Annotated in this window: 48 protein-coding genes (1 of these 48 only partly in view); 30 read left to right on the top strand and 18 right to left on the bottom strand. The window is 70.4% G+C overall.

The genetic code is table 11. The annotated features are described in order from the left end of the window. From OG885_RS45605 to OG885_RS45595, 3 genes are all read left to right on the top strand, one after another. Positions 1-188 (top strand): hypothetical protein (locus OG885_RS45605; protein ID WP_405724191.1); only part of this gene is annotated, 188 nt, incomplete at its 5' end. A gap of 141 nt (positions 189-329) precedes the next feature. Then, positions 330-1,916, top strand: a complete 1,587-nt coding sequence (locus OG885_RS45600) for a Mu transposase C-terminal domain-containing protein (RefSeq protein ID WP_405743368.1) — start codon at positions 330-332, stop codon at positions 1,914-1,916. Then, positions 1,906-2,682: an ATP-binding protein gene (locus tag OG885_RS45595; protein WP_331728792.1), complete on the top strand. Its 777-nt coding sequence runs from the start codon at positions 1,906-1,908 to the stop codon at positions 2,680-2,682. The genes OG885_RS45600 and OG885_RS45595 overlap by 11 nt, the downstream gene beginning before the upstream one ends. 44 nt (positions 2,683-2,726) lie before the next feature. Here the strand turns inward: OG885_RS45595 and OG885_RS45590 are convergent, their stop codons facing one another. Beyond that, positions 2,727-2,942, bottom strand: coding sequence for a hypothetical protein (locus tag OG885_RS45590; protein WP_331729501.1), 216 nt, complete (start codon positions 2,940-2,942; stop codon positions 2,727-2,729). Positions 2,943-2,960: 18 nt separating this feature from the next. Here OG885_RS45590 and OG885_RS45585 point away from each other — a divergent pair, with 18 nt between their 5' ends. The 3 genes from OG885_RS45585 to OG885_RS45575 all read left to right on the top strand — a co-directional run bounded on the left by OG885_RS45585 (position 2,961) and on the right by OG885_RS45575 (position 5,635). Continuing rightward, the gene (locus OG885_RS45585) at positions 2,961-3,797 is read left to right on the top strand and encodes a hypothetical protein (RefSeq protein ID WP_331728796.1); all 837 of its coding nucleotides are present in this window, start codon (positions 2,961-2,963) and stop codon (positions 3,795-3,797) included. 897 nt (positions 3,798-4,694) lie between these two features. Continuing rightward, on the top strand, positions 4,695-5,249 hold the full coding sequence (locus OG885_RS45580; protein ID WP_331729499.1) for a transcriptional regulator: 555 nt from the start codon (positions 4,695-4,697) through the stop codon (positions 5,247-5,249). Continuing rightward, positions 5,249-5,635, top strand: a complete 387-nt coding sequence (locus OG885_RS45575) for a hypothetical protein (RefSeq protein ID WP_405743359.1) — start codon at positions 5,249-5,251, stop codon at positions 5,633-5,635. The genes OG885_RS45580 and OG885_RS45575 overlap by 1 nt, the downstream gene beginning before the upstream one ends. Before the next feature lie 74 nt (positions 5,636-5,709). Here the strand turns inward: OG885_RS45575 and OG885_RS45570 are convergent, their stop codons facing one another. After that, a complete protein-coding gene (locus OG885_RS45570; protein ID WP_331729495.1) occupies positions 5,710-5,862 on the bottom strand; it encodes a hypothetical protein in 153 nt (50 codons plus the stop codon). A gap of 268 nt (positions 5,863-6,130) precedes the next feature. Here OG885_RS45570 and OG885_RS45565 point away from each other — a divergent pair, with 268 nt between their 5' ends. Continuing rightward, a complete protein-coding gene (locus OG885_RS45565) occupies positions 6,131-6,802 on the top strand; it encodes a response regulator transcription factor (RefSeq protein ID WP_331729493.1) in 672 nt (223 codons plus the stop codon). Next, positions 6,799-7,917: a histidine kinase gene (locus OG885_RS45560; RefSeq protein ID WP_331729491.1), complete on the top strand. Its 1,119-nt coding sequence runs from the start codon at positions 6,799-6,801 to the stop codon at positions 7,915-7,917. Before OG885_RS45565 ends, OG885_RS45560 begins: the two co-directional genes overlap by 4 nt. Positions 7,918-7,919: 2 nt before the next feature. Here the strand turns inward: OG885_RS45560 and OG885_RS45555 are convergent, their stop codons facing one another. Both OG885_RS45555 and OG885_RS45550 read right to left on the bottom strand, forming a co-directional pair. After that, positions 7,920-9,692, bottom strand: coding sequence for an ABC transporter ATP-binding protein (locus tag OG885_RS45555; RefSeq protein WP_331729490.1), 1,773 nt, complete (start codon positions 9,690-9,692; stop codon positions 7,920-7,922). 23 nt (positions 9,693-9,715) lie between these two features. Next, positions 9,716-9,886: a hypothetical protein gene (locus tag OG885_RS45550; protein WP_331729488.1), complete on the bottom strand. Its 171-nt coding sequence runs from the start codon at positions 9,884-9,886 to the stop codon at positions 9,716-9,718. Positions 9,887-10,100: 214 nt separating this feature from the next. Here OG885_RS45550 and OG885_RS45545 point away from each other — a divergent pair, with 214 nt between their 5' ends. The 3 genes from OG885_RS45545 (at position 10,101) to OG885_RS45535 (ending at position 13,537) form a co-directional block, all read left to right on the top strand. Next, positions 10,101-11,345, top strand: a complete 1,245-nt coding sequence (locus OG885_RS45545) for a DUF418 domain-containing protein (protein WP_331729486.1) — start codon at positions 10,101-10,103, stop codon at positions 11,343-11,345. Between the two features lie 893 nt (positions 11,346-12,238). Next, entirely contained in the window at positions 12,239-12,586 is a 348-nt protein-coding gene (locus OG885_RS45540; protein ID WP_405743356.1) for an aldo/keto reductase, read from the top strand. Positions 12,587-12,604: 18 nt separating this feature from the next. Then, entirely contained in the window at positions 12,605-13,537 is a 933-nt protein-coding gene (locus OG885_RS45535; protein WP_331729484.1) for an aldo/keto reductase, read from the top strand. A gap of 298 nt (positions 13,538-13,835) precedes the next feature. Here OG885_RS45535 and OG885_RS45530 read toward each other — a convergent pair whose 3' ends face one another. Continuing rightward, positions 13,836-14,261: a peptidase inhibitor family I36 protein gene (locus OG885_RS45530; RefSeq protein ID WP_331729482.1), complete on the bottom strand. Its 426-nt coding sequence runs from the start codon at positions 14,259-14,261 to the stop codon at positions 13,836-13,838. Positions 14,262-14,378: 117 nt separating this feature from the next. Beyond that, positions 14,379-14,855, bottom strand: a complete 477-nt coding sequence (locus OG885_RS45525) for a hypothetical protein (protein WP_405743353.1) — start codon at positions 14,853-14,855, stop codon at positions 14,379-14,381. A gap of 38 nt (positions 14,856-14,893) precedes the next feature. Between OG885_RS45525 and OG885_RS45520 the strand changes: the two genes are divergently transcribed. Together OG885_RS45520 and OG885_RS45515 are read left to right on the top strand one after the other, a co-directional pair. Next, positions 14,894-17,677 carry an AAA family ATPase gene (locus OG885_RS45520; protein ID WP_331729478.1) on the top strand — a complete coding sequence of 928 codons (2,784 nt, stop codon included), beginning with the start codon at positions 14,894-14,896 and terminating at the stop codon, positions 17,675-17,677. Positions 17,678-17,920: 243 nt separating this feature from the next. Beyond that, a complete protein-coding gene (locus tag OG885_RS45515; RefSeq protein WP_331729476.1) occupies positions 17,921-18,511 on the top strand; it encodes a flavoprotein in 591 nt (196 codons plus the stop codon). On the opposite strand, the gene OG885_RS45510 is transcribed toward OG885_RS45515, so the two are convergent. The 3 genes from OG885_RS45510 to OG885_RS45500 are packed head-to-tail and all read right to left on the bottom strand — an operon-like array spanning position 18,508 to position 20,710. After that, the gene (locus OG885_RS45510; RefSeq protein WP_405743351.1) at positions 18,508-19,452 is read right to left on the bottom strand and encodes a helix-turn-helix domain-containing protein; all 945 of its coding nucleotides are present in this window, start codon (positions 19,450-19,452) and stop codon (positions 18,508-18,510) included. The genes OG885_RS45515 and OG885_RS45510 overlap by 4 nt on opposite strands. Further along, positions 19,449-19,850 (bottom strand): DUF2255 family protein, encoded by a 402-nt coding sequence (locus OG885_RS45505; protein ID WP_331729473.1) that lies wholly within the window; start codon positions 19,848-19,850, stop codon positions 19,449-19,451. Before OG885_RS45505 ends, OG885_RS45510 begins: the two co-directional genes overlap by 4 nt. Continuing rightward, a complete protein-coding gene (locus tag OG885_RS45500) occupies positions 19,847-20,710 on the bottom strand; it encodes a helix-turn-helix domain-containing protein (RefSeq protein ID WP_331729471.1) in 864 nt (287 codons plus the stop codon). The genes OG885_RS45505 and OG885_RS45500 overlap by 4 nt, the downstream gene beginning before the upstream one ends. 177 nt (positions 20,711-20,887) lie before the next feature. Between OG885_RS45500 and OG885_RS45495 the strand changes: the two genes are divergently transcribed. Continuing rightward, a complete protein-coding gene (locus OG885_RS45495; RefSeq protein ID WP_331729469.1) occupies positions 20,888-21,820 on the top strand; it encodes an alpha/beta hydrolase in 933 nt (310 codons plus the stop codon). Between the two features lie 11 nt (positions 21,821-21,831). Here the strand turns inward: OG885_RS45495 and OG885_RS45490 are convergent, their stop codons facing one another. Together OG885_RS45490 and OG885_RS45485 are read right to left on the bottom strand one after the other, a co-directional pair. After that, positions 21,832-23,478, bottom strand: a complete 1,647-nt coding sequence (locus OG885_RS45490; RefSeq protein ID WP_331729467.1) for an FAD-dependent monooxygenase — start codon at positions 23,476-23,478, stop codon at positions 21,832-21,834. A gap of 120 nt (positions 23,479-23,598) precedes the next feature. Next, the gene (locus OG885_RS45485; RefSeq protein ID WP_331729465.1) at positions 23,599-24,378 is read right to left on the bottom strand and encodes an alpha/beta fold hydrolase; all 780 of its coding nucleotides are present in this window, start codon (positions 24,376-24,378) and stop codon (positions 23,599-23,601) included. A gap of 348 nt (positions 24,379-24,726) precedes the next feature. On the opposite strand from OG885_RS45485, the gene OG885_RS45480 reads away from it, so the two are divergent. Next, a complete protein-coding gene (locus tag OG885_RS45480; protein ID WP_331729463.1) occupies positions 24,727-25,497 on the top strand; it encodes a glucose 1-dehydrogenase in 771 nt (256 codons plus the stop codon). A gap of 35 nt (positions 25,498-25,532) precedes the next feature. On the opposite strand, the gene OG885_RS45475 is transcribed toward OG885_RS45480, so the two are convergent. Beyond that, entirely contained in the window at positions 25,533-26,369 is an 837-nt protein-coding gene (locus OG885_RS45475) for an alpha/beta hydrolase (protein ID WP_331729462.1), read from the bottom strand. A 291-nt stretch (positions 26,370-26,660) separates the two neighbouring features. Here OG885_RS45475 and OG885_RS45470 point away from each other — a divergent pair, with 291 nt between their 5' ends. The 4 genes from OG885_RS45470 to OG885_RS45455 all read left to right on the top strand — a co-directional run bounded on the left by OG885_RS45470 (position 26,661) and on the right by OG885_RS45455 (position 30,815). After that, positions 26,661-27,578, top strand: a complete 918-nt coding sequence (locus tag OG885_RS45470; protein WP_331729460.1) for a pyridoxamine 5'-phosphate oxidase family protein — start codon at positions 26,661-26,663, stop codon at positions 27,576-27,578. Positions 27,579-28,092: 514 nt separating this feature from the next. Continuing rightward, positions 28,093-28,668, top strand: coding sequence for an RNA polymerase sigma factor (locus tag OG885_RS45465; protein ID WP_405743347.1), 576 nt, complete (start codon positions 28,093-28,095; stop codon positions 28,666-28,668). Then, a complete protein-coding gene (locus OG885_RS45460) occupies positions 28,665-29,858 on the top strand; it encodes a CU044_5270 family protein (protein WP_331729456.1) in 1,194 nt (397 codons plus the stop codon). Before OG885_RS45465 ends, OG885_RS45460 begins: the two co-directional genes overlap by 4 nt. 171 nt (positions 29,859-30,029) lie before the next feature. Beyond that, a complete protein-coding gene (locus OG885_RS45455) occupies positions 30,030-30,815 on the top strand; it encodes a L,D-transpeptidase family protein (protein ID WP_331729453.1) in 786 nt (261 codons plus the stop codon). A 58-nt stretch (positions 30,816-30,873) separates the two neighbouring features. On the opposite strand, the gene OG885_RS45450 is transcribed toward OG885_RS45455, so the two are convergent. The 3 genes from OG885_RS45450 to OG885_RS45440 all read right to left on the bottom strand — a co-directional run bounded on the left by OG885_RS45450 (position 30,874) and on the right by OG885_RS45440 (position 35,069). Further along, entirely contained in the window at positions 30,874-31,539 is a 666-nt protein-coding gene (locus OG885_RS45450) for a TetR family transcriptional regulator (protein WP_331729450.1), read from the bottom strand. Positions 31,540-31,725: 186 nt separating this feature from the next. Continuing rightward, positions 31,726-32,544: an oxidoreductase gene (locus OG885_RS45445; protein WP_331729448.1), complete on the bottom strand. Its 819-nt coding sequence runs from the start codon at positions 32,542-32,544 to the stop codon at positions 31,726-31,728. A 176-nt stretch (positions 32,545-32,720) separates the two neighbouring features. Beyond that, the gene (locus OG885_RS45440; RefSeq protein ID WP_405743344.1) at positions 32,721-35,069 is read right to left on the bottom strand and encodes a M4 family metallopeptidase; all 2,349 of its coding nucleotides are present in this window, start codon (positions 35,067-35,069) and stop codon (positions 32,721-32,723) included. A gap of 464 nt (positions 35,070-35,533) precedes the next feature. On the opposite strand from OG885_RS45440, the gene OG885_RS45435 reads away from it, so the two are divergent. Both OG885_RS45435 and OG885_RS45430 read left to right on the top strand, forming a co-directional pair. Beyond that, positions 35,534-36,031, top strand: coding sequence for a hypothetical protein (locus OG885_RS45435; RefSeq protein WP_331729442.1), 498 nt, complete (start codon positions 35,534-35,536; stop codon positions 36,029-36,031). 91 nt (positions 36,032-36,122) lie between these two features. After that, positions 36,123-38,963, top strand: a complete 2,841-nt coding sequence (locus tag OG885_RS45430) for an AAA family ATPase (protein ID WP_331729440.1) — start codon at positions 36,123-36,125, stop codon at positions 38,961-38,963. 11 nt (positions 38,964-38,974) lie between these two features. Here the strand turns inward: OG885_RS45430 and OG885_RS45425 are convergent, their stop codons facing one another. Next, positions 38,975-41,995, bottom strand: coding sequence for an AAA family ATPase (locus OG885_RS45425; RefSeq protein WP_331729438.1), 3,021 nt, complete (start codon positions 41,993-41,995; stop codon positions 38,975-38,977). Positions 41,996-42,108: 113 nt separating this feature from the next. On the opposite strand from OG885_RS45425, the gene OG885_RS45420 reads away from it, so the two are divergent. After that, positions 42,109-42,756 (top strand): HAD family hydrolase, encoded by a 648-nt coding sequence (locus OG885_RS45420; RefSeq protein ID WP_331729435.1) that lies wholly within the window; start codon positions 42,109-42,111, stop codon positions 42,754-42,756. 10 nt (positions 42,757-42,766) lie between these two features. On the opposite strand, the gene OG885_RS45415 is transcribed toward OG885_RS45420, so the two are convergent. After that, positions 42,767-43,657 carry a LysR substrate-binding domain-containing protein gene (locus tag OG885_RS45415; RefSeq protein ID WP_331729431.1) on the bottom strand — a complete coding sequence of 297 codons (891 nt, stop codon included), beginning with the start codon at positions 43,655-43,657 and terminating at the stop codon, positions 42,767-42,769. 118 nt (positions 43,658-43,775) lie between these two features. On the opposite strand from OG885_RS45415, the gene OG885_RS45410 reads away from it, so the two are divergent. The 6 genes from OG885_RS45410 (at position 43,776) to OG885_RS45385 (ending at position 51,618) form a co-directional block, all read left to right on the top strand. Next, complete coding sequence (locus OG885_RS45410) at positions 43,776-44,942, top strand: L-talarate/galactarate dehydratase (protein ID WP_331729428.1); 1,167 nt, start codon at positions 43,776-43,778, stop codon at positions 44,940-44,942. A gap of 121 nt (positions 44,943-45,063) precedes the next feature. Further along, positions 45,064-46,011, top strand: coding sequence for a 5-dehydro-4-deoxyglucarate dehydratase (locus tag OG885_RS45405; RefSeq protein WP_331729425.1), 948 nt, complete (start codon positions 45,064-45,066; stop codon positions 46,009-46,011). Between the two features lie 256 nt (positions 46,012-46,267). Next, on the top strand, positions 46,268-47,608 hold the full coding sequence (locus tag OG885_RS45400) for a gluconate:H+ symporter (protein ID WP_329344837.1): 1,341 nt from the start codon (positions 46,268-46,270) through the stop codon (positions 47,606-47,608). Positions 47,609-47,641: 33 nt separating this feature from the next. After that, positions 47,642-48,979: an enolase C-terminal domain-like protein gene (locus OG885_RS45395; RefSeq protein ID WP_331729421.1), complete on the top strand. Its 1,338-nt coding sequence runs from the start codon at positions 47,642-47,644 to the stop codon at positions 48,977-48,979. Positions 48,980-49,103: 124 nt separating this feature from the next. Next, positions 49,104-49,838, top strand: a complete 735-nt coding sequence (locus OG885_RS45390; protein ID WP_331729418.1) for a response regulator transcription factor — start codon at positions 49,104-49,106, stop codon at positions 49,836-49,838. After that, positions 49,828-51,618 (top strand): ATP-binding protein, encoded by a 1,791-nt coding sequence (locus tag OG885_RS45385; protein WP_405743340.1) that lies wholly within the window; start codon positions 49,828-49,830, stop codon positions 51,616-51,618. The genes OG885_RS45390 and OG885_RS45385 overlap by 11 nt, the downstream gene beginning before the upstream one ends. Before the next feature lie 15 nt (positions 51,619-51,633). Here the strand turns inward: OG885_RS45385 and OG885_RS45380 are convergent, their stop codons facing one another. Next, positions 51,634-52,713, bottom strand: a complete 1,080-nt coding sequence (locus OG885_RS45380; RefSeq protein ID WP_331729412.1) for a hypothetical protein — start codon at positions 52,711-52,713, stop codon at positions 51,634-51,636. Positions 52,714-52,865: 152 nt separating this feature from the next. On the opposite strand from OG885_RS45380, the gene OG885_RS45375 reads away from it, so the two are divergent. Together OG885_RS45375 and OG885_RS45370 are read left to right on the top strand one after the other, a co-directional pair. Beyond that, positions 52,866-53,459, top strand: a complete 594-nt coding sequence (locus OG885_RS45375) for a hypothetical protein (protein WP_331729409.1) — start codon at positions 52,866-52,868, stop codon at positions 53,457-53,459. Beyond that, positions 53,443-54,430, top strand: the 5' portion of a protein-coding gene (locus OG885_RS45370) for a hypothetical protein (protein ID WP_331729405.1). The gene runs 98 nt beyond the window's last position; 988 of the gene's 1,086 nt are visible here — the first part of the coding sequence; its start codon is at positions 53,443-53,445; its stop codon lies beyond the right edge, outside the window. The genes OG885_RS45375 and OG885_RS45370 overlap by 17 nt, the downstream gene beginning before the upstream one ends.

Raw genomic sequence — 54,430 nt, 5'->3', positions numbered from 1 at the left:
CGAAGCCGCTACGCGGCTTCCCCCTGCGGGCGCTCCGCGCCCGCCTCCCCGGCGGCTCCGCCGGACCGGACCACTCCGTGGCCCGGAAGCCGAATCGCTCCGCGATCCGGCACCGGAGTCCGCTCCGCGAACTCCGGAAGAAGCAGCAACTAGGGGTCAGCGGTGGGAAGTTGACGTCTCGTCACTAAATGCTGACACAGCATCAGATCTGGGTCCGGGGTCGGGGATTCTCGATCATTCCTCTGTGGGCGCTGCTAGCAGATGTATCTACCTACTGTCATCGCGATGCCGAAGCCCGTCAGAACTCTGCCAACGGTGTGAGAGTACTGATGCATGGCCGAAGACAGATCAGATGCACGGCAGCGCGTGGAAGGGTGCCGGCCGAGGTGGGCCGGACCGCCGCGGTGCAGCGCCTGATCGACCTCGATGACCGCGATGAACTGACGTCTGCTCATGTCCGCCTGGTGGCGCAGGCGTTGGGGCGTTCCGAACGGACGGTGTGGCGGTGGCTGTTCGCCGCGCGAGAGGAAGGCCGCTACGGCCGCGTTTCTGCGGCGCGGTTCACGGTGACACCGGAAGTGCGCACGCTGCTGGCCCTGTGGGGCGGCAACGCTTCCCGCGTTCACGCCGAGTTGGTCGAGCGGGCTCGCTTGGATCCTGCCAGCGGGCCGGTGCCGTCGTTGGCGACCCTGCACCGGGCGATCCGCCGGGACCTGACGGCGGGTGAGCGGGCCGGGCTGCGCCAGGGTGAAGCAGGTCGGCGGGTGCACGACGTCTTCGCTAGACGGCCGCCCGTCCACCGCAACGCTGTCTGGGAAGGCGACCACAAGCGGGTTCCCGTTGAGGTCGATGTCGAAGGGGAGCTGGTCTGTCCCTGGGTGACGTGGTTCATCGACTGTGCGACCAGGGTGGTTGTCGGTGTTGCGGTCACTCCTCATGCGCCCAGCCGGGACGCGGTGCTGGCTTCGTTGCGGTGCGCGATCGACCGGCGTGAGCCCTACGGTCCGGCCGGAGGGCTCCCTGGTGCCATCCGGGTCGACCGAGGCAAGGAATTCCTGTGCCGCACCGTGACTGCCGCCATGGGTGGCTTCGCCGTCGCAGTAGTGGATCTGCCCCCGTACACGCCGCATCTGAAAGGCACCGTCGAGGCGCTCAACGACGCAGCCGAGGAGATGCACTTCGTCCTCCTGCCCCGCTACCTGCACCGGCAGAAACTCACTGGGGGCAAGAGCGCTGACCCGGACGCGCCGGCTCTCGCCTTCGAGGCCTTCGTGGCCGGGCTGCTGGGCTGGGTGAACTGGTGGAACAGCCAGCACCGGCCTGCCGGCCTGGAGGGCAGGACCCCGTTGGAAGCGTGGATGGCCGATGCCACCCCGCTGGCTGAGGCTCCGTCCGAGCGGCTGGCTCACTTCTCGCTCGAAAGCGATGGACGGGAGCGGACCATCACCAGTCACGGCATCAGGTGGCACCGCCGCGACTACATCGCCGACTGGATGGTCGGCCGGACCGGCACGCGCGTCTCCATCCGGCACTTGCCTCACCATGACGACGTCATCGAGGTCTTCGCTGCCGACGGCACGCATCTGGGCAGCGCGTACCTGGCCGAGGCCGCCACGGCGGAGCAGGTCCGTGCGCTCAGAGCCGCCCGCACGGCATCGGCCCGCCGCCTGCGGGCTGATCTCAAAGCCGCTGAGAAACTGCGCCGGGAGCGGTTCAAGGCGCAGACCGTTGCCGGCCCGGCCGAACGCAGCCGTACCCCGGCCCGCGGTGAGGCAGCCGGAGAATTGGAGGGCGGGGCGCGACGGGACAGGCGCCAGTTGGCCCGGCCGGGTCTGATTCCCCACGGCCCGGCGCCGGAGCACTGGGTGCAGCTGGTGGATCCCAAGCAGCAGGACGGATGGCGCGATGAGGACTGACCTGGCTTACGGACGCCTGCCTGACGAGCGCGAGGACCACTTCCTCGGCCTGGAGGCAGCGCACCTGGTGGGGACCGAGGCGTTGCTGACCACTCGGGACAACATCGAGGCGGTCATCGAGGCCAAGGCGATGATGTGCGCCTATGGGCCGGCCGGATACGGCAAGACCATGGCCGTGAACTCCGCGCTGCGGGCCTTGGCGCCTGACATCACCTACCGTCTGGAACTGCGGTCCGGTCCCACTCCGCGTGACATCCGCCACGGACTGTTCAAGGCTCTGCGCCTGCCTGGTGAGCCGCCCAAGCGTCCGATCGAGTTCGACGCGCTCCTGAAGAACGTCCTCGCCGAGCAGTTCCGGGTCCTGGTCTGCGACGAGGCCCAGTGGATGAGCCGCACCGGGTTCGAGTTCTGGCGTCATCTGTGGGATGACCGGCACACGGACATCGCGGTCGTCTTCGCCGGTGGCGACAGTTGCTATCGGGTGCTGCGGCGTGAGCCGATGCTCGCCTCACGGATGTACATCTGGCAGGAGTTCGACCGCATCCCCAAGCCGGAGGTAGGGCAGGTCATCGCGGCTTTCCATCCGGTGTGGGCCACAGCTGAACCGGGGTTGATCGATGCGGTCGACGCCGAAGCCGCGCACGGCAGCTTCCGCAACTGGGCCAACATCACCCACCACCTCGTGGCAGGGATGAGGAAGACCGGCGCGGACACGGTCACCGAAGCCCTGGTCCACTGGGTCTACAGCAAGATCGGCGGCATGTAGCAGTGAAGCCAGGCAGTCGGCACAGGACAGACCCGGGCGCAGCATCACGTCATGCGGTACGAGCAGCATTCACCGTCCTCCTCGACACCGGCGATGACCCAGCCTTCACTCAGGCCGCACTCGCAGCGCACCGGCTTGGCGCGGGACGCCTGGTCGTCCACCCCACCCCGGCAGCCTCCCACCCGCCCGGCCTGGCCCAGGACGTCCTGGCCGCGCTCGGTAAAACCCTCCCCCGCCACCAGGCCGACGTCCCCCGACACCGCGCGGCATGGGCCGACATGGTCCGCCCCGCTTGGACCGCGGCCGCCAGCTGGATCCACGCACAGCGCATCGGCCACCTCATCCTCCTACGCGCCCACACCCAGACCCCCGCACGCTGGATGCAGCTGACCCGCCTCCAGCGGTGCACCGGGATCCACCTCACCCTCGTCTGGCACGACACCCCCGAGAGGCTCAACGACCGGGCACAGGCATGGCGGGAGGCGTCCTGGGCCCTCATCAGCGAGCAGGAAGCCGCCCAGCAGCGGCTACGCCGTTGCGGACAGCGGCCCGCCCTCGCCCAACACGGCCCGAACACCGCAGACACAGAGCCCGCAGCCCACGCCGTCGGGTGGCTGCAACAAGTCGGCCATCCACTGCACGCAGGGCTCCTCGCCGCCCAGCTCGCCTGCGGCCAGCCCACACCCCAGCAACTCGCGCGTGTCCGCCTCACCGACCTCGCCCCGGACGCGACCGCCCTGGCCCTGCCCCACCCCGGCCGCTACCGCTCCCCCGACCGGACCTGGCACCCCATACCCGTATGGGCGCGCTCCGCACTCATCGCAGCCCGCGCCTGGCAACACCACAGCGGACACCCCTACAGCAGTCGGCGCTTGTTCCAGCACACCAACTTCCACCACCACAACCAGCTCTACGACCTCGCAGCCACCGCCGGCATCCACCCCGCCATCACACGGCTGACCGGCGACCCCGCCTGGCCCGCACCCCACGAGAACAGCAGACAACGCTCCTTGCGGCCACAGCGTGATAGCGATCGGCAACCAGCCGACCAGCACACTCTGCACAAGCTGTCAGCACAGCCTCAGCAGCTTCTGTCAGCCCTCATCAGGCACTGACCAGCACAAACAACCGGGTCTGCCACTGACACCCCAGCAACAAAACCCCACCGACAAAACACCACACAACACCATCCTCTGGCAACAACGACGATGGCAGGTACAGGAGTTGATGTACCGTCAGGTACTTTCCTGACGGTACATCAGAAATGAGACGCGAACCCTTCTGCTCCCGCAGACTGTCACCTCCGCCGATGGTTACCTGGGCCCAACAACGAGCCTTGAAAAAAGGGAGTTGACATACGATCAGATGATCTTGATGTGGAGCCAAAGCCTGGACAGACCTCCTTCAATCCGAGAACCAACCCCTCACAAGCCGCCACCACCGGCCGGCAGCCGCCCCAGGGAGCGCCCTCTACTCGGCTCACGGAAGCACGACACTCACCAAAAAGCGGGCGGCCGAACAACAACTACTTCAACAGGCGCTCAGGAAATCGCGCTGTACACGGAAACTCCCTGGTGCTCGAAGTCACCCGTCACAGGAACACCAGCCGATGACCGACCCCGGAACGCCAGTCTGACGCTGCAACTCACTCCGAACCCACACCGCTGAACCTCAGCCACCGAAAGCCAACCACGACGCCGGGAACGCCGACCGACCAGGCACGCGTATGCCTCCAGCAACCCACCACCCAGATCAGCCACGCATTCATCTTGTCCGTCACGACCGACACCACGCGAGACTCAGAACCGCTAACGCCACCCCGTACAGGCGCACGAAAACTCGTAAGGGGTACAGGTCGCGTACAGCGAGAGCCAGCCTGCTTCCGGTTGGCGTACACCTCATGCATATAGAGAGCGCGCGCATAACCCCAGTTCAGAGGCCATGGGGTGTAACGCTGAGGGCTATTTGAGTGTCAGATTGGGACGCATGGTTCCCCTAGAGGGGAAATGATCATGCCTGGACCCGGGAGAGGTCACAGCTACGGTCAGGCCCGCACATCGTTCCCCTCCAAGGGAAAGCCCAACGTCAGGAGCGATATGGGGCGGGCAAGAACAGCAGTAGACACATGCACTGGCGAGTTCATCCAGCTAGAGCTGCTCGGCAAAGACGACAAGCCGTACGCCTGGAGCAGCGGCGGCCGACACATGAACGTCAGCAAGAAGCTGGCGGCGGCCGTATGGGCGAAGGACAGCGGGTACACGAAGAACGACAAACTGGTCTACGGTTACTACCTCTTCAACTCTCCGCCGGGCGATGAGCCGTTGCGAGAGAGCTTCCGACAGATCGGCTTCGCCTTAGAGATGCGTCCGAATGCCGTAAGCGACTCCGTGTGCAACCTCCATCGGGGAGGCTTCCTCCTAGAGGCAGAGAGAGTGGGCAGGGTGATGTTCTACAAGCTGAACGGCCGGGCTGCCTACGACGGCCCCGCAAGCCAGCAACACAGGGCCATCGAACACACACGCCACCCCGTGGTCCCCTGCCCACCGAAGAAGAAGGAAGCATCGTAATGGCCCCCATTGCCGAGCCATTTGAGCCTCGCTTCATGGATGCCGGCGAGCTGAACGACCTCCTGCTGCGGTCCCAGCTGAAGCAAGGCGCAGACCTGAGAATCCTCATGTTCTACGCCACCGCCGTTCCCATCGGAACGCCAGTACGCCTCACCGCCACCGACATCGGCAAACTCATCGGCCTGAGCACCACCAGCGCATCGCGCAGCATCGGCCGACTCACTTCCAACGGCTGGCTCCAACTCGCCTACACAGCAGTCGGAGTGAAGTTCTACCGCCTCGGCCACAAGACAATCGCCCAGCCGTCGGCCCCCGAGTCCTTTGACGAGACGGATACCCCGTGGGCGACCGTCCGCCAGCTTCACAGCCACCGGAACCCCCACTGACCGAAGCCGTCTCCACCGCCCACAAGGCCAGGGGCGGCGAGTGGTCCTCTGGCCGCATCGGCGAGGACTTCACCTCACCCGCCGACCAGGGAGAAGCCGAGGACCGCGATCATCGACACGTTGTTGTCTTGCCGGTGCCAGCGCCAGCCTTGCAGGACCAGGTGGTCACCATGCCGGAGGGAGTCGATGGCGCTGCCCTGCTCGGCGGTGAGGGCGGGCGCAGGCATGGTGCTCCTCGTACGGCGGGCGTGGCTTGATCGCAGGGTGGCGCCAGGGGCACCTCCGGTGTCCGGCGATCACGGGATCCGCACACGCGCGGGCGTTCGGTTTCGGTCTCTCCGAGGTGCCGCGCGCAGCGTGTGAGAGGCCTCCCAACTGGTGGGTGTCACCCCGCCGTGTGGCTGGTGCTGCCGCTCGTCGGGTCGGTGTGGGGGCCGGCTGGCTTTAGGGTCGTGGCGGTATGGGCGGCAGGAATGCAGATGAGGCGGGGCGCGCGTGATCCGGGTAGTGGTGGTGGACGACGAGGCGTTGGTCCGCTCGGGGTTCCAACTCATTCTGGGCGCGTCCGAGGATATTGAGGTCGTCGCGACCGCGGGCGGTGGCGAGGCGGTGGAGACGGTTCGGCGGGAGCGGCCGGATGTGGTGCTGCTGGACATCCGGATGCCGGACGTCGACGGGCTCACCGTCCTGCGTGAGCTGCGGACGAGGCCGGATGCTCCGGTAGTGGCGATGCTGACGACGTTCGACGCCGACGAGTACATCCTGACCGCGCTGCACTGCGGTGCGGCGGGATTCCTGCTCAAGGACACCGAGCCGGAGCAGCTCGCTCATCTGGTGCGCACCCTGGCCGCAGGTGGGGTGGTGCTCTCTCCTAAGGCTTCGCGGGCGCTGCTGCACAGCCATCCCGGTGTCGAGGCCGCCGTCGACGAGGAGGCCGCCCGGGTCCGGCTGCTCACCGCGCGAGAGCGTGACGTGCTCGTCCTGGTGGCGGAGGGGCTGTCGAACGCCGACGTCGGGGCGCGCATCCACCTCAGTGCCGGCACGGTCAAGGACCACGTCAGCGCGATCCTCACGAAGCTGCGGGTGACCAGCCGGGTGCAGGCCGCGCTGGCGGCGCAGCGGGCCGGACTTCTCGACGAGCGTCCCCGGTCGGGGGCCGGGCAATGAGCCGCGTCCGCGCGCTGTGGGCACGTGTGCCCGCGCCGGTCGTCGACGGTCTCCTGGTGGTGGCGGCGGCCGTGGACGTGCGGGCGAACCTGTGGGACGACACACCGCTCGGTATCGCGCTGGCGACGGTCGGCTGCGTCGCCTTGGCCTTCCGGCGCCGGTTCCCGCTCGGTGTCTTCGTGCTGACTCTGCCCATCGCGCTGACGCAGCCGGTCGCCGTCGCTCCGCTGGTGGCGCTGTTCACGCTGGCCGAGCGGTCCCGCAACCGGCCTCTTCTCGCGGTGTGCGTCGCCCTGACCGCCGTAGCGAACAGCACTCCGTGGCCGCTGGCCAGCCTCACCGAGGTCGGCCGGACCATGACGCTGGTCACCTTCGTGTACAGCCTGGCGACCGCCGCCGCGCCGGTTCTCATCGCCCAACTTCTGCAGGCGCGACGGGACTTGGCGCGGCGGCTCGTCGAGATCGAGGAGGCCAGGGAGCATGAGCGGGCCCTGCACGCGCAGGCCGTGCTCGCCCGTGAACGCGCCCAACTGGCACGCGAGATGCACGACGTGGTCTCCCACCAGGTCAGTCTGATCGCCGTACGGGCCGGAGCCCTTCAGGTCGCCACCAAGGACGCGGACGCCAAGGAGGCCGCCCGTACGATCCGTTCGCTGAGCGTCACCACACTCGACGAGCTGCGCACCATGGTCACGCTGCTGCGCGCATCCGGCGGCAACACCACCGAACTGACGCCGCAGCCCACGCTGGCCGACCTGCGCACACTGGTGGAATCGAGCGGCACACACGTCGAACTCACCGGTGAACTGCCGCCCACCGTGGGCACACCCGCGCAACGGGCCCTCTACCGTACGGTCCAGGAGGCGCTGACCAACGTCCGCAAGCACGCCCCCGGTGCCACGGCGTGTGTCGCGTTGTGGCAGGACGGCGCCGGTATCGGAGTGACCGTCACCAACACTCCGTCCACGCGTCCCTCCCTGTCCCTGCCCGGATCGCAGCAGGGCCTGGTCGGGTTGCGGGAGCGGGCCGACATTCTGCACGGCACCCTGGAGGCCGGTCCGACGCCGGAGGGCGGCTACCGGGTGCGGCTGCGGATTCCCCTCGGTGTGGACTGACCTCAGCGTGTGGGGGCCAGGAGTTGGGTGGCCGCCAGCTGCGCGTACAGCCCGTCCGTGTCCAGCAGTTCCTCATGGGTGCCCACCGAGCGGACCCGGCCGGCGTCCATGACGACGATCCGGTCGGCGCCCGTCACCGTCGACAGGCGGTGGGCCACCACCAGCACGGTGGTCTCACCGGCCACCTCCGCCACGACGTCCCGCAGCGCCAGCTCGTTGACCGCGTCGAGCTGTGAGGTCGCCTCGTCCAGGAGCAGCAGCCGGGGCCTGCGCAGCAGGGCGCGGGCTATGGCGACGCGCTGGCGCTCGCCGCCCGACAGCTTCGAGCCGCGGTGGCCGACCGGGGTGTCCAGGCCGTGGGGCAGGCGTGCGACGAGGGTGTCGAGTCTGGTGCGGGACAGGACGTCGCGGATGGCGTCGTCGGTCGCTGCGGGGGCCGCGAAGAGCAGGTTCTCTCGCAGCGTGCCGGCCAGGACTGGGGCGTCCTGTTCGACGTATCCGATGGTGGATCGCAGGTCGGGCAGCTGCCAGTCCTTTACGTCCTTGTCGTCGACCAGGACCCGGCCGCCGGAGGCCTCGTAGAACCGTTCGATGAGTGCGAACACCGTCGACTTGCCCGCTCCGGAAGGGCCGACGAAGGCGGTCATGCCGGTGGGCGGTATCTCGAAGCTCACCTGGTGGTGGGTGTGCGGCAGGCCGGGGTGGTAACGGAAGGAGACGTCCTCGAAGCGGACCGACGCCGGTCCCTGTGCCGCTGTCTTGTGCCCGGGGCGGGAGGACGTTTCCGTCGCCAGGCGTTCCACCTGCGCGATCCGGGAGATCGCGGCCGCGCCCTCCTGATAGGAGGTCACGGCGTCGATCAGCTTGGACACCGGTTCGATCAGGTAGAAGAGGTACAGCAGGAAGGCGATGAGGGTGGACACGGGGATCTCCCCGGACGCCACGCGCGCCCCGCCGACCGCGAGCACGGCGAGAAAGGCCAGTTGGACGGCGAGTTCGTCGGCCGAGCCGGCCACGGCCTCCCACTTCGCGCTCCTCACGCCGTGCCGCCACGCCCGCCGCGCCGCCGCCTCGACCCGGGCGGTCTCCCGCTCCTCGGCACCGGATGCCTTCACCGTGCGGAACGCCCCGAGAGTCCGCTCCAGCGCGACGGAGATCTCCCCGACCGCCTCCTGCGCCCGCTCCGTGGCACGGGCGATCCTCGGCATCACCAGGGCGACGGCCCCGCCGACCAGCACGACCACGCCGAGCGTCACGCCCAGCAGTACGGCGTCCAGGTACGCCATCATCACGATCGCCGCCACGAAGGCCACCGCGCCGGTGGCGGCGGAGACGACCGCCTGGGTGCTGACGGCCCGCAGCAACGTGGTGTCCGAGGTGACCCGGGACATCAGATCGCCCGGCGGGACCCGCTCCCACTCCGCGATCCGCAGCCGGAGCAACCGCCCCACCAGAGTGCGCCGCGCGGCCAGCACCACCGACTCCGCCGTCCGCTCCAGCACATACGCGCCGAACGCCTCGATGGCCGTACCCAGCACCACCACCACGGTGAGCGCGATCAGGATCCCGGCGATGGTCCCACCGGAGGCGAGCCTGTCGACCAGGACCTTCGTGGCCAGCGGTTGCAGCAGCCCTCCGGCGGCCCCGACCAGGGCGCACAGCAGGCCGAGGGCGACGGGCCATCGGTGCGGCCGGACGTACCCGCACAGTGCCTTGAGCGTTTCTCGGGCGGACAGAGGCGTTTCATCCGTCGTCGGGGCGGATGCGGTGTTCACGGCGTTCCCTTCAGGCATTCCGGTCAGTGGACGAGTCCCGCTGTGGTGGTGGCGAAGGTGTGCACCAACGCCTGGCCGGCCTCGGGACGGACGACGAACAGGACGAAGACGCCCACCGCCAGCACGAGACCGAGGAACTCCAGGAACTCGCCCCTGAAGTCGTCGTGCTTGGTGTGTCGCCCACGGTGTGTCATGCCTCCAGCCTGGGAGCCCGTCCGGCCCGCGCCCATCCGGCGACCGTCGGGGCCACCCCCGCCGGGTGGCGGAAGTCGATCGGTCTCAGGTCTCACGGGAACCGGCCGGGGACGCGGCTCCGCCGGTCGGCAGGGCGGTACCCGCCGATCGGCGGGGGCTCTACCGAGGACTGCCGGATACTCCGCCGGGTGACGCCCGCGCGAGGTTCTTCGTATGACACAGACACAGCCGCCGCAGGAGAAGCCGGCTCCCCAGGAGCACCCGCCGCCCCGCTCCTCCCCCGGCCCCTCGATGGGGCGCCTCGTCGGCGTGGACCTGGCCCGCGCGCTGGCCGTGTTCGGCATGTACGTCGTACACATCGGCCCCCCGCTGTCCGCCACCCACGGCGTCGCCAGCTGGGTGCGGTACATGGCGGACGGCCACTCGTCCGTCCTGTTCGCCACGCTCGCCGGGTTCTCGCTGATGCTGATCGCCGGGCGCCGTGAGCCCAAGACCGGTCTGGCCGGCCGGCAGGCGCGGGCGCGGATCGCGATCCGCGCCGTGGTGCTGCTGGCGCTGGGCACCGTGATGGCGATGGAGTACGGCGGGGTGATCATCCTCGGCTTCTACGGGGTCTACTTCCTGCTCGCTCTGCCCCTGGTGCGGCTGCGCGCCCGGACGCTCGCGATCATCGCGGCCGGGCTCGCCCTCGTCACACCGCAACTGGCGTACGTCCTGAACTCGTGGGTGAGCGACTCGGTCCGGCAGAGCATCAACGCCTACGACCCGCTCCACCGGCTCAGCGAGGTGGGAGTGCTCGAGCTGCTGCTCACCGGCTTCTACCCGGCCCTCACCTGGCTGCCGTTCGTGATCTCGGGCATGGCGCTGGGCCGCCTCGACCTCTCCTCCGGCGCCGTCCAGCGACGCCTGGCCGCGCTCGGTGCCACCCTCACCGTCGCCGCGTACGGCATGTCCTTGCTGCTGGCCGGGAAGGGCGCGTTGCGGAGCATGGCGGAGGACGGGTCGTCGTCATCCGGGGGCTCGGGCTCGGGTGCGATGCCCCTCGACAGTGGATCGGTGCCCCTGGACGGGTCGTTCCCCGAGATGCCGGCGTCGTCGCTGCTGACCGCCGGGCCGCACAGCGGCACCACATTCGACATCATCGGCAGCGTCGGCGTCGCGACCCTCGTGATCGTGGGCGCGACGGTGGCGATGGAGCGCCTGCCGCGGCTGCGCCGCCTCGCGAAGCCGGTCATCGCCGTGGGCACCATGTCCCTGACCGCCTACGTCGGCCACTTCCTCGCGCAGTCCGCGCTGTCCGTGCCGGCCGGTACCAGCACCCAGCAGTCCTGGGTGCCGCTGCTCATGTTCGTCCTCGGGGCGACCGTGTTCGCCGCGATCTGGTCCCGCTTCTTCCGGCGCGGCCCGCTGGAGTACCTGCTCAACGCCGCCACCAAGCCGGCGAAGCACATGCGGTGAGATCCGGCCGGGGTGGAACGGCGCCGCGCTTCACCCCGGCCCGCCGTTCAGAAGGCGAGGCTCCAGCGGGCGAGACAGCCACCCTCGCTCACCGCGCCGCCGGAGCGTAGTCGTGACGCGAAGTGTCCAGAGGCCGTTGGCCGACAGACAGAGCCATTCAACGGTGAAGGTCGGTCAACTCTGCGCCGGTGGCCCACTGGACGTTCTTTGCCAGCAGCACCGCGCCGCGAAGATCACTGAAGAATGCTTGAGGGCCTGCCTGATCGTTCCAAGCACAGCGCGCGGAATCCCTGAGGTGTCACATCCGGCAACCGCAACATGCTCGCCCGGTCCGCCCCTGCGTGCCGACTCAGCTCCGGCCGTCGGCGTAGAACTCGCCGGGCTCCCGTCTGTCCAGGTGCTGGCCGCCAGTCGGCAGCCGCATACCCCGGTGTGGCCGACGGGGCCACAATCGGGTCATGGCTCGCTCATCCGCAGTTTGGGGCGGTCCAGATCGAAAGAGGAGAGCCCGGAGCAGTGGCCCGTTCTGCGGACCCTGATCAGTCGCGCGATCCGTGACATGTGGGAGCACGCCCTCACCGAGCTGACCACTGCTCGCAGCGCCTCGGCCGCGTGAACCTCACCGACCTGCACCGTCGGCTGCTCGCCGACGTCCTCGGCACCGGTCTGCTTGCAGACATCGGCGCATATTCACCAGTTCAGCTTCTGAGTCCGACCAATGACAGTTGTTGGACTTCTAGATCACTGATTTCTAGAGTGACGGAACGGCGTCGATCAGCGCCTGCTGACTGGAGAAAACGCATGCGACAACGCACCATCGGCGAGCACGCGGTCTCGGCGGTCGGCCTTGGCGGCATGTCCCTTTCGATCGAGGGCCGCCCCGACGAGGCCCGTTGCTCGTCGCGACCAAGGGCGGTCATGCGCAGAACCAGTTGTCGCCCGCGTTCCGCTCCAGCCTGGGCGACCTGGAGCACTACGCGCGGCTCCGCAGCGCGTTCCTGTCCTGGAGCCCGCCGGGTGGCATCGCCGACGCCAAGAACCTGGCCGCGGGCCACGGCGTGTTCCAGGAGGCCGCGGACGAGGTGGGTGCCAGCGTGTACCAGGTGACGCTCGCGTGGGAACTCGCCCTCGCGCCGGTCGTCCCGATCCCCGGCGCCTCCCGCCCCGAGGCCATCCGCGACTCCGCGGGCAGCGCCGACCTGGTGCTCACGGCCGACCAGGTCGCCCGTCTGTCCGCCTGATCCGACACGGAGAACACAGTGAAGACCTTCACCCTGCCCGGCACCGACATGGTGGTGCCGAACATCGTCCTCGGACTCATGCGGATCCAGGACAAGAGCGACGACGAGGTGCGCACGCTCGTGAGCACCGCCCGCGACTGCGGCATCACCTTCCTCGACCACGCCGACGTCTACGGGTCGAGCCTGCATGGCTGCGAGCGCCGTTTCGCCGAGGCGCTGAAGCTGACCTCGTCCGAGCGCGAGCAGTTCGTCATCCAGTCGAAGGCGGGCATCGTCACGGACGGGCCGTACTTCGACTTCTCCTACGCGCACATCGTCGAGTCGGTGAACGGCTCCCTTGCGGCGTTGGGCACGGACTACCTCGACATCCTTCTGCTGCACCGGCCCGACGCGCTCGTGGAACCGGAAGAAGTCGCTCGCGCATTCGATGAGCTCTCGGCGGCCGGCAAAGTACGCGCGTTCGGCGTGTCCAACCAGACCCCGCGCCAGCTCGACCTGCTGCGCCGGTACGTCACCCAGCCGATCGTCGCGAACCAGCTGCAGTTGTCGATCACGCACGCGCCGATGATCGCGCAAGGCGTCGCGGCCAACATGCAGGGGCTGGACCAGTCGGTCGTGCGGGACGACGGCATCGTCGACTACTGCCGTCTGCACGACATCACGATCCAGGCCTGGTCGCCCTTCCAGGCCGGGTTCTTCGACGGTCCCTTCCTCGGTTCGGACCGCTATCCCGAGCTGAACGCCGTGGTCGACCGCCTGGCAGACAAGTACGGCGTCCCGGCCGAAGCGATCGCCGTCGCGTGGATCACCCGCCATCCCGCGCAGATGCAGGTGGTGCTCGGCACCACCACGCCCGAGCGCGTGGCCGCCGCGGCACAGGGCTCGGATCTGCCGCTCACCCGCGCCGAGTGGTACGAACTCTTCCGCGCCGCCGGTTACACCGTGCCGTAGGGCCCGCTCGGGCGCGCGTGTGCTCGCATGTGCCGGCCAGCTACTCCTCGTCCCCGCTCGTGCTGAAGCGTCAGCGGCCTTCATGGCGACGATGGACCGCCCGTACAACCGCGGCGACGGCCTTGTACCGCATGCCGGGACAAGCCTCGGCGGCGGCGCGGGCGTTGGTGGACACTGTGGGGGGGGCAGCCGGGCAACCTGCCAGCAAGGGGACCACGGCCATGGTGTGGCTGCGGTCCTGGACGGATGGAGCGGCCTACACGACTGTGGTGGAGGCCGCCATCCGCCGACACCGGAGTCAGCAGTTGTACGCGTACCAGACCGGCGCGAAGTTGTAGCTGGAGAATCCGTGGATCGTCCCGTTCACCTCACGGCCGGGGATGGTGTCGATGACGGTGAACTGCCGGTTCTTGAACGCGGCGACCGTGCCTACCGTTTGGGCGTTCCAGGCCGACCCCGCTCCGTTCCATTGCACCAGCCGGTAGTCGTTGCAGACGTAGAGGTCGAAGCGGGTGCCCTTGAAGTTCGGCTGGGTGTAGAGGCAGAGCCGCCCGTAGGCGCAGTCGCCGCCGTCCCCCCGCGCCGGCACGCCGTCCACACCGTCCACGCTGGCTTGCGAGTTGTCGTTGGAGCCCGCCGGTGCGGACCAGGCGGGCCCGGCGAGAGTGCCGGTGGTGAGCGCCAAGGACGCTGCGACAAGTACCGCGCCTCTGCTGAATCGCATGGTGATGCCCCCTCGTGAAATGTCGTGCGGTCCGCACGATCGTCACCTGAGGAACGCGTCGGCCGCCAACAATTCAACGAGCATGGAAATGTGGCGAAGCGGACAAAAGCCAATCGGTCAACCGTCGGTGGCCGCTGTCTGCTGTCGCACGTGCCCTCTCACCGGTATGCGGGTTGGGTGCCCCGTAGTGGGTCTCGGCGGCGTAGTGACCTGCTTCACACTGCCCGGCTGAATCCGGCCACCACACGCGTGGGGGTCGGTGCGCTGCATCGCGAGGGCGCGAGCGTACAGGTCAGGGTGCTCGGCTGCGCTGAGGATCAGGCTGCCGTCCAGGATCCCGGTGTCCTCGATGGTCCCGTCGTCTATCGCCTTCACCTCGTCGGCGAGGGTCAGGCGCGTCGCGGGACAGGCACTGACGTGGAAGTAGCAAGGCTGGAGTTCGTCGAAGGGCGCGAACTCCACATCGACGCGCTCTGGGCGAACGGCGATGGTGCGAGGCGGGCCGCGGTGCGGGATCTGGGCACGTCGCGAAGGGGAACCGTCGCGTACGGTGCGGGAGCAGGCGCTGACACAGTGAACAATGGCTTGCAGCACCCACCTTTCGTACCGCGGTTCTTGGAGACAGCAACTCGATGAACGACCTGGCCCAGTCGTTGAGTCCTGCTTCCGGACGGCTGATCGGACGGGACGAGGACCTGGAGTTCGTACGGTCCCACTTCGGCGGTTCCGGCCACGGCGCGGCCCTGCTGCTGTCGGGCGAGGCAGGGATCGGGAAGACCGCGATCCTCGACGCCGTGGCGGCGCAGGCCGCACTGGGAGGCACGCGCGTGCTGCGGGTGAGCGGCGTGCAGTTCGAGGCGGACGTCAGCTATGCCGGCCTCAACCAGCTGCTCGTTCCCCTGTTTGAATCATTCGACCTGCTGGACCCGGGGCACCGAGACGCCCTCAAAGTCGCGGTCGGTATCGGCAGCGGACCGCCTCCGAACCGGTTGCTGACCGCCACCGCGGCCTTGCTGCTGCTGCGCAGGATCGCCCAAGGGGCCCCGCTCCTGATCGTCGTCGACGACCTGCCGTGGCTGGACCGGCCCACCACCTTCGTCCTCGGCTTCATCGCGCGGCGGCTCGTCGGCAGCCGCATCAGCTTCCTGGCCGCCTCGCGCGTCACCACTGAGGGCTTCTTCGAGGCGAGCGGGCTCACCGAGCACCGCCTCCAGCCCCTGGACGACGCAGCGTCGGCCCAGCTCCTCGCCGAGGCACACCCGGGCCTCTCCCACGAGATACGGCGGCGTATCGCAGCGGAGGCACACGGCAACCCGCTCGCGCTGATGGAGCTGCCTGCCGCCCTCGACCGTGAGCAACGCACGGCGCCGGGCGCGGTGCCCTCGGTCCTGCCCCTCACCGAGCGCCTTCAGGCACTGTTCGCCACACGTGTGGCCGATCTGCCCGAACCCGGCCGCGAGCTGTTGTTGATCGCGGCGCTCGAAGGCACCGGTGACCTCACGGTCATCGAGGCGGCCGCCGGCGACCGCGACGCCATCGACTTTCTGGAGTCGGCGGAACGCGACCGGCTGGTGACCGTCTCGGCGCCCTCCCGGAAGATGTCCTTCCGTCACCCCTTGATCGGTTCCGCCGTGGTGGCGCAGGCCACGGCCTCCGACCGCCGCAGGGCACACCGGGCGCTCGCCGCTGTCCTCGTCGATCAGCCCGAGCGCCGCGCCGGCCATCTCGGTGAGGCGACGACCGGCCGGGACGAGACCGTCGCCGCACTGCTGGAGCAGGCCGCCCGGCTACGCCTCGGACGAGGCGACGCACTGGGTGCGGTAGCCGCCCTTACCCGCGCCGCGGAGCTCAGCCCCGCGCCGGCGGACGAGAGTCGCCGGCTCGCGGAGGCCGCCTACATCGGCACCGACGCCGGCGGCGATCTGGCGGACGCCTCGCGTCTGCTCGTCGGTGCACGCCGCGCCGACCCGGCCATCCGGGAGGGGTCCCTGCACGCGGCGGCTGCCTCCGCGCTCCTGTTGATCAACCAGGACGGGGACGTCAACACCGCCCACCGGCTGCTGGTCGGTGCGATCGAGGCCGGCGGACACGGCTACGACGCCTCGGACGAGGCTCTTGTCGAAGCCCTGTTCACCCTGATCACGCTGTGCTGGTACAGCGGCGATCCGGAAAAGTGGGCGCCGTTGCTGCGGGCCCTGGACCGGATGGCGCCCGCACCCCCCGACCTGCTGTGGGCGTGCGCCCAGACCTTCGCCGACCCCGCCCGTACCGGCTACCGCGGGCTGCAGGTCCTCGACGAGCAGCTCGCCGACCTCGGCGACGCGACGCACGTGGTGCGGGTCAGTACCTGCGCCGTCTATCCGGACCGGCTGGCGGACGTGCGGGAAGCGTCCCTGCGTCTGGTCGAGCAGGCCCGCGCGGGCGCCGCGCCCGTCCGCAGACACCTCTCCGCGCTGATCCATCTGGGCCTGGACGACTACTACAAGGGCCGCTGGGACGAGGCCGTGCGCCTGACCGGCGAGGGGCTCGCGCTGTGCAAGGAGTACGGCTACCCGTTCTTCGCCTGCAAGTTCCAGTTCGTGCAGGCGCTGGTGGCCGGAGCACGCGGTGACGTGGAAGCTTGCGAGGCGCTGTGCGAGGAGATCGCAGCCTGGGCCGTTCCCCGTGGCGCCCTTGGCGCCCGCTCACTGGCCTTCCACGCGAGGAGCCTGGCCTTGCTCGGCAACGGGGACGCCGAGGCCGCCTTCCGTCAGGCCACCGCCACCGGCCCGCTCACACCCCTCGCCCCCTACCTGCCGCACGCCATGGCCGGCGCCCTGGACCTGGTGGAGGCCGCGGTCAGATCAGGACGGTTTACTGAGGCCGCCACCCACGCAGCGGCCCTGCGGGAGTCCGAGATGGCGCGGCTCTCCCCGCGCCTGCACATGCTCGTGCTGACCTGCGAGGCACTGACGACATTCGACGACGATGCCCTGCCCCTGTTCCAGCGGGCTCTGTCCCTGCTCGACCCCGAGGAATGGCCCTTCGATGTCGCACGGGTACGCCTCTTGTACGGCGAACGTCTCCGGCGCCGGCGCGCGACCAAGGATGCGCGGGAACAACTGGTCCTGGCGCGCGGGGCGTTCGAGAAGCTGGGAGCGGCTCCCTGGGTGGTGCGCGCCAAGTCCGAACTGCGGGCGAGCGGTGTGGCGGCGTCGACCTGCACGGCAGGCAAGGGAGTCCTGACAGCCCAGGAACGCGAGATCGCGACGCTGGCCGCGACCGGGCTGACCAACAAGCAGATCGCGGAGCGCCTCTTCCTGTCACCTCGCACGATCGGCGCGCACCTGTATCAGATCTACCCCAAACTCCACATCAGTTCGCGGGCCGCCTTGCGGGACGCCCTCGCCGCTCTCGACCTGGAAGCGGTCGACTGAGCCTGCCTGCCCGGCAGTTGGGCGTGCGGCAGACGCCGACCAACGGCGGCTCTGACGATCAAGGAGCGCCCCGGCGGTCACTCCGGCAGCGGCAGGCTGCCAAAGGGCGTCCCGTGACGGGGTGTGTCCGGGCCATCCAACGCCTGCTGACCGCGCAGGCCGAAGGCATGTCGTGGCACGGACGGTCAGTGATGTCGGCACAAACTGTCACACCTATCTCCGTGAGAGGTACATCCTGAATGCATGACCAGCAACAACACCGCCACCTTCGGTGGGCGTCTGCTCATCGGCGCCACCGGCTCGGCCGCGGTGGCCACGCTTCCGGCATACATCAATGCACTGCGCGCCACCTTCACGGGGAGCGTCACCGTCCTCATGACGCATACCGCTGCCACGTTTCTTCCCCCGCACACGGTCCGTTTGTTCGCTGACCGTGTGGTTACCGGGACCACGCCGGACGCCTGGGCGCAGGAGAACCACGCGACGCTGGCGGCCGAGCACGACATGATGGCCGTGCTGCCGGCTACGGCCAACATCCTCTCCGCCGTCGCCTCGGGTGCCGTCCCGAACATGCTGACCGCCACGATCACCGCAGCGGACTTCCCTGTGGTGTTGTTCCCCGTGATGACCGAGGAGATGTGGATCAAGCCCGCCATCCGGCGCAATGTGGACCAGCTCCGAGAGGACGGATACCACGTCGTCGACCCGGAGCAGGGCCAGCGCTACGACGTCGGTCTCGGGGAGTTCGTGAAGGCGCTCATGCCGCCTGCCCCACCCCAGTTCATCGAATCGATCCGCACCTTCATGCCGCAGAGCGGGTCATCGCAGACCTAGCGGTGACCGCACTGGGCCCGGTACATGCCAGGCGTGATGCCCGTCACGGCCTTGAACGCCCGGTGCAGTTGTGCTTCACCGCCGAACCCGCAGGCACTGGCCAGGGCAGAAAGAGTCTGCTCGGAGTTGGTTGACAGCAGCCGCTGGGCGTGTGCGACACGCAGCCTGCGGATCAGCGCCGTCAGGGATTCACCGTCGTCGGCCAGGGCCCGGTACATCGTGCGCCGTGAGACCCGGCAGGCCACGGCGACTGCGGCGGCATCCAGGTCGGGGTCGGTGAGGTTGCGACGGACGAAACGGTGGACACGTTGGCTCGTCAACGCCGACGACGCCTGGGGCAATACGGCGCCCGCGGTCCAGGCCAGAGCCGTGTCCAGCAGGTCGACGGCGTGCGGCAGCAGCGCCATCGCTGCCCTGGGATCGGTGCCGTGCAGCCGGTCGAGCCCGAGCAGGAAATCCGCGATGACCTCTCCGGGGCCGGAGGCATCCAACTCAACGGCTGTCGCACCGTTCAGAGAGCGGTGTGACAGCCGGGCTTTGGGTACTTTCAGTACGAGTTGTGAAAAATCGTCCGCGAAGTCGAGCACGTACGGGCGGGAACTGTCGAGGAAGGCCATGGTGCCCGGGGTGAGCACCGCCACCCGCCGGTTCTGCTCCATCCTGGCCCGGCCGCGCAACTGGACGTTGACAAGAAGGACATCCTGATCGTCCCGGGCGATGAACCTCCGCGTCCGTGCCACCTCCTGCGGACCCGCGGTCAGTGAAGCGAAGGCGACACCGTCCAGGACGGACGTCTCGATGCGGCCCTCGAACACTGCGTCAGGGTCGGGACGCACTGCGACTCCGACAAACGTGTCACAGACGACGTCGACCCAGTAACTGAGGGCATCGGAGCCCTCAACGGCGGCGCTGGACCATTGCATGTGTGCGGGCTCGCTCATACGCCCATGATGCGGGGTGCCGCCGGACCAAAGGGATCCCCAGGTACCGGATCGATGCGGATCGTCGCGGCCCTGGCCTGGGCGCTCGCCACAAGGGCGTCGGCGACTGCGCCGTACTTGCCCCTGAAGGCGGCTTCGAGCCCGGCGGGTGGTTCGAGGTCGCCGGTCGTGAGCACCACGTCGCGCCTGACGTCGCCCACCTGGATCCTGCCGTGGCCGTGCTCGCGTGCCGCCCGGTACCAACGGGAGCGGACGCCGCGGTAGGCGCGTACGTACAGCTCGCCGTCGACGACGACCATGCCGATCTCCACACCAGGACCGTCGGTGTCTCCGGCGGTCAGGACGAGGGAGTAGGTGTTGGAGAACAGGGACTGCTCTTCGCTTGTCCAGGCGGTCATCGGTTCACCTCGGTGTCGGCTGCCTTCGCGGTCCAGGAGGCGAGGATGCTCAGGGCGTCGTGGGAGGGGCTGCCGGGCTCGGCGGTCAGGACCATCAGGCGCTGGCCGGAGCCGTCGGACGCGGCCCAGGTGTCGCAGTCGAGGGTGAGATCGCCGACGACAGGGTGGCGGTAGTGCTTGGTGCCGTAGGCGGCGCTGTTGACCCGGTGTTCCGCCCACCAGGTGCGAAAGTCGGCGTCCTGGATGGCCAGCTCGCCCACCAAGCGGGCGAGTTCCGGATCCTCTGGGTCGGCTGCGGCCTCCAGGCGCAGGGCGGCCACCGCGTCGCGGGCGTCGTGCTCCCAGTCCAGGTCCAGTTCCCGCATCGCCGGCTCGGTGAACAGCAGGCGGAGGTAGTTGCGGCGGTCGGCCGGGACGGCGGCGAAATCGATGTAGAGGGCCGCCGCGGCCTGGTTCCAGGCCAGGATGTCGAGGCGTTTACCGAGGACGAGGGCGGGAGTACGGGCAAGCTGGTCCAGCAGGCGGCGCATGGCGGGCCGTAGACGCTGGGATGCTCTGCGGCGGCGTGGCCGCTCGTCGGTCCGGCCGGCGAGCTCGTAGAGGTAGCGCTGCTGGTCGTCGTCGAGGCGTAGGGCGCGGGCGAGGGTGGCCAGGACGGGAGCGGAGGCGCGGACGCGGCCCTGTTCGAGACGGGTGTAGTAGTCCACGCTGATCGCGGCGAGGGCGGCGACCTCCTCACGGCGCAGTCCCGTGACCCGGCGGGCGGAGTCCGTCGCCGGCAGGCCGCACTCCTGCGGGTCGAGCTGCGCCCGCCGAGCCCGCAGAAAGGCGCCGAGATGGGAGGCGGGTGTCGGTTTCATGTCTTCCAGTGTCCTGCGGCCACCGCGGGCGCGGCACAGGTGTGAGGGGGCAGGTTCTTGCCCAGGCAGAAACCTGACTCTCCCGCGGACGGGACGGGTGGCGGATGGTGAATGTGTGCCCGGCGGAGACCGGGCGCTGCGGACCTAGTTCGTCACCACATCTCAGGAGTGTTTCTCATGTCCAGGACTCGTGTCAGTTTCGACAGCGCCGGTATCGAGATCGCGGCGCATCTCTACCTCCCCGACAGCGAGGCCGGGGCCGGGGTGTCGGTTGCGCGTCCGGCGCTGGTGGTGGGTCACCCCGGGACCGGTGTGAAGGAGCAGACGTCCGGCACCTACGCGCAGCTGATGGCCGAGCGCGGCTTCGTCACCCTCGCCTTCGACGCCGCCCACCAGGGCGAGTCGGGGGGTCTGCCGCGCGGGCTTGAGGACCCCGCCCAGCGCATCGAGGACTTCAAGGCCGCCGTGTCCTACCTGAGCACCCGTGAGGAGGTCGACGCCGACCGCATCGGCCTGCTGGGCGTCTGCGCCTCCGGTGGCTATTCGCTGGCCGCCACCGGTGGGGATCACCGGGTGAAGGCGGTGGCGACGGTGTCCACCGCCGAGCCGGCCCGCCAGTTCCGCTTCGGCGCGGACGGTTCCCAGGACCCGGCCGTCTTCCAGGCCCTGCTGGACGCCGCCGCCCAGGCCCGTACCCGCGCCGCCCGCGGCGAGGACCCCGGGGTGCTGACCATGTTCCCCGACACCGCCGAGGAGGCCGGCGCGCTGGGCGGCGAGCACGGCATCGAGGGCTGGGAGTACTACTGCGGCGCCCGCGGCTACCACGAGCGCTCCGCGAAGTTCCTCACCTGGGACAGCGTCGACAAGATGGCCTCCAGCGACGTCTTCCGCGCCGTGCCGCTCATCGGCCCCCGCCCCATCCTGCAGATCATCGGCGAGCGCGCGGTGACCGCCTGGATGGCGATCGAGGCCCACCAGGTTGCCACCGGCCCCAAGGAACTCCACCGCATCCCCGGCGCCAGCCACGTCGACCTCTACGACAAGCGCGAATACATCGACCCCGCCATCGACAAGCTCACCGACTACTTCACCACCCACCTGACCAAGTGACCGACAGCCCGTCACTTCGCCTGGAGAAACCGTTCCTCCGGCTCGGGCGCGTACCTGGTCGAGCCACCGTCGGGGAGGAATCGGCGGAGGTGGTCGAGGATGTCGGTCTCGTTCGGGGCGGTGGTGCGCAGAGCCACGTAGCCGTCCGGGCGGATGACGAGCAGGGTGTCGCCGTCGATGCCGTAGTCCTGATGGGCACTGCCCTCGCGATCGATGAAAGCGGTCCCTGGGGCGGCGTCGGGCGCCGCCCTCGGGAGCAGGGCGGCAACGGCGAGGTGGTCCGGGAACCGTCGGGCCAGGGCGTCTGCGCACTTCGCGCTGCGTGAGCCGAAGGCCAGTACGGTGCTGTGCGGGCCGCGGAAGAGGTCGAAGAGCCGCACCGCCGTACCGTCCGCCTGATACACCACGGAGTCGGGTGCGCGGTCGCCCGCCTGCACGTGCGGGTGCTCACTCGCCTGCTGGGTGCGGGGAGAGCCGTTGAGCTCACTGCCGGGGTAGCACACCTTGAGCTGCAGCGTGTCCCTGCCGCGGGCCCCGCCGGGCACGACGCCCCGGACGCGTTGGGCGATGAGCTCGCAGGACAGATTCAGCACGTCGGCCGCGACCGGCAGTCGCTCCTGTTCGTAGGTGTCCAGCAGCGCCTCGGGGGCGCCCCTCAGCACGTGCGCGAGCTTCCAGCCGAGGTTGTAGGCGTCCTGGATGCCGGTGTTCATGCCCAGGCCGCCGGCGGGCGCGTGGACGTGGGCCGCGTCGCCGGCCAGGAACGCCCGCCCGGCGCGGTAGCGGTTCACCATCCGCACGTTGAAGCGCCAGATGGACTGCCACGCGACTCGGCGAATGCGGAGGTCGCTGCGGCCGCTGCGCTCCTCCACCAGCGCCTGGATCTGCTCGACCTGGAGTTCTCCCGCGGTGTCGGGGCCCACACCGACCTGCAACTGGAAGGTGTCGGTCGCCGCCATCGGGCACAGGGCCAGCAGCCTTCCGTCGGCGCTGGGCCACCAATGCCAGAAGTCGCGGTCGAGGCCGCTCACCTCGACATCGGCGGTCAGCATCCTGACCGTCTCATCCGTCTGTCCCAGGAATTCGATGCCCAGCAGGGTCCGCACCGTGCTGGACGCCCCGTCACAGCCCACGACATGAGAGAACCTGCCGTGCTCGGAACCGCTCGCGGACTTCAGGAGGACCCGCACTCTGTCACTGTGCTGGGTGAGGTCGGCCAGTTCCGTCCCGTACTCCACCGTCACACCCAGATCCGCGAGCCGTTCACGCAAGATCTCTTCCACCCGCCATTGCGGGAGCAGCACGGTCCGGGGGTAGGGGGTCGAGGGCGTGGGTTCCGGGACGCCGGGTACCACGTCACTGGTTCCCAGCACCGACCTGCCCCGATATTTGCGGATGGCCAGTCGGGAACGACTCGTCGCCAGTACCCGCCCGGCAACCCCCAGGTCGTCGAAGACCTCGACGCTGCGGGGCTGCAACCCCTTCCCGCGAGAGCCGGCGCGGGGGGCGGCCTCTCTGTCCACCAGGCGCACGTCGACACCCCGGCGCGCCAACTCGATCCCGGCCACCAGTCCGACGGGGCCGGCCCCCACGACAAGCACCGGCCCCCACGGGCCGGTCAGGCCCCTGGCCGCGTCACCGTTGTCGACTTCACTCATCGCACCGAACCGTCCCGTTGAAGAGGTATACGCGGAGATGAACCTACTCTCGGACGACAAGAGAAAGGTGTGAGTTATCTGCTGCACACATGTGCAGCAGGCCGCAGGGACGCGTGATCGTCAGGGCACGAGGTCCGCCAGCTTCCGGGGGTGCGAGAGATGTGGGAAGTGACTGGTGGACGGGACAACGCTGAAGACTGTGTCCGGCAGGTGGGAGTGAACCCATGCACGATAGGGCTCGGGCAGCTCGCTCGTGCTGACATGCCGATAGAAGACGCCCTGTTCGCGCAGCGCAGCCAGGTCCCGTTCGCGCCCCGCGCGGATCTCGTCCGCGGACCTGACCAGCACGTCGTGCCAGTAGCCGAGGAACAGTTCCTGCCGGGGGGTGGTGACGGTGCGGACCAGTTCCTGCGCCTCCGGCGGGAGGCTGTCGATCCCCATGCCGGCGGTCAGCCGCTCCCACAACCGCAGATAGTCCGGGCCGCGCAGTAGTTCTTCGTTCTGGCGCAGGAGTTCGCCGAACGGGCCGGGCAGCAGGGGCTGGTCGACGTTGACGACGCCGCGCACGGGGTGTTCGGCAGCGTAGACGGTGGCCAGCAGGCCGCCGACCGAGTGCCCGACCACCACGGGTGAGATGAGCCCCGCGGCGGTGACCGCCTGGTGCACGAGCGCGGCCACGGCGTCCAGGGTGTAGGAGGTGCTCTCGGGTGAGGCGCCGTGGCCGGGCAGGTCGAGAGCCAGCACTCGGCGGCCCGCGGGTAGCTGGGCGAGGAAGGGGGCCCAGTGCCGCCGGTCGAACGTCAGCCCGTGCAGAAGAAGCAGGGGTGGTCGTACGTCGTCCGGTGTGCCGTGCAGATCACCGGCCAGACCGCCGAACACGCGTGTTTCGATGTGTGTCATTCCTACCCCGAATCGCTGATGTGTCGAATGTCGTCGAGATCATTCGAGAGGGCCCGTGTCATAGCCACGCGGTGTGTCACTCGGTGCACCTCGCTGACCTGTGGCACCGAACTGGCGCGAACGGCGGGTCAATCACCGCGTCGGGCAGATCGGCAGCAAAGCGAAGGTGTCCCCTCGGGGCATGTCCGCGCGCTCACGCGGCTTGGGTATTTCGTGCGGCGCTGGCCCTCGCCCCTCACCGCACGTGCTCGCGGTTGCCGAAACCCTAGTCCCGGAAGATCGTCCCCGTCTCGACGGGGTGGCTGCAGATCAGTCACCCGGCAGCCAGGCAGCAGGCAGAATCGCCGCATGAGCCACGCATCGCAGCTGCTAGCCGACAAGGTCGCCTTCGTCACCGGGGCCGGGCGGGGCATCGGTGCCGCCGCGGCCCGGTTGTTCGCCAGGGAAGGCGCCCGCCTTCTCCTTGCGTCCCGTACGGAGTCCCAGCTCAAAGCAGTTGCCGAGCAGATCCGGGAGGCCGGCGGCATCGCGGACCATGTGGCCTGCGATCTTGCCGATCCGCTGAGCATCCGGGCCGCCGTCGATCGGGCCGTCACCCTGTACGGCCGTCTCGACATCGCCTTCAACAACGGCGCCACGGGTCAGCCGCCCGGTCCGATGGACCAGTTGGCGGAGGCCGACTTCGACGAGGTCAGCGCCGTCAACCTCAAAGGCCAGTGGCTGGCCATGAACGCCGAGGTCGCCGCGATCCGTGCCACCGCCGGCCGGGGCGCGATCGTCAACAACTCCAGCGTCGGCAGCCTGCTGCCCAACCCCGCGCTGCCCGCGTACGGCGCCACGAAGGCCGCGCTCAACCACCTCACCACCACGGCGGCCGCGACCTACGGCCCCGAGGGCATCCGCGTCAACGCGATCGCCCCCGGCACGACACTCACCGAGATGCTGTACGAGTGGGACGAGCGTTCGCCCGGTGTCATCGACCAGTTGAACACCCGGACCGCACTGCGCCGTGCCGCTGATCCCGAGGAGATCGCTGAGGCGGCGGCCTGGCTGCTGAGTGACCGTGCCTCGTATGTCACCGGCGCCGTACTCCGGGTCGACGGGGGCAGGATCAGCTGAGCCCCCGCTGACTGAGGTACCGGCGCCAGCGTGTGCTACTTGGCCAGGAACTCCAGCAGCGCCCGGTTCACGTCGTCCGCATGGGTCCACAGGAGGCCGTGCGGCGCGCCCTCGATCTCCACGTAGTCGGCGGAGGGCAGGGCCTGGTGGAAGAGGCGGGCGGTGGATTCGACCGGGAGGATCCGGTCGCCCGTGCCGTGCAGGATGAGCGTCGGTACGTCGATCTTGGGGATGTCCTGGCGGAAGTCGGTGCCCCAGGTGAGGGGCGCGGCGGCGGCCGCGTGGGCGCCGCCGCTCGCGGCCACGTTCCAGCTGTTGCGTACGGCTTCGTCGCTGATGCGTGTGCCCAGGTTCTCGTCGAGGTTGAAGAAGTCCTGGAAGAACGCGGTGTAGTAGGCGTACCGGTCGGCCTTCACCGCGTCGGAGACGCCCTGGAAGAACTCCGCGGGTGCCGCGCCACCCGGGTTGTCGTCGCTCTTGACCAGGCACGGTTCGAGGGAGCCGAGGAAGGCCGCCTTGGCGATGCGTGTGGATCCGTAGGTGCCGAGGTAGCGGCCCACCTCGCCGGTGCCCATGGAGAAGCCGACGAGAACGGCGTCGCGCAGATCCAGCTTCTCCAGCACGGTGTTGAGGTCGGCGGCGAAGGTGTCGTAGTCGTAGCCGACGGTGGGCTGGCTGGAGCGGCCGAAGCCGCGGCGGTCGTAGGTGATGACGCGGTGGCCGGCGGCCAGGAGCGCTGCGGACTGTTTCTCCCACGAGTGCCCGTCGAGCGGGAAACCGTGGATGAGGACGACGGGCTGTCCGGTCCCGTGGTCCTCGTAGTACAGCTCGATGTCTGTCGTGTTCTCCTGGCCCACGGTGATGAACGGCATGGGTGTCCCTCTCGGATGGGTTGTGGGGCGACGGGTGGTGCCCCCGAACTCGGTTTCGCGCCTACAGATTTGTATCGGGGCGTGCGCCCCCGTAACCGTCAAATGACTCAAATTCGTACGCCAGCGGGCAGGAGGCTCATCCGGTCGTCCGTGAACCCGAGGTGGAGTCGCCGCCGTTTCAGTGCTGGAGGCTGCCTGTCGATCGGGCCGGTCCGACGCGGTGTCCGGTCGCGGCACCAGCACATGCCAGCCTCTCTTCGTCCCCTTCGACACAGACAGGTCGTGTATCCGATGCCACTGGACTCGGCGTTCGCCAAGATTGTCGACGCCTATCGGACCTGTGAGTTCGCCACCCTCGGCCGGGACGGCACGCCGATCGTCTGGCCGACGGCGACGCTTCGTCTCGAGGACGACACGTTTCTCGTCACCACGTCGATCGCCTTCGCCCAGAAGGCGCTCAACGTGCGTCGCGACGGCAGGGTCGCCCTGCTCTTCTCCGATCCCACCGGCAGCGGCTTGGACGGTGCTGAGCAGGTGTTCATCTCCGGTACGGCGGTCTGCCCGGAGGAGATCGTCACCTCACCGTCCGGCCATGAGGCGTACTGGTCGATGCTCTTCGACCGCCAGCCCGACAGCCGGCGGTATGTGGACCTGCCCGCTCGTTGGCTCATGGACTGGTACTACCTGCGGCTGCTGATCACCGTCACCCCCACGGCCGTGACCGTCCGCCCGCCCCTGTCCGCCGGTCTGCGCACCGCCGCGGACACGGGGTTTTCCCTGCCCGGCGCCGACATTCTCGCGCGCTTTTCCACCGCCGTCCTCGGTGCCCGGGACGCTTCTGGTGCTCCCCTGCTCATGCGGACGCCGGTCCGGGCGACGCCGGAGGGGTTCGTGGTGGAGACCGCTACCGATTGCGAAGTGGTGGCCGGTCCGGCCTCTTTGCTCGTGCACCGCCACGACGACCGGCTCGCCGGTCTGTACAACGCGCTGGTGCGGGGCGAGTTGCGGCGGTCCGACGATGGCGGCTGGCTGCTGGTGCCGCACCGTGTCGTCGAGCCGTCGGGAGGCGGCGGCGCTCGCACACTGCGTAACGCCCGTCGCGCGACGAACGCCTATCTCCGCAAGCGCGACCTGCGCCAGCCGCGGGTGGACTGGCCCGGGTTGAAGGCTCTCGCCGCCGCGTCCGCAGCCCGGGCCGGCGAATCCTGACTCGGGCTGCCGATCCCTGGTCAGGACGCGGCATCCGGGGCGGGCGCAAGTGCTCCAGAGCGCCGCCCGCCCCGTCAGGTGTCATACCTCGCGGTCCGAGCGCCAGCCGCATTCCTCGTGCGGGCACTGCAGCGTGAGAATGCCCGGATGGGCACTGGGGCCTCGGTGGATGTCAGGGGATCCGCAGCGGGGGCATGCGCGGTCGGGGAGGGCGGACGGGACCGTTCGATCCCCGGGGTCTGCGGGCGCCGTCCGATGGGCGGACGCTGACGCGTTGTTCTGGGGGTGCAGGAGGACCTCGCAGAGGGGAACAGCCGACCTTCTTCGCCGGCGGACAGGCCTTACATCGACGACAACGGGACAGAGGCGGAGCGGGGTTCATCCGGTGGTGGGCAGTGCCGGGCATCGGAAGACATGTGTGTGATGGCGATCACACAGGTTTTTCTCCCGTGCCTGTAAGAAGCGGGCCGCTGCACACATTTCCAGGTATGAAAGCCGAGATGAGGGGGTGCTCGTGACGCCTGCCGAGCGCTTCCACGATGTCTACGAGGAGTGCTACCCGCGAGTCCTCGCCTACGCCACCAGTCTGGTGGGACGTCAGGTGGGCGAGGACATCACCAGCGAGACGTTCACCGTTGCCTGGCGGCGCATCCACGACGACGTCCCCCACCCGAGCCTGCCGTGGCTCCTCGGGGTGACCCGCAATCTGGTGCGGGAGATGCGCCGCCGGGACGCTCTGCGGTACCTCCTCGCCGCCGAGGAGGCACAGCGCATCGCCGATGGCGCCCAGGACCGGGCCGGTGACGTCGCGGCGATGGTCACCGACCGGCATGTCGCGCTGCAGGCCCTTGCGGGTCTGCCGGAGAGCGACCGGGAGTTGCTGACCCTGATCGCCTGGCACGGCCTGAGCACGAAGGAGGCCGCCCAGGTCCTCAAGTGCACCGGCGCAGCACTGGCCGTCCGTCTCTACCGTGCGCGCCGGCGCCTGGAGAAGGCCCTGGAAGCGGCACAGGCGGCCGACCCTCCCGAGGCGGCGTCCGCGCGCGCCGTAGGCATCACCCGACCGCACAGCGAAGGAGCACCCGCGTGAAGAAGGCACAGGATCGATCGAAGCGAGCCGACACCCTGCAGGTGCTCGCGGACGCGCGGCCCGACGAGCTGGACCCGGCACGGTTGGCCGACCCCACGCGGCAGCGGCAGGACTTCGCACGTATCGTCGCCGAGCCCGTGGACGGCCGGGTGGCGCGCCGGTCGATGCGTTTCCGTCCGCTGGGGGCGGTTGCCCTCGTGGCGGTGGCGGCGTCCGTGGTGGTGTCGGTGGGCAGCTTCGACCGGCAGGCACCGGCCGCTCCGCCTGCGGCGCAGGCGCCCAGCGGCACGGCCGAGACTCCGGTCGACGGTCATATCGAACTGCTCAGCGCGGCGAAGAAGGCACAGGCCGCGCCCGCCGAGGGGACGTACTGGCAGACCACCACGCTGGCGCGGTACGTGGATGTCGCCGAGGTGGGCGGGCAGTACTTCGCCGTGCGCAGCGCGTCGACCGAGGACTGGTCGGTGGGTGTGCGGCCGGGGACGAAGAGTCTGATGGTGTCCGGTCTGGATTCCGAGGTCGAGCCCCGGACCGCGGCGGACGAGGCGGTGTGGCAGGCCGTGGGGTCGCCGCGCACGGTCCAGGTCGAGGTCGGGCAGCAGAGCGGGACCCACAAGGTCGCCTTCACCATGGGGGCCGGCCGGCCGACGGTCATGCGCACCGACCTCGGCGGCAAGATCTATGCCGTCGGCCCGAACAACGTCACGTACAAGGACCTGCGGGCACTGCCCTCCACCAGCGGTGAACTGCGCCGCTATCTGGAGGAGTTGTACGCGCAGGACAACGGCGCCGACGGCGGCACGTCGGGCCGCAGTACCTGGATGCTGCGTCAGGCGGGCAACCTCGTCACGATGCCCGTGAAGCCCGAGGTCCGGGCGGCGGCGTACCGGGTGATGGCCGGTCTGCCCGGTGTCCGGGTGGTCGGTCATGTCACCGACCCGCTGGGACGTGAAGGGGTGGCCGTCGAGTTCCCCGGCACGTACCGGACGGCACTCGGCACGACGAAGCAGCGGCTGGTCATCGACCCCTCCACCGGGGACATGCTCAGCGACGAACTCCTGCTCGTCGAGCCCTCGGCCAGGGCGAAGGCGGCGGGTCTCAAGGCGGGTACGGCGGTCAACTATCAGGCGACCAGCCGTATGGGCTGGGGCGAACGCCAGATCAGCGTGCCGAAGGACGCCCGGAGCTGATCCGGCACACCGTACAACTCGCGGCAGCGGCGGGCCGGTCGCGCTGCCTGGACGTCCCGCATGGTCCAGGCAGCGCCCGTGCCGACGGCCGTGATCCCGGTGCGCGGCGTTCGCCGGCACCCACGAGCCCCGCCCCGGGGCGCCTCGAACCTCCCGAGAAGGCCGATACCCATGCGCCTGCACAGGCCCTACCTTTCAGCGACCGCGGTCCTCGTCGTCTCCGCACTGGGGATCACCACGTACCACCACCTGGCCGAGGGCGACTCCCATGCGGCTCGTGTCCGGGCCACGAGCACCGAGCAGGCGGCCGAGGAGCCAGTGCCCGCGTCCGCTGCTCCGTCGGCGACGGTTCAATCGCGGCCGCAGCTCCCTACCCGGCTGCCGGGGCTCGGCCCGAAGACGCTGGCGCGCGTCCCGGCTGCCGCCCGGCAGGTCGTCGTCGTGACGGGAGCCGGCAAGAAGTCGTCGTCCTCGCAGGTCGTGCTCTGGCGGCGGGTCGACGGCGGCTGGCGTCGCGGGGAGGTGTGGGCCGCACACAACGGCTACGCGGGCTGGACGGACAAGCACTATGTGGGTGATCTGCACAGTCCCATAGGGGTGTTCGGACTCACCGACGCCGGCGGTCGGCTGGCCGATCCCGGCACCAGGCTGCCCTATCACCGGTCCGGTGCCTTCTCGGTCAGCGGCACCGGCTTCGAAGGGGAACCGTTGGCCGGGTCCTTCGACTATGTCATCGCCCTCAACTACAACCGGCAGCCCGGAACGTCGCCGATGGACGGCACCAAGCCGCTGGGGGAAGGCCGCGGTGGGGGGATATGGATCCACGTCGACCACGGCGGCCCCACCCATGCCTGCATCAGCCTCTCCAAGACCCATATGAAGGAGTTGCTGCGCACGCTCGATCCCGCGGATCATCCCGTCGCCGTCCTGGGCGACGCCGCCTCGCTCGCCCGCTGACCGCCCGGCCGGGTGTCAGCGGTGCGGTGAGCGGGCTCTTCGGCCGAGCCGCCCGGGGTCACCCGGTGCGCAGCAGTCCGGTGACGAGGAGGTGCAGGGTACGGCCGAGCATCTCGGCGAAGTCGACCTTCGTGTCGGTGAGTTCGGGGTGTCGCTGGGCCTCGGCGACGGCTTCCGAGGGGTGGGCGAAGGGCCAGAGCCCGGCCGTGCAGACGACAGTCAGGGAGACCAGTTCGCGGGCGGCGTCCGGCGTCAGCGCGGTGATGTGCCGGCGCAGCAGGTCGGCCAGGGCGCGCAGGAGTCGGACGTGGGCGAGCTTGAACTCGCGCGCCGACTCGGCGGAGATGTTCCGTTCGAGCTCCGAGCCCAGGGCGCTGAACAGGTCGCACAGCAGGGGGCGGCGGGCCAGCGAGTGGGCCAGGGTGTCCGTGACCGCGGTCACGGACCCTTCGGTCGTGGCCAGTTCGGCGGTCAGGTCGTCGATCCACTGGGCCAGGGAGCGGTTGAGGAGTTCGAAGAAGACCGCTTCCCTGGTCTCGAAGTAGCGCACGACGTTGGTCTTCGACAGCCCGACGCGGCGGCTCAGCTCGCGCAGGCTGATCTCACTGACCGGCATCTCGGTCAACAGCTGTGTCGCGGCGTCGAGGATGGCCTGCTTGCGGATCTCGCGCTGTTCGGCGCTGCGCGCGCGTTGAAAGCCGGCGGCCTTGTCGTCTGCTGTCATCGTCGCTTCCCCGGGGAACATCTCGCTCGCGGCCCGTGTGGCGCCGCCTGCGGCAACCCTAAGCCCCCTCGGCGCCGGTCCTCGGGGCGGCACCGGCGGGTCCGGAGTTGGTCTCTGAGGTGGCGCCGGGGGTGCGGCCGGGGCGGTTCCCGGCTTGGGGGCCGGGTGCCGGAACGGGCCCACGCGTCATACGGATTCGCTCACCTGGCGCCACTGCGCGTCCCCGGCGGCGAGGTTCTCGGCGAAGGTCCGCGCCACCTGAACGGCGTCCTTGCCGAGCAGCAGGCGCAGCGGCGGCCGCTCGGCCGCCACGATGTCGAGGAGGACCTGCGCGATGCGGTCCGGGTCGCCGGGCTGCTTGCCGTCCTGGCTGCGGATGGCGGCGACGGCACCGCCGACCACCTGCTGGTACGGCTCGCTGACGGGCGGGGTGGCCATGGAGGTGCCGGCCCAGTCGGTGCGCATGCCGCCCGGCTCGGCGACGGTGACCTTGATGCCGAGGGGGGCCACCTCCTGGGCCAGAACCTCGGAGAAGCCGCCCACCGCCCACTTCGCCGCCTGGTAGGCGCCCAGGCCCGGGACGGCCACCCGGCCGCCGACGGAGGAGATCTGGATGATGTGGCCGGAGCGCTGCTCGCGCAGGACCGGGAGGGCGGCGCGGGTGACGTTCACGACGCCAAAGAGGTTGGCCTCGATCTGGTCCCGGAAGACCTGGTCGGACATGTCCTCCAGGGCGGCCATGTCGGCGTAGCCGGCGTTGTTCACCACGACGTCCAGGCGGCCGAAGGCGTCCACCGCGGCCTGCACGGCCCGCCGGGAGGCGTCGGCGTCGGTCACGTCCAGGGTGACCAGCCGGACCTGGTCGCCGTACTTCTCGACGAGGTCGTTCAGGGGCTCGGTGCGCCGGGCGGTGGCGACCAGGTTGTCGCCGGCCTCCAGCACTGCCTCGGCGACTGCGCGGCCCAGGCCGCGGGAGCTGCCGGTGATCAGCCAGGTCTTGCTCATGGGGTGCCTCTGTTTCTGTTCTCGTCGAGACGCGATCTCATAAGAGGCCGCTGGACCTTTATCGCCTTCGACTTTAAGAGGCCACTGGACTCTTGTCTACTCCGGGGGCTCCTCCAGCCCGACATGGGCCCGCACCGAGGTGCGGGCCCACGCCGTTCACGGGGTGGCCGGACGGATCAGAAGGTGAGGCTCCAGCGGTCGAGGTAGCCGCCCTCACTCAGCGGGATGCCGGGGGCGGCCGGGGTGTAGTCGGTGACGCGGAGGTTCCAGATGCCGTTGGCGGGCAGGGCGGAGGCGTCCACGGTGAAGGTGTCGTGGAGTTCCGTGCCGGTGTCCCACTTGAAGTCCTTGACCATCAGCACCGTGCCGTCCGGGCCGACCAGTTGGACGACCTGGGCGCCGATGAAGGTGTGGACGAGGTCGACCGAGACCTTGAGGTCGGCGGGCGCGTTGCCGGTGCGGCCGGTGACCGTCAGGGAGGTCTCGACGCTCTTCCAGGGGGCGTAGTCGTGGCGGTCGGGGTCGACGAAGAAGTCGCCGCCTGAGGCCACCACGGTCCAGTCGAAGGAGTAACGGCGCTTCTCGGCGGCCGAGTCGGTGAAGGTGAGGGTGGTCGGGTAGGTGCCCGCTGTGGTGGGGGTGCCGGAGATCAGGCCGGTGCGGGAGTCGATGGCCAGCCCGGTCGGCAGACCCTTGGCCGCGTAGGTCACGGGGCCGGGGCGGGTGGAGACGGCGGAGACGGTCCGGGCGACCGGCTGGCCGACGGCCGCGTCACGGGTGTTCAGGGCCGTGATGGCGATGTGCTTGACGTAGCGGGGGCCGACGTTGACCGCGGCCCAGGCGTTCGCGACGGACTCGTAGGCGTCGCTGGTGGTGCCGAACAGGTCGGCGGCGGCCTGGAGGGTGGCGGTGCGGGCGCCGGCGTAGTCGGTGGTGCTGGTCATGTAGTGGGTCAGGGCGCGGTACCAGACGTTGGTGGCGTTGCGCAGACCGATGCCGGAGACCGGGAGACCGTCGTAGGTGGGGCTGTCGTAGTGGACGCCGTTGATGGTCCTGTGGCCGCTGCCCTCGGAGATCAGGTAGAAGAAGTGGTTGGCGACTCCGGCGCCGAAGTGCGGGTCGAGCAGGTGCGTGCCGGAGGTCCAGTAGTCCTGTGAAGTGCCCTTCTCCGAGGCGTCCTTGGACGGCTGGTCCATGTAGCGCAGGGGCTTGCCGGTGCCGCGGACGTCGGCGAGTTCGCCGATCGTGAAGTCGGGCACGTCCTCGGGGTTGTTCGCGAAGAACTCGACGGCGGTGCCCATGATGTCGCTGGTGGCCTCGTTGAGGGCGCCGGACTCGCCGGTCTCCAGGAGGCCGGCGGTGGCGGAGGTGACGCCGTGGGTCATCTCGTGGGCGGCTATGTCGAGTTCGGTGAGCGGGTGCCGGTTGTCCAGGCCGTCGCCGTAGGTCATGCAGAAGCAGCTGTCAAGCCAGTAGGCGTTGGCCAGGCCCGCGACGTGCACGTTGGACACGGCTCCCACGCCGTCGTCGGCTATGCCGTTGCGGCCGAACACGTCGTGGTAGAAGTTCCAGGTCGTACGCGAGCCGTAGGCGGCGTCGACGGCGGCGGTCGCCCGGTCGTCGGCGGTGCCGTCGCCCCAGACGTCGTCGGCGTCGGTGTACAGGACGCCGAGGCCCCCGTTGGTGACGTCACGGACGCTGTTACCGCCGCGCTGGGGGTCGACCAACTGGTAGGTGTCCCCCACCCGTTGGGTGTCGAGCTGGACGGTGCCGCTGTACTGGCTGTTGCCGACCCCGGCGGTCACCTCGTCGTAGGCGGCGAGCCGGTTGCCGGTGGCGGCGTCGAGGACGACGTGCAGACGGCTGGGCGTGCCGTCCTCCCGTACGCCGGCGATAACGTTGTCGAGGGCCAGGCGCGGAATGCCGGAACCGGCCCAGACAATGCGGCGCGCTGCTCCGGCGACGGCGGCGTGCTCGACATGCTCCTTCCTGGCCTCGGCCAGCGCCCCGCTCCTTGCGCGTTTCGCCGTCACCTCGTCCCTGACGGCGGCCACGGACAGCGGGGTGTGCAGGGAGTCGTCGAGGCTGCGGCCGTGCGGGCCGTCGTGCACGATCAGGTCGCCGCCGCCCTCGACGGGCAGCCCTTCGTAGGTGCGCGCGTAGCGGGTGTGGACCGTGCCGTCGGCGTCCTTCAGGACGTCCTTGGCCACCAGGTTCTCGTGGCTCCCGGCGTGCAGTGCCTTTCTGACGTCGGGGCGGTCGGCGGCGGCCCGGTCGAGCAGCGAGGAGCGTTCGGCGCGGCTGAGGGGCACGGTTTCGGCGTTCGCCCTGGCCTTGGCCGCGAGGAGCGGGGGCGCCGAGGTGTGTGCGGCGTCGCGGGCGGTGCCGGTGCCCACGGGGGCACGGGCGGTGCCGGTGCCCACGGGGGCGGGGGCCGCGGCGGCGTGCGGGGTGGTCAGGGCGAGGGTGCCCAGGGCCACGGCGAGGGACACCGCGAGCGGGCCCACGGGTCTCAGGCGCGACATCGGCCGGTCCGCGCGCGAAACACGTGCGACGGGGTTGAAGCGGGACATGACTCTCCTGGCTCGGAGGGGCAGGCGGCACAGGTGCCACGACGTCGGGGCTGCCTGTGGAGCTCAGAGGCGACTGCGACAGATGTACGAGGCAGCCGGAAGCGACGGGATCGTTGCAGGTAATGGGCCTGCTGTCAGCACTCCGGTGATCACTGTTCGAAATCCGGCCACTCCCGGGCTTCGACGCGTCGGAACCGACCGACCCCCGACGGGCACCTTTACGCCGCGGCAACATTCGGCCACTTCGGAACTTTGGCCAGTTCTCACTGGTGTCTGTGTGCCGCACCCAGCGGAGACATGTGCGTCCCGCGCCACCCCTGGCGGTGGCATTCCGCCGCGAACCGGGCAGGGACATGTGTAGACGGGTGTTCTGCGGCTAGTTTGACCTCATTGACGGCAACAGCCCGAGGACCAACATGCAGGTGCACCTGAACCCCCCGCTCGAACCCGGCAGTGCGCCCGAGCTCGCCGCCGCCATCGTGGCGGCGGCGGCCGACATCAGTGACGCGGCGCTGGACTACAGTCCCGAGAGCATCGACGTCGTGGAGGACATCGTCGACGGCTTCCGGGCCGAGGGTGTGAGCGGCGAGGACATGGCCGAGTCGCTGGTCGCCTTCGGTTGCTACCTCGGCGAGATCGTGACGCGCCACATCGGGGGTGCCTGGCAGCCCGCCCCGGCCGCTCATCCCACGACCGCCCCGTTCGTCGTGCTGCTGCCCGACGCTCGGGAGTGCCATCCCATCGACTGGGTCTTCAGCCGTCTGGAGTCCGGGGCCGCCGTCAGCATCCGCGACCTCTACGCGACGGCGGCGGCCACTGGGGCGGCCGGCCGGTTCGCGGAAGAAGCGGAGCGAGCGGAAGCAGCGGGAGTAGAGGAAGTCGAGGAAGTCGAAGAAGAAGGGGCGCACGGGTGAGCGCGTGCCGCGGCCTGTCCGGCCTGGAACGATAGAGGCGGCCCGGCACAGGGGCAGACAGGTCTGCGGACGGCGGGGGAGCGGAGGAGACGTGATCAGCGCGCACGTCGGCACGGCGGAGGGAACCGGCCCGGACGCCACCGGCCCGGACGCCTCCGGCCTGGTCGGTCGGGAGCGGGAACGGGAGCTGGTGGCCTCGTTCCTGACGGGCCTGCCCGCAAGCGGCGGCGTGCTCCACCTCAGCGGCGCACCCGGTACGGGCAAGTCCGCCGTCCTGCGCCTCGCCGCGGCCGAAGCGGCGGGGCAGGGCATACGTGTGCTGTCGGCGGCGTGGGCGCCCGGCGAGGAAGAAGTGACCTATGCCGCTCTGCACGGACTCCTACGGCCCGCTCTGACGCGTGCCGGCGACCTGCCGGATCGTGAACGGGCCCTCGTACGCGCCGCGTTCACCGGCAGCACCGTGCCGGGCCCCGCGGAGCTGGCCGCGGCAGGGCTGCGGCTGCTGGCCACGCTGCCGGAGCCGGTGCTGCTGTGCGTGGACGACCTGGAGCGGCTTGACGCCGCCAGCCGCGCGGCACTGCTCGCCCTGGCGGGGCTCTGCGGTTCGACGCCAACCGGATCGGCGTCGGGGGCGGATTCGGCGTCGGGGTCGGGGTCGGGGTCAGGGTCGGTGGGCATGATCGTCGCCGAGCGCACCGGAGGCGACTCACCGCCGTCTCCGCACGGCGTCGCTGTCACGCTCGGGCCGCTGCCCGACGCGCACGCCGGCTCGCTCGTCGCCCGCGCCGGGCGGGTCACCGGGTACGGCGAGGAGCAGCTCGTCCTCGCCGTGGCGCGCGGCAATCCGCTCGCCCTCACCGAGCTCTCCCTGGGCGGCGGTCCGCTCGGGGACGCGGCAGGTTTCGGCATGCTGCCCGCGACACCACGCCTGGCCGAGGCGTACGCGTACGACTGGGCGACGCTGTCGGCGCCCGCACGCGAGGTGCTGCTCACCGCCGCGCTGAGCGCCTCACCGTGCACGCGGGACATCCTGCGCGCGAGCGGCATCCTGTTCGGCGGCGACGACACGGCCCGCGCCGGGCTCTCGGAGCTCGTCGCTCGCGGGCTGGTCGTGGAGGCGGTCGACGAGGGGGTTGAGGGTCCTCGGGTTCTGTTCCGCGAGCCGCTGATGCGGCCGGCCGTGCTGTGGCTGGCGTCGGCCGCGCGACGTCTGGCCGTGCACGCCGCGCTCGGGCGGAGCCTCGGCAGTCCTGCCCACGCCGCCTGGCACGCGGCGCAGTGCGTGGCGGGCCCGGACGAGGAGCTCGCGGAGCGGCTGGACCGGCTGGCGGACGGTTCGCGCTCGATCACCGAGGTGCTGGTGGCGCTCGCCGCTCTGGAGGGTGCGGCGCGGCTCTCCGCGGATCCTGAACGCCGGGCGGTACGACTGCTGCGGGCCGCCGAGCTGGCCGGTGACCACGGTCTGGTGGACCAGGCCCTGCGGCTGGTGCGCCAGATCGATCCGACCGAGTTGGGGACGTTCGGGCGGGCCCTGCTGCTGCGGGTGCACGATCTGCTGCCGGGCAGCAGCGCGGCCGGCCGCGAGCGGATCGTCGAGCTGTGCGAGGCGGCACGCGCGGTCACCGCGCAGGATCCGGTGCTCCCCCGGAAACTGCTCCTCGCCGCGGCCCGCAGATGCCGGTGGCAGCAAGTCGGGCCGCGGGAAAGGGACTTGGTCCTGCACACGGCGGAGGAGCTGCGGGCCGGGCCCCGGGACGGCTGGTATCTCGTCGTGCTGTCGCTGATCGACCCTCTGCGAGTGCCCCGGCCACCGGTCCCGCAGCCCGTTCCCCGGCCCGCCGAGGTCGAGGGGCGGAGTCTGTTCAGCCAGGTGACCACGCTCACCGTCGACTTCGAACTGGCCGAGCCGCTCCTCAAGGAGGTGGAGGGCGCCTTCCGCGCCGTCGGCCGGTACGGGCAGCTGCCGCTGATGCTCGTACCGCGGACGATGTGCCAGATCTGGCTCGGCACCCAGTGGGACTCGGCTCTGGCGCTGGCCGAGGAGAGCCGGATGATCGCCGAGCGGACGGGACAGCAGGACTGGGCGGCGCGGGCCACGGGGATGCTGGCCATCGTCGCCGCCCTGCGCGGAGAGCACGACAGGGCGTCGGAGGGCGCCGCCGAGGTCGAGGAGTCCTCCCTGCGTCTCGGTCAGAGCCGGCAGCTCAGCCTGGCCGTGCTGGCCCGCGCGCTCACCGCGTCCGGCACGGGCCGCTACGCCGAGGCCTACGTCCGGTTGCGCTCTCTGTTCGCGGACCCGAGGACGCCGTACGCCTTCGAGCAGTTCTGGGGACTCGCCTTCCTGGCGGAGGCGGCGCTGCCCGCCGGGGAGCAGGCCGATGCCAGGACCGTCGTCGACCATGTCGCGGAGCTGACGCAGGCCGGGTGTTCGCCCTTGCTGGAGCGGATCGTGGCCTACGCGGAGGCGGTGCTCGCCCCGGACGGCGAGGCGGAGGAACGCTACCGGCGCGTGCTGCGGCCCGGGATCGAGGTGTGGCCGCTGCTGCACGGGATGAGCCAGTTCGGGTACGGCGCCTGGCTCAGGCGTCGGCGGCGCGTCACGGAGTCCCGTACCCCGCTGTCGGCGGCCGAGTCGCTCTTCCGGACCCTGGGCGCCCCCTCGCGCGCCGAACAGGCCGCCTCGGAGCTCCGGGCGACGGGCTGGGCGGCGGAGGAACAGCCGGCCGAGGACGACACGGACGACTTCTCCCGGCTGCTGTCGCCGCAGCAGCTCACCATCGCCCGCCTGGCCGCCCGCGGCCTGTCCAACCGGGCCATCGGGGAACAGCTGCGACTGTCACCCCGTACGGTCGCCTCGCACCTGTACCAGATCTTCCCGAAGCTGGGTGTGTCCTCGCGGGCGCAGTTGGCCGCGAGGTTCGGGGCCGACTGACGCGAGGCCGGTCAGGTGGTGCGCGGATCCGCCGGCCCGATCAAGTCCCGCAGTATCTCGGCCAGTTGGGCCCGGGAGGTCACTCCCAGGCGGGGGAAGATGCGGTAGAGGTACGCGCCGATGGTCCGCGGTGCGAGGCCGAGCTGTTCGCCGATCTCCCGGTTGGACAGGCCGCGGGCGGCGAGTTCGGCGATCCGCAGTTCGCGGGCCGAGAGCAGATCGCGCGCCGCGGCGGGTCGGGAGGGGCCCGGGGCGGCGCCGTCCGCCCGCTCCCCGGAGGCGCGTAGCTCCGCGGCGATCCGCGGGGCGCGTGCCTCGGCGCCCAGCATGGTGAAGGCGGCCGCCGCCTGGCGCAGGGTGGCCTGGGCGTCGGCGAACTGCCGCCGCAGTCTCAGCCACCGGCCCTCGGCCAGCCGCAGCGGCGCCTCCAGGTAGGGCCAGCGGGTCAGGTCTTCGCTGAAGGCCCGTTTGAACATTTCCTGGGCATCGTGCTCGTCCGCGAGTACAGCCCGGGCCACGGTGAACCGGAGGGCGACCGCTGGGGGACGTTGTTCGCCCAGCTCCGTCTCGAGACGGTCGAGCATCGCGAGCGCCTCCGGCGATGCCTGTTCGGCCTTGGCGGCCTCGGCGAAGGCCACCAGGGCGAACAGGGCGATCGAGCGGGTATGCGGGGCGTCGAGGAGCGACGACAGCGCGGGAAAGGCCGACGTGTGGTCGCCGCCCTCCACCAGGGCCCAGGCGGTGCAGACGGCGAGCACCGAGTCGATCGCCGGCATCGAGCGCCTGGCCGCCGCCAGCTCACGGGCGCTGCGGGGACCCGCCGGAGTGCCGGTGCGCAGAGCCCGTACGACATCCAGCAGAAGGCGGGCAGCCGCCGCGTGGTGGTCCTGGCGGTACGCGCTGTCGGCCAGCTTCGTGCAGCGCCGGAAGGCGTGCTCGGCCTGGGCCCAGCTGCCCATGCCCAGGTGTGCCAGGCCCTGTCTCAGCAGCGTCCAGGGCAGTTGGTCCGGCAGGGCGTGGAAGCGGCGGCGCTCCGCCTGCCGGAACAGGTCCATGGCACGGACCGGGTCACCGGCGAACATCGCGGCTTGCCCCAGGCGTTCGATGGCTCGCACCGGCAGGTCGGTCAGGTGCCGGTCGGCGGGCATGCCCGCGAGGACGGTGCCTGCCCGGTCCAGCGGGCGGACCATCGCCATGGCGTGCAGCCACCGGGAATCGTGCGCACGCTCCGGCATGCCGTCGAGGAAGGCCAGCAGCGCATCGCATCGTCGGTCGTCGCCCACGAGGACGGGCGCCGTGATCCGGGCCAGCTCCAGGGCGTTCTCCTGCTCGTCGACACCGACAGGGGTGGGCCAGCAGGCCGGGTCGGTGGGGTCTGGGGCGGCGGCGGAGCCGGGACCAACGGAGGCGGGATCGGGGGCGGCGGGGCCTGAAGCGTCGGGGGCGGGATCGGTGAGGGCCGACCGGTCAGGCGGGGTGGCCGCCTCACCGGATGCTGCCCCGGACGCCTCCCTAGGCGCTGCCGCGCGGACGTTCACCGACGTGGGCCGCGGCTGCCCGTCAGCGTGCTCGATGACGGTCAGGGCCCGGGCGCACAGGGTGCCCAAGGGGCCCAGCGGGTGGCGCAGGGCGCGGTGCGCCAGCGTGCGTGTCATGCGCTCCAGCCCGAGCAGCTGGGCGAGTTGGGCGGCCCGCAGGGCGCAGCGGCCCCGGTCGGCGGGGCTCGGGTGGAGGTCGGCGGCGCGCCGCAGCAGTCGTACGGCCATGGCCGGCTCGTACTGTTCCAGCGCGTCGCCGTGCATCGCCTCCAGGCGGGCGGCCAGCTCCGGGTCGTGCCCCTCCACCGCCTGGGACCGGTGCCACAGCATCCGTACCGAGCCGGGTGGCAGGACGGCCGACAGCGCGGCGTGCGCGGCCCGGCACCGGCGCGGGTCGGTGCCATGGACGACCGCCCCCGCCGTCGCGGGGTGGCCGAAGCGCGCCCGCAGGCCGTCGAACGCCACGAGGCCCGCGCGCTCCGCGGGGTCCAGTACCGCGAAGTCGAGTTCCGCGCCACCGAGCCGGGACGCTGCCGCCAGGAGCAGCGGCAGGTCCGCCTCCGGGTGCAGCGCGGCGACCAGCAGCAGGTCCCGGGTCCCGGCGGGCAGGCCCGCGGCGCCGGGCGCCATGGCGGCGGCCAGCCGGTCGGAGGAGGCGGGCATGGCGGGCCGTGCGTCCTCAGACGGGGCGGGCAGTTCCAGCAGGGCCAGGGGGTTGCCGGCCGCGGTCGCCAGGAGTTCGCGCGCGGTCTCCGCGCCGAGGTGCGGACGTCGCGAGGCCAGGAGCAGAGCGGACTCGGCGGGAGACAGCGGGCCGAGCGGGAGTGCCGGGAGGCCTGTCGCGGGGTCGGGCAGGGTGGGAAGACCGGTCGCGGGATGGGGCAGGGGGCTGTGCGGACGGGTGGTCATCAGCAGGGCCAGCGGATGGCCCTGGATCCGTCGGGCGACGAAGGTGAGCACCTGCCTGCTGGGTTCGTCCAGCGCGTCCCAGTCGTCCACGGCGACCAGGAGGGGCGGTCCGGCGTGGCTGACGGCTGTCAGCACCTCGCGAACGGTGAAGGCCAGCCAGGAGTGCCCACCGCCCGGTGCCGGGGCGCCGTCGACCAGCACGCCGAACAGTGCGTCGAGGTCCGCCGCGTCGAGGTCCGTGGCGCCGCGCACCGGCCAGATGATCTGGAGCAGGCCGGACAGGTCGGGCGGGTTGCCGCCGCGGATGCCGGAACACCGTAGGACCCGCATGCCATCGGCCCTCGCCGCCTGGACCGCGGCTTCCAGCAGTGCCGACTTGCCTGCCCCGGCCTGCCCGGGCACCACCAGGGCCGCGCCGCGGTCCGTCGCCTCGATCAGGAAGTCCCGCAGCGCTCGCAGTTCAGCGGCCCGGCCGACGAAGCCGAGGTCGCCAGACCCTGTGCGGTGGTGGAAGGAGGTGAGCGCCGGTGCGGGCTGTCCGTTCTCCACCGGGGTGAGGGAGGAGAACCTGTCTTGCGCGTTCATCGGTTCCCCCTGCTTGCTACGCACGGTCCCGTCCGTCGCCAGGAGCGCTCTCGTGCATGCTGCCATCCCGCCGGAGGGGAAGGCGAATGACCTGGGCGGTTAGGGTCGGCGGCATGCGTCTTGCTCTCTTCGACCTGGACGGCACCCTGGTCGACCGTCGTGCCGCGTTCGCCGATGCCATAGCCGAGCTCGTCCACGACCACGCCTACGGGCCGGAGATCGAGGGCTGGCTGCGTGCCGAGTTGGCCGACAGTGCGGATCGCGGTGACTTCGAGCGGTTGCGTGCCGCGTTCCCGGTCCGGGAGTCGGCCGAGCATCTGTGGCGGGTGTACGTCGACCGCATGGCGTCCGCCGTGCACTGCCGGCCCGTCGTGCTCGACGGTCTGGCGCGGCTGAAGGACGCGGGCTGGAGCATCGGGGTCGCGACCAACGGGGCCAGTGACATCCAGCGCGCCAAGGTCAGGGCCACCGGTCTCGCCGATCTGATCGACGGGATCGCCGCCTCCGGTGACATCGATGTGCGCAAGCCCGATGCGCGGCTGTTCGAGCTTGCCGCGGCTCGGTGCGGCACGCAGTTGACTCCTGGGGACTGGATGACCGGTGACAACCCCGAGTCGGACATCGCCGGTGGTGCGGCGGCGGGGCTGCGCACGATCTGGGTACGGGGCCGTGACTGGCCGGACGGGCTCGCGGTCGCGCATCACACGGCTGACGATGTCGTCGAGGCCGTCGACTATCTGCTCGCTCACTCCACGCCGTAGCGCGGCAGGGTCACGCCATGCGCTTGCGCAGGCGGTGCAGCAGCGCGTGGAGAGCGGGGTCGTCGTTGGCGCGGCGCCAGACCAGGTCCAGTTCCACGGTGGCCGGCGCGGGGAGTTCGAGGCGTTTGAAGACGACGTCGGGGTGGCGCAGTTGGGCGGCGGTCTCGGGGACGAGTGCTACGCCGAGGCCTACGTTGACCAGGGCGAGGATGCTGTGGACCTGGCTGAGGTACTGCGAGTAGACGGGGGTCACCTGGGCGGAGCGGAAGACGCTGATCAGCAGTTCGTGGAAGTAGCGGGCCTCCACGGGTGAGTACATCAGCAGCTCCTGGCCCTCGAAGTCCCTGATGTGCAGCGCTCCTTCACCCTTCGCGAGTTCGTGGGTCGCGGGCAGCGCGGCGACCAGTTGTTCCTTCACCGCGGGTGTGGAGACCAGGTCGGGGCCGATGGCCGAGGGGCGGACCAGGGCGAGATCGAGGCTGTTGTCGGCGAGCGCGGCGAGCTGGTCTCGGGTGACCATCTCGCGCAGGACGATCTCGGCGCGGGGCATCGCCTCGCGGGCGGTGCTCAGCAGGGTGCCGAGCACGGAGTGGGCGCTGGCGGCGGTGAAACCGACGGTGATGCTGCCCGCCTCCCCCGACGACACCTGCCGTACGGCGAGAGTGGCGTGCTCGGACTGGCGCAGGATGGTGCGGGCCTCGGCGAGGAAGGCCCGGCCCGCGGGCGTGAGTCGGACCGATTTGTTGGTGCGGTTGAGGAGTTGGGCGCCAAGGTCGTGCTCCAGCTGCCGTATCTGCCGGCTCAGCGGGGGCTGGGTCATGCGCAGGCGCTGTGCCGCGCGGGTGAAGTGCAGTTCCTCGGCGACGGCCACGAAGCTGGTCAGTTGCGTGAGTGTGAACAACGATGCTCTCCCGGTATCAACGTATGCAAATTTTGAGTTAGACGTGCATTCTCCGGAGCCCTAACTTCAGGGGGCAACCAACCCCTGCAAGGCACCGGAGCTGCACGTGGTGAGCACGATGAACTCGACGCCGTACGGCACACACCAGGGCGAGGCGACGCTGGACCGGATCTCCTGGCTCAAGCTGTCCTCGGTCGTCCTTCCGCTGGCCACGCCGGTGAGTGACGCCAAAGTGTTGACGGGTCGGCAGACACCGATGACCGAGGTCGCCTTCCTCTTCGTGGAGGTCGGCACGGAGCAGGGGTACGAGGGTGTCGGCTTCAGCTACTCCAAGCGAGCGGGCGGCCCCGGTCAGTTCGCACATGCCAAGGAGATAGCGCCCGTACTGATCGGGGAGGATCCCAGCGACATCGCCCGGATCTGGACGAAGCTGGTGTGGGCGGGGGCCTCGGTCGGGCGCAGCGGTCTTGCCACGCAGGCCGTCGCCGCCTTCGACATCGCGCTGTGGGACCTGAAGGCCAAGCGGGCCGGTCTGCCGCTCGCGAAGTTGCTGGGCGCTCATCGGGATTCGGTGCGCTGCTACAACACCTCCGGCGGCTTTCTGCACGCTCCGACCGAGCAGGTTCTCGAGAACGCCACCGCCTCGCTGGCCGGCGGCATCGGCGGTATCAAGATCAAGGTCGGTCAGCCGGACGGCCGGGCGGACCTGCGCCGGGTGACCGCCGTACGCGAGCACCTCGGCGACGACGTGCCGCTGATGGTCGACGCGAACCAGCAGTGGGACCGGCCCACCGCGCAGCGGATGGGGCGGGCGCTGGAGGAGTTCGGTCTGGTCTGGATCGAGGAGCCGCTCGACGCGTACGACGCACAGGGGCACGCCGCTCTCGCCGCGTCGCTGGACACGCCGGTCGCGTCGGGCGAGATGCTCGCGAGTGTGGCCGAGCACCAGGAGCTGCTGCGGCACGGCGCGGTGGACGTCATCCAGCCGGACGCGCCTCGGATCGGCGGCATCACGCAGTTCCTGCGGCTGGCCGCGCTCGCCGAGATCCAGCACGTGCACCTCGCACCTCACTTCGCCATGGAGATCCATCTGCATCTGGCCGCGGCCTATCCGCACGAGCCGTGGGTGGAGCACTTCGACTGGCTGGAGCCGTTGTTCAACGAGCGGCTGCGGATCAGTGACGGGCGGATGCATCTGTCGTCGCGGCCGGGTCTCGGTATCACCCTCAGCGAGCAGGCCCGTGCGTGGACGCAGGCGGTGCACGAGGTGGGTGCGCGGCCCTGAGCCGTCGTATCGGGTGAGCTCCGGCCGGTATCGGGTGAGCTCCGGCCATTGACCCAGCACGGTCATCACCCTAACCTCCATCCTCATATGTAGATAGAGTCCATATACATGGAGTGAGTTCATGACATTGAACAGGGCGGCTCAGGATGCTGCTCAGCGTCTGCGGGACGGCATGGCACGCGGTGTGCTGTCCTTCCCGCTGACCAGCTTCGCGGCGGACGGCAGCCTCGATCTGGACGCCTACCGCACCTATCTGGCGGGGCAGTTGGCCACCGAGCCCGGCGCGGTCTTCCCCGCCTGCGGCACGGGCGAGTTCAGCGCGCTGGACGAGGACGAGTACCGGCAGGTCGTCACCGCGGCCGTGGAGGTGGCCGGCGGCCGGATACCCGTCGTCGCCGGTATCGGGTACGGGTGGGCGCAGGCCGTGCGGTTCGCCCGGATCGCGGAGGAGGCCGGTGCGGACGCCGCGCTCGTACTCCCCCACTACCTGGTCAAAGGCCCGCAGGAGGGGCTCGTCGAGCAGGTCCGCCGGATCGCCACGGGCACCGGCATCCCGCTCATCGTCTACCAGCGCGACCATGTCGCCTTCAGCATCGAGAGCCTGCGCCGCATCGCCGAACTGCCCACGGTCATCGGCCTCAAGGACGGCCACAGCGACCTGGACCGGCTCCAGCGACTCACCCTCGCCGCCCCGGACCACCTGCTCTTCTTCAACGGGGCCGCCACCGCGGAGATCCAGGCCCGTGCGTACGCCACAGTTGGTGTGCCCGCGTACTCCTCGGCGGTGCATGCCTTCGCGCCCGAGATCGCGGACGCGTTCTTCGCCGCGCTCCGTGACGGTGACGACAGCACCGTCGACCGGCTGCTGCGCGACTTCTACGTGCCGCTGGTCGAGCTGCGGGACCGGGTGCCGGGTTACGCGGTCTCGCTCGTCAAGGCTGCGGCACGGCTGCGTGGGAGGCCGGTCGGGCCGGTCCGTGCGCCGCTGACCGATCCCGGTCCGCAGGATCTCGCCGAGCTGGAGAAGCTGCTGGAGACGGGCCTGGGGCTGGTCGGAGCAGCCGCCTGAGACAGCGGACGAGGCCCTGATCGAGCCATCGGCTCAGGCCTCACGCGCGTCAGCTGAACCATCGGTTGAGCCACCTTTCAGCGGAGCGCCCACCACCGGCTCCGCTCACCTCCGCGCTCCTCGGCACTTCCGGCGGAGCGCCCCGCGGCACCCACACCTGCTGTTGCCCCCACCCCCACCTCACCACGACAGACGGCCGCCGCCCCTGGGCGGGTGGCGGCCGTCATCTGCGCACAGTTCAAAGGGGAACTGATCCATGCCTCTTGTCGTCGTCGGAATCAGCGTGCTGGTCCTGCTGTTCCTCATGACCAAGCTCAAGCTCAACGGCCTCATCGCCCTCCTCCTCGTGGCCGTCGGGGTCGCCCTGGTCCAGGGGATTCCGGCCGCGGAGATCGGAGACGTCCTCGGCGAGGGCGTCGGCGACCAGATCGGCGACACCCTGCTCGTCGTCGGGCTCGGTGCCATGCTCGGCCGGGTCATGGGCGACTCGGGTGCCGCGCAACGCATAGCCGGGCGGCTCGTCGATGCCTTCGGGCCGCGGCACGTCCAGATCGCCATGGTGATCACCGCCATGCTCATCGGCGTGACGATGTTCTACGAGGTCGCCTTCGTCATCATCGTGCCGGTCGCCTTCACCATCGTCCGCGTCACCCGCAAGAACCTGCTGTGGGTCGGCCTTCCGATGTCGATCGCGCTGTCCACGATGCACAGCTTCCTGCCGCCCCATCCCGGCCCCACCGCCGTCGCCGCCACCTTCGACGCGTCCGTGGGTCACACCCTGCTCTACGGTCTCTTCTTCGCCGTGCCGATCGGTGCGGGCATCGCGCTGGTGTGGCCGCGGCTGCCGTTCGTGCGGCGGATGGACCCCTCGATCCCCCAAGGGCTCGTCACGGAGCGGGTGTTCGAGGACGACGAGATGCCGGGCATGGGCTGGTCGCTGTTCGTCGCACTGGTCCCGATCGTGCTGATCGCGGGGGCCGCCGTGGCCGACATGGCGGTGGACGACGACAAGAACGAGGTCCTGCACGCCGTCGACTTCATCGGCTCCGCCCCGGTCGCCCTGCTGCTGACCCTGTGCCTGGCCATCTGGGCGTTCGGCCCGCGCATCGGCCGCAGCCTGGACGAGGTCAGCGCCTCCTGTGTCTCGGCGGCCAAGTCGATGGCGATGATCCTGCTGGTCATCGGCGCCGGCGGCGCCTACAAGGGCGTCCTCGTCACGGGCGGGATCGCCGACTACATCAAGGACTTCACCGAGGGCTGGGACATCTCGCCGATCATCCTGGCCTGGCTCATCGCCGCGATCCTGCGCATCGCGCTCGGCTCGGCGACGGTCGCCGTCGTCACGGCCGCCGGTGTGGTGGCCCCGCTCGTCGCGGGCAGCGGTGTCCACCCCGAGCTGATGGTGCTGGCCGTCTCCTGCGGTTCCATCGCCTTCAGCCACGTCAACGACCCCGGCTTCTGGATGTTCAAGGAGTACTTCAACCTGTCGGTCCTCGACGCGATCAAGGCGCGTACGACCTACACGACCGTGCTGGCGATCCTCGGCCTGGGCGGCGTACTCGCCGTCGAACGTGTCCTGGACGCCCTGAGTATCTGACCTGCCCCCTTCTCTTGGCCGTAAGGATTTCCGATGACCAGCCGAAACCAGCCCACCATCACCGCGTTCGCCGTCTATCCCGTCGCGGGCCGTGACTCGATGGAGCTGAATCTCTCCGGTGCCCACGGCCCCTACTTCACCCGCAATGTGGTGGTGTTGACCGACTCCGAGGGCCGCACTGGGCTGGGCGAGGTGCCCGGCGGCGAGAAGATCACGCAGACGCTGCGGGACGCCGAGTCCCTGGTCGTGGGCGCGCGAGTGGGCGACTACAAGCGGGTTCTGCGCGAGATCGGGGACCGGTTCGGCGACCGCGACTCCGGCGGTCGTGGCATGCAGACCTTCGATCTGCGGACGACCGTCCACGCGGTCACCGCCGTCGAGTCCGCGCTCCTCGACCTGCTCGGCCAGCACCTCGACGTCCCCGTCGCGGCCCTGCTCGGCGACGGACAGCAGCGCGAGTCCGTACGGGTCCTCGGCTATCTCTTCTACGTCGGTGACCCCGACCGCACCGATCTGGAGTACGTCCGCGAGCCCGACGCCAAGGTGGAGTGGCATCGCGTCCGGCACGAGGAGGCGCTCACCCCCGAGGCGATCGTCCGCCAGGCCGAGGCGGCCTACGACCACTACGGCTTCCGGGACTTCAAGCTGAAGGGCGGCGTGCTGGCGGGTACGGAGGAGGTCAGGGCGATCCGGGCGCTGAAGGACCGCTTTCCCGACGCACGGATCACCCTGGACCCCAACGGGGCGTGGTCCCTGCGGGAGGCGATCGAGCTGTGCGCGCCGCTCGTCGGCACCCTCGCCTACGCCGAGGACCCGTGCGGAGCGGAGGACGGCTACTCGGGCCGGGAGATCCTCGCGGAGTTCCGCCGGGCCACCGGGCTGCCCACGGCGACCAACATGATCGCCACGGACTGGCGGCAGTTGACCCATGCCCTGGCGCTGCAGTCGGTGTCGATCCCGCTGGCCGACCCGCATTTCTGGACCATGCAGGGGTCGGTGCGGGTGGCCCAGTTGTGCAACGCGATGGGTCTGACCTGGGGTTGCCACTCCAACAACCACTTCGACATCAGCCTGGCCATGGTCGCGCACTGCGGGGCCGCGGCGCCCGGCGAGTACAACGCCCTGGACACCCACTGGATCTGGCAGGAGGGCCTGGAACGCCTCACCGTCTCCCCGCCCCGCATCGTCGACGGCGAGATCGCGATCCCCCGCGCGCCCGGTCTCGGCGTCCAGCTCGACACCGACCGGCTGCTCGCCGCGCACGAGCTCTACCAGGAGAAGGCCCTCGGCGCCCGGGACGACGCGATCGGCATGCGCTACCTCGTGCCCGACTGGACCTTCGACAGCAAGCGGCCGTGTCTGGTGCGCTGACGCATGTGTGCCGGGGCGCCGGAATGTCAGAAACCTGTTGGGTTCCTGTTGTCCTCCGGTGCCCGCTCGCCCGGTTCCGCGGCGGCGGCGAGATGTGGGCCGCCGTGGTTCCTACGATGACCGCATGTGTGCGTACATGGTGCTCGCCGACGACGACCCCAAGCAGGCCGAACTCATCCGGCGCTATCTGGAGCGGGAAGGCCACTCGGTCTCGGTCGTCCACGACGGGCGGGCCGCCCTGGACGAGATCCGGCGGCGCATGCCGGATCTCGTGGTGCTGGACTGGATGATGCCCCGCGTGGACGGGCTCGATGTATGCCGGGTGCTGCGCGCGGAGTCCGAGGTGCCGGTCCTGATGCTCACCGCGCGCGCCGAGGAGGACGATCTCCTCCTGGCGCTCGATCTCGGCGCCGACGACTACATGACCAAGCCCTTCAGCCCGCGCGAGTTGGTCGCCCGCGTGCGCACCCTGCTGCGGCGGGCCGGCCGCGGGGCCGCTTCGAGTGCCGGGCAGGACGAGCCCGTGTTCGTGGTGGGGTCGCTCGTGGTCGATCCCGGCCGGTTCGAGGTGCGGGTGGACGGGCGGCTGACCGAGTGCACTCCCGGCGAGTTCCGAGTGCTGGAGGTCCTGGCAGCGGCTCCGGGGCGGGTGTTCACGAGGAAGCAGATACTTGAGCATCTGCACGGCATCGACCGGTATGTGACGACCCGTACGGTCGACGGACACATCATGAACCTGCGCCGCAAGATCGAGCGCGATCCCGCCCGGCCGACATTGCTGCTCACCGTGTACGGAGTCGGCTACAAGATCGCCGAAGTCCGCTCCCCCGCCGACGAGGGCGGTCTTCGTGCCCCGTGACCTGCCGTTGGGCAGAAGTCTGCGGTCGCGGCTGCTGGGGCTGTCCGCGTTGGTCTCACTGTGCTCGATCGTCGCGACGGCCTGGCTGGTCGTCAGCCTCACCGCGGTGGCCATCGGACGCGAGCGGGGGCAGGCTCTCGCCGACGACGCGCGAATCTACGACACGCTCGTGGGGTACGCGGCCACCCATCCCGACTGGAGTGGCGTCGGACCCACGCTGCGCTCCCTGTCGGAACGGACCGGCCGCCGCATCACGTTGACCGACGAGGCCCGTCATCCGCTGGCGGACTCCGGGAGCGAGGGTCCGACGGGGACGCTGCCGTCGAAGGCGTCGGCGACGGTCGACGCACTGGCCGTGGACACCACGCTCGCCCGCCCTGGCGCCGGCTCCTCCCCCGACCGTATCGATCCCCGCGCGGTCGGACCCTTCCGGTTGACCGGCCGGGAACGGGACGACCTTGCGGCGCGAGCGTCCCGGATAGCGGCCTGCATGCGCGATGCCGGTCCCGCGCAGGAAGTCGAGGTGACGCGGACACCGAACGGGCGGGCGCAGATCGAGGTCGACGGCCATGTCCTCGACACAGGGGACCGTTGCGGGGCTGATGGCCTCCAGCGGCGTACGCGTACGGAAACCCGGGCTCTCGCCCAGCTGGCCGAGCTCGTCAATGACTGCCTCGGCGACCGGCATGCCGCGCCGGTGCGGCTGGCCGACGATCTGACCTGGGTTCCCGCCGACGTACGCGGTGCCCCCGACACCCGCGCGGTGACGTCCTGTCTCTCCACCGCCCGGCGCGAGCAGCTCGACCCCTATGTGGCGCCGCCCGCGCTGCTCTTCGCCACCGCGCCCGACCGGAAGATCGCCACGTTCTTCGACCTCTCCGGCGCCAACCGCATGCGGATCGTCGGCGTGACCCTCGCGGTGCTCCTGACCACCGTGACGGTCACGTTCGTCGCGGGCACCCGTATGGTGCGGCCGCTGCGGGCGCTGACCGGGGCGGCGCAGCGGATGGCGGACGGCGACCAGAGCGCGCGGGTCGAGGTGGCCGGTGACGACGAGTTCGGCAGGCTCGCCGCCGCGTTCAACCTGATGGCGAGCAGACGCCAGGAACTGGAGCGGCTGCGGCGGGCGTTGGTGAGTGACGTCGCCCACGAGTTGCGGGCACCGGTCAGCAACGTCCGGGGCTGGCTGGAGGCCGTCGAGGACGGTGTCGTACCCGCCGACGAGAGCCTCGTCTCCTCGCTGCTGGAGGAGGCGATGCTGCTCCAGCACATCATCGACGACCTGCGCGACCTGTCGGCCGCCGACGCCGGTGCGCTGGAACTGCACCCGGAGGACGTCGACGCCGCCTCGGTGCTCGGCCAGGTCGCCCGCGCCCATCAGGGCAACGCCGGGTCGGCGGGGGTGGAGCTGCGGGTGCGGGCCGAGGAGGGGCTCGTGCTGTGCGCCGATCCCATGCGGCTGCGGCAGGCGGTCGGGAACCTCGTCTCCAACGCCGTACGGCACACACCGGCCGGCGGCACGGTCGCCCTCTCCGCGCAGCGGGAGGGCGACGACGTGGTGTTCCGCGTCGCGGACACCGGGTCCGGCATCAACGGTGAGGATCTACCGAAGGTCTTCGACCGGTTCTGGCGGGCGGAGAAGTCCCGGAGCCGGCAGAGCGGGGGAAGCGGGCTGGGATTGTCGATCGTCCGCAAGCTGGCCGAGGCCCACGGCGGCAGCGCGCAGGTGTCGAGCGTGGTCGGGGAAGGCTCGGTGTTCTCGCTGCGGTTGCCTGGATGAGGACTCCGGTGCCGGTCAGTCGACGTGCTGGGCGGCCTCGTAGAGCGGGCGAGTGATCGCGGAGGTGAACTGCGGGCCGACGAGATGGCGCTCGCATGCCGGGGCGTCCGTGTCGTCGCAGACCTCGCCGGAAGGGGTGAGGAAGGCGCTGTGGGTGTTGACACCGACGACCGTACCGAGGCCGCTCACCGGGTCGAAGCCGGTCATGCGCGGCCCGCCGCTCGCGCCACCGCCCATCACACAGACAGTGCCCCATTCGCCCCTCGGCTCCGGGAAGTCGGGCGTGCCGGGGTCCTCGCGAGCCGGACCCGTGCAGTGGGCGAGGCGGGCGCCGGTGTACTCGGGCAGGCCCCCTCGCGCCGGGTCGGACGCGGAGCGCGGATAGCCGAACTCGTGCATCGTCCGGTCGCCGGGCCGGTCGAAGGCGATGCGCTGGGCGGCACCGACCACGTCCTGTACGGCGCGGCCCCGGGGGTCGGCGCCGAGGACGACGAACGCCTGGTCGTGGCCGTCGTACCTGCGCGAGTCGATCGCGTCGTACCGCAGCCAGGTCGAGTCGGCCACACCCAGCCGGCCCACGAACTTCCCGTACGGCGCACGGCCGTCGCGGTAGCCGGGGACGAACATCACGTTCGTCGTCCACTGGTTGTCCTCGCCGAGGAGGTTCGGGCTGTTCACGCAGTGCCCGCCCGTCACCACCGTGCTGCGGTTGGCGCTCGTGACGACGGTCGCGGTGCAAGTGGCGTCCTCGCCGTGGTCGGTGAAGAAGAATCTGCCCACGGTCCGGCCGAGGGTGTCGGCGCCGGCCCAGGGCGCCCCGTCCGGGCCGCTCTTCGGCGGCTGGTCGGGGGATGACGGTTCGGTGAGGGCGGCCATGCGGTCCGGGGTCCAGTAGTTCAGTACGGCCTGTTGCTGGGCCGCGGTGACGGCCTGGGGGTGGAGGGCGACGCCGTCGGCGTGTGAGGTGGTCGCGGCGGCAGGGGCGGACAGGGCGATGCCCGCGGCGAGCGCAGTAGTGGCGAGGGCGAGCGTGCGGCGCGGGTGGTTGCGTGTTCGGTTCCGGCAGCCGTCTGTGCGGCAGGAAGTCTTCGGCATGGGGCGGGAGCGTAGGAAGGCGGCGTCGTGATGCTGTCAGCAACTGGTCGGGGAGTTGTGCTGCGACGAAGGTCGGCACCGGGTCCGCAGTCCCAACAGACCGGCAAGGGATCCTGACGGCTTCCCGACACATGGCACGGACCATGGCCCCCATGACCCACCCCACCCTTCCCCGCCTTGGCCGCCGCACGCTCGGCGCGGCCGTGCTGCTGGCCGGCGCCCTCGTGCTCACCGGCTGCGGCGGTTCGGACGACGGCAGCTCCACGCGGCAGGACGTGGCGTCCCTGCAAAGCGATGCCCCGTCCGGCAAGGCGAGCGCAAGTACGGCACCGGACCCCGACGCCGACCGTCCTCAACTGCGCCTGGACAGTTCGGACGCGGAACGGGACCACTACTGGCACGTCTACGCGACCTGCCTGAAGGACCACGGGCACAAGATGCTCCCGCAGCGCGGCCCGGACTCCATCGACGACACCGACCAAAGTCCCACGGCCAAAGCCGCCACCAAAGCCTGCGTCAACAAACTGCCGTTGCAGCCACCCGAGTTGGAGCGGTCGACGAATCCGCACTACGACGACGACTACCGGGCCTATGTGAAGTGCCTGAACCGCGAGGGGCTCAAGGTCACCGCGCTGCCCGACAACTCGGGCTGGACGTACGACGGTCAGACCACGATGAGTGAGGCCCGGCAGACCGAGGTCGACAAGAGCTGCACCATGGAGGCCTTCGGTGGCAAGACGCGCTAAGGCCGCCGCCGCGCTGAGCGCCCTGCTGGTCGTGAGTGTCTCGGGCGCCGGGGCGGTGGTGTGGAGCGGCGCGCACTCGGGCCGGGACACCGAGGCCACCGCCCCGCTGCGGGTACGGACGGCGACGGTGACCAGGACCGACCTCTCCGACAGCCGCACACTGCCGGGCACCCTGGGCTTCGGCAGGTCACATGTGGCGAAGGGCACCGGGCAGGGTGTGGTCACCGCGCTGCCGAAGCCGGGCGCCCGCGCGGTCAGGGGCCAGGCCCTGTACCGGGTCGACGACCGGCCTGTGCCGGTCTTCTTCGGCGCCACCCCGTTCTTCCGCACCCTGAGCAAGACGGGGGTGCGAGGACACGACGTGAGCGTGCTCGGCGACAACCTGCGGGCCCTCGGGTACGACACCGGCCCGGCGGGGGCCTCTCGGAACGCGGGCGAGGGCGAGGAGTTCACCCCCGGGCTCGCCGCGGCACTCAAGCGGTGGCAGCACGACACCGGGCAGGACGCCACCGGCACCCTCGTCCCGGGCCGTGCCGTCGTGCTGCCCGGTGCGGTGCGGGTCGACACCGTCCAGGCCCAGGTCGGCGACCCGGTTGACGCCCCGCTGCTCACCTACACCTCGGCCGCCAAGTCCGTCACCGTGCCGGTGGAAGCCACCGACGTGGGGAGCATCAAGGTCGGCGACAAGGCGCAGATCACGCTGCCCGACGGCAGGACCGTACGAGCCACCGTCAAGGCACTCGGGCGCACCGTGCAGGGCGGCGGAGCCCAGGACGCGGCGGCACAGACCGGTCCGGCCACCGTGGACGTGAGTGTCGTCCCCCACCGGGCGGCGGACGTGGGCGGTCTGGACGCGGCGGCGGTACAGGTCAGGTTCGACACGACCGCCCGCAAGGGGGTGCTCGCCGTCCCGGTGAGCGCGCTGCTCGCCCTGCGCGAGGGCGGGTACGCCCTGCAACGTCCGGACGGCA

Origin of the sequence: Streptomyces sp. NBC_00028, assembly GCF_045041065.1 — a bacterium.
GTDB lineage: Bacteria > Actinomycetota > Actinomycetes > Streptomycetales > Streptomycetaceae > Streptomyces.
This window is presented reverse-complemented; position numbering and strand designations above follow the sequence as displayed.

What these genes read in the sequence shown, in the direction of transcription:
- OG885_RS45445 (WP_331729448.1), bottom strand. Translation starts at nt 32,544, where the DNA reads ATGAGCAAGACCTGGCTGATCACCGGCAGCTCCCGCGGCCTGGGCCGC.
- OG885_RS45410 (WP_331729428.1), top strand. Translation starts at nt 43,776, where the DNA reads ATGAACTCGACGCCGTACGGCACACACCAGGGCGAGGCGACGCTGGAC.
- OG885_RS45425 (WP_331729438.1), bottom strand. Translation starts at nt 41,995, where the DNA reads ATGAACGCGCAAGACAGGTTCTCCTCCCTCACCCCGGTGGAGAACGGA.
- OG885_RS45495 (WP_331729469.1), top strand. Translation starts at nt 20,888, where the DNA reads ATGTCCAGGACTCGTGTCAGTTTCGACAGCGCCGGTATCGAGATCGCG.
- OG885_RS45595 (WP_331728792.1), top strand. Translation starts at nt 1,906, where the DNA reads ATGAGGACTGACCTGGCTTACGGACGCCTGCCTGACGAGCGCGAGGAC.
- OG885_RS45550 (WP_331729488.1), bottom strand. Translation starts at nt 9,886, where the DNA reads ATGACACACCGTGGGCGACACACCAAGCACGACGACTTCAGGGGCGAG.
- OG885_RS45470 (WP_331729460.1), top strand. Translation starts at nt 26,661, where the DNA reads ATGCCACTGGACTCGGCGTTCGCCAAGATTGTCGACGCCTATCGGACC.
- OG885_RS45375 (WP_331729409.1), top strand. Translation starts at nt 52,866, where the DNA reads ATGACCCACCCCACCCTTCCCCGCCTTGGCCGCCGCACGCTCGGCGCG.
- OG885_RS45480 (WP_331729463.1), top strand. Translation starts at nt 24,727, where the DNA reads ATGAGCCACGCATCGCAGCTGCTAGCCGACAAGGTCGCCTTCGTCACC.
- OG885_RS45580 (WP_331729499.1), top strand. Translation starts at nt 4,695, where the DNA reads ATGCCTGGACCCGGGAGAGGTCACAGCTACGGTCAGGCCCGCACATCG.
- OG885_RS45530 (WP_331729482.1), bottom strand. Translation starts at nt 14,261, where the DNA reads ATGCGATTCAGCAGAGGCGCGGTACTTGTCGCAGCGTCCTTGGCGCTC.
- OG885_RS45390 (WP_331729418.1), top strand. Translation starts at nt 49,104, where the DNA reads ATGTGTGCGTACATGGTGCTCGCCGACGACGACCCCAAGCAGGCCGAA.
- OG885_RS45475 (WP_331729462.1), bottom strand. Translation starts at nt 26,369, where the DNA reads ATGCCGTTCATCACCGTGGGCCAGGAGAACACGACAGACATCGAGCTG.
- OG885_RS45575 (WP_405743359.1), top strand. Translation starts at nt 5,249, where the DNA reads ATGGCCCCCATTGCCGAGCCATTTGAGCCTCGCTTCATGGATGCCGGC.
- OG885_RS45440 (WP_405743344.1), bottom strand. Translation starts at nt 35,069, where the DNA reads ATGTCGCGCCTGAGACCCGTGGGCCCGCTCGCGGTGTCCCTCGCCGTG.
- OG885_RS45505 (WP_331729473.1), bottom strand. Translation starts at nt 19,850, where the DNA reads ATGACCGCCTGGACAAGCGAAGAGCAGTCCCTGTTCTCCAACACCTAC.
- OG885_RS45420 (WP_331729435.1), top strand. Translation starts at nt 42,109, where the DNA reads ATGCGTCTTGCTCTCTTCGACCTGGACGGCACCCTGGTCGACCGTCGT.
- OG885_RS45515 (WP_331729476.1), top strand. Translation starts at nt 17,921, where the DNA reads ATGACCAGCAACAACACCGCCACCTTCGGTGGGCGTCTGCTCATCGGC.
- OG885_RS45395 (WP_331729421.1), top strand. Translation starts at nt 47,642, where the DNA reads ATGACCAGCCGAAACCAGCCCACCATCACCGCGTTCGCCGTCTATCCC.
- OG885_RS45380 (WP_331729412.1), bottom strand. Translation starts at nt 52,713, where the DNA reads ATGCCGAAGACTTCCTGCCGCACAGACGGCTGCCGGAACCGAACACGC.
- OG885_RS45560 (WP_331729491.1), top strand. Translation starts at nt 6,799, where the DNA reads ATGAGCCGCGTCCGCGCGCTGTGGGCACGTGTGCCCGCGCCGGTCGTC.
- OG885_RS45500 (WP_331729471.1), bottom strand. Translation starts at nt 20,710, where the DNA reads ATGAAACCGACACCCGCCTCCCATCTCGGCGCCTTTCTGCGGGCTCGG.
- OG885_RS45490 (WP_331729467.1), bottom strand. Translation starts at nt 23,478, where the DNA reads ATGAGTGAAGTCGACAACGGTGACGCGGCCAGGGGCCTGACCGGCCCG.
- OG885_RS45520 (WP_331729478.1), top strand. Translation starts at nt 14,894, where the DNA reads ATGAACGACCTGGCCCAGTCGTTGAGTCCTGCTTCCGGACGGCTGATC.
- OG885_RS45455 (WP_331729453.1), top strand. Translation starts at nt 30,030, where the DNA reads ATGCGCCTGCACAGGCCCTACCTTTCAGCGACCGCGGTCCTCGTCGTC.
- OG885_RS45600 (WP_405743368.1), top strand. Translation starts at nt 330, where the DNA reads ATGCATGGCCGAAGACAGATCAGATGCACGGCAGCGCGTGGAAGGGTG.
- OG885_RS45405 (WP_331729425.1), top strand. Translation starts at nt 45,064, where the DNA reads ATGACATTGAACAGGGCGGCTCAGGATGCTGCTCAGCGTCTGCGGGAC.
- OG885_RS45435 (WP_331729442.1), top strand. Translation starts at nt 35,534, where the DNA reads ATGCAGGTGCACCTGAACCCCCCGCTCGAACCCGGCAGTGCGCCCGAG.
- OG885_RS45545 (WP_331729486.1), top strand. Translation starts at nt 10,101, where the DNA reads ATGACACAGACACAGCCGCCGCAGGAGAAGCCGGCTCCCCAGGAGCAC.
- OG885_RS45450 (WP_331729450.1), bottom strand. Translation starts at nt 31,539, where the DNA reads ATGACAGCAGACGACAAGGCCGCCGGCTTTCAACGCGCGCGCAGCGCC.
- OG885_RS45585 (WP_331728796.1), top strand. Translation starts at nt 2,961, where the DNA reads ATGGTCCGCCCCGCTTGGACCGCGGCCGCCAGCTGGATCCACGCACAG.
- OG885_RS45400 (WP_329344837.1), top strand. Translation starts at nt 46,268, where the DNA reads ATGCCTCTTGTCGTCGTCGGAATCAGCGTGCTGGTCCTGCTGTTCCTC.
- OG885_RS45510 (WP_405743351.1), bottom strand. Translation starts at nt 19,452, where the DNA reads ATGAGCGAGCCCGCACACATGCAATGGTCCAGCGCCGCCGTTGAGGGC.
- OG885_RS45485 (WP_331729465.1), bottom strand. Translation starts at nt 24,378, where the DNA reads ATGACACACATCGAAACACGCGTGTTCGGCGGTCTGGCCGGTGATCTG.
- OG885_RS45570 (WP_331729495.1), bottom strand. Translation starts at nt 5,862, where the DNA reads ATGCCTGCGCCCGCCCTCACCGCCGAGCAGGGCAGCGCCATCGACTCC.